The organism is Streptococcus sp. ST16 (genome assembly GCF_046098135.1).
Lineage (GTDB): Bacteria > Bacillota > Bacilli > Lactobacillales > Streptococcaceae > Streptococcus.
Map to the genome: position 1 here is coordinate 57,672 of NZ_JBJUSE010000005.1, position 49,363 is coordinate 107,034.

Sequence of the window (49,363 nt, forward strand, 5' to 3'; positions counted from 1 at the left end):
TATAAGGTAGAAAATCCTGACTTTGCTTCAGTCAAAAATGGAATTTTAGAACCTCTTAAGGAAGGGATAACCAATGTCATTGTCAGTAAAGATGGCAAGGAGGTGAAAAAGATTCCTTTGAAGATTCTAGCCTCTGTTAAGGATGCATACACAGACCGTTTGGATGACTGGAATGGCATCATCGCTGGGAATCAATACTATGATTCTAAAAATGAACAGATGGCCAAATTAAACCAGGAACTGGAAGGAAAGGTGGCTGATAGCCTATCCAGTATTTCAAGTCAGGCGGACCGCACCTATTTGTGGGAAAAATTTTCAAATTATAAAACGTCTGCGAATCTAACTTCCACTTATCGGAAATTGGAGGAGATGGCCAAGCAAGTGACCAATCCTTCTTCTCGTTATTATCAAGATGAAACCGTCATTCGAACAGTCAGGGATTCCATGGAATGGATGCATAAACATGTCTACAATAGTGAAAAGAGCATTGTTGGGAATTGGTGGGATTATGAAATCGGTACACCTCGTGCCATCAACAATACCTTATCTCTGATGAAAGAATACTTCTCAGATGAGGAAATAAAAAAATATACAGATGTGATTGAAAAATTTGTGCCAGATCCCGAACATTTCCGAAAGACGACTGATAACCCATTTAAGGCCCTAGGTGGAAACTTAGTGGATATGGGAAGGGTAAAAGTAATAGCTGGTTTACTGCGCAAGAATGACCAAGAAATTTCTTCTACCATTCGTTCGATTGAGCAAGTGTTTAAGTTAGTAGACCAAGGTGAAGGTTTTTATCAAGATGGATCCTATATTGACCACACCAATGTTGCCTATACGGGTGCTTATGGGAATGTCTTGATTGATGGCCTGTCTCAACTGTTGCCAGTCATTCAAAAGACCAAGAGCCCAATCGATAAAGATAAGATGCAAACTATGTACCACTGGATTGATAAATCGTTTGCTCCTTTGCTAGTGAACGGAGAGCTGATGGATATGAGCCGTGGACGCTCTATCAGTCGTGCAAATAGCGAGGGGCATGTGGCCGCAGTAGAAGTACTAAGAGGGATTCACCGGATAGCGGATATGTCTGAAGGAGAAACCAAACAACGGTTGCAGAGTCTTGTGAAGACCATTGTTCAATCGGATAGTTATTATGATGTCTTTAAGAATTTGAAGACTTATAAGGATATCAGTTTGATGCAATCTTTGTTAAGCGATGCTGGAGTCGCAAGTGTTCCAAGAACCAGTTACCTATCTGCCTTTAATAAGATGGATAAAACAGCCATGTACAATGCAGAGAAAGGGTTTGGATTTGGCTTGTCACTCTTTTCCAGTCGTACCTTGAATTACGAACACATGAACAAGGAAAACAAACGTGGTTGGTATACGAGTGATGGGATGTTCTATCTTTACAATGGCGATTTGAGTCACTATAGCGATGGCTACTGGCCGACAGTTAATCCATATAAGATGCCTGGTACGACAGAGACAGATGCTAAGAGATCGGATAGTGATACAGGTAAAGTTCTACCGTCTGCTTTCGTTGGAACGAGCAAACTAGATGAGGCCAATGCGACAGCAACCATGGATTTCACTAACTGGAATCAAACACTGACTGCTCATAAGAGCTGGTTTATGCTGAAGGATAAGATCGCCTTTTTAGGAAGCAATATCCAAAACACTTCAACAGATACTGCTGCAACTACAATTGACCAGAGAAAACTGGAATCAAGTGATCCATATAAAGTCTATGTCAATGATAAAGAAGCCTCCCTCACGGAACAAGAAAAGGATTATCCTGAAACCCAAAGTGTCTTTTTAGAATCGTCCGATTCGAAAAAGAATATTGGTTACTTTTTCTTTAAGAAGAGTTCAATTAGTATGAGTAAGGCTGTTCAAAAGGGATCTTGGAAGGATATCAATGAAGGACAGTCAGACAAGGAAGTTGAAAATGAATTTCTTACGATTAGTCAGGCTCATAAGCAAAATGGGGATTCTTATGGCTATATGCTCATCCCTAACGTGGATCGCGCCACCTTCAATCAAATGGCAAAAGAGTTAGAAAGTAGTCTCATCGATAACAATGAGACCCTTCAGTCTGTTTATGATGCCAAACAAGGAGTTTGGGGCATTGTGAAATATGATGATTCTGTCTCTACTATTTCCAACCAATTCCAAGTCTTGAAACGTGGAGTCTATACCATTCGAAAAGAAGGGGATGACTATAAGGTTGCCTACTACAATCCTGAAACCCAGGAATCAGCTCCAGATCAGGAAGTCTTTAAAAAGTTAGAACAAGCAGCTCAACCACAAACTCAGGATTCAAAAGAAAAGGAAAAATCTGAAGAAGAAAAGAACCATTCGGATCAAAAGAATCTCCCTCAGACAGGAGAAGGTCAGTCAATTTTGGCAAGTCTAGGGCTCTTGCTACTTGGGGCGGCTTATCTATTCCGTAGAGGAAAGAATAACTGATTTGTTCATCATCTAAGATGAATCACATGAAACTGTGGAAAATAGAAAAAATCCAAAGAAGGCCAAACATCTTCGGATTTTTCTTTTAAAAAAGGATAAGTTAACACTTATCCTTTTTCACTTCATTTTATCTGAGTGTAACATACTGTTGGGCAATCTCGCTAATACGGTCAAAGTCGCCTTGGGAAGCGAGTTTATTGAGTTCGCCACCAATTCCAACGGCGTCTGCACCAGCAGCGAACCATTGAGGAATGTTGTTTAGGCCGACTCCTCCGGTTACCATTACGGAAACTTGTGGGATCGGTGCCTTGACTGCAGAGATATATGCTGGACTGAGAGCACTACCTGGGAAGAGTTTAATGATTTCACTACCGGCTTCAAGTGCAGTCGTTATCTCTGTGAGAGTAATACAGCCTGGAATGTACGGAGTGCTATAGAGATTGCACATTTTTGCAGTTTCAGCATGGAAAGATGGAGAAACAACGTAATTTGCTCCGGCTAGAATAGCATCTCTAGCAGTTACGGCATCAAGCACAGTACCTGCACCGATACAAACACTTTGATCGTCCTGATACAAGTCTACAAGTTCCTTGATGATTTGCCCTGCATACTGATTGGTATAGGCGATTTCAATAGCTTTGATACCGCCCTTGATACAAGCAATCGAGGCTTGCAGTCCTTCTTCCTTTGTATTTCCTCGAATAACAGCGACAATTTTTTGTTTTTTTAGTTCAATAATCGTATCTGATTTGGTCATGTAATTCTCCTAACGAATGATATCTTGTGCATTTGCCAGTAATTTTTCAATACTAGCTGCGGGAGTGGAGAGATGGTCTCCTGGAAGAGTACATTTGAGAGTTGCGCTTGCAACTGCAAAGTCAATGGTAGTTTTTAAGGAGGAATGATGGAGTAGTTGATAAAGGGCACCAGATATAAAGGCATCCCCGCTACCAACTCGTTGATAGACTGCAGTTTTTAGTTGGACAGACTCTTCAAATCGTTCTTCCAGAGCATAGGCCTGATAGACATTTTTGTCTTGTTCATCACTAGAGCGGAGGGTATGGAAAATGGCCTTGAAACCATAGGCTTCTTTTAATTGTCGCATGCGATTTTCCACCTCTTTTAGGCTGGCTTTGTCTCTTGGGAACATTTCTAGATTTTGGTCATCAATCATGAGAGGATCAATACCAAAGCAATAGTCAGCGAAACGTGCAAACTTAGAAAATTCATACTTGGCTTCTAGGACTGAAATCATCTTTGTTCTCAGATTGAGATCCATTGAAACGATAATCCCTCGGTGCTTGGCTTCTTCCAAGAGTAGGAGAAGGAGCGTACGGACCTCTTGACCGATAGCTACGGTGATTCCACTGAAATGAAAATGGCTAATCCCCTGAAAGAGAGAATCCATATCTAGCATGTTTGGCCGAATCTGGCTGATACTCGTATGTTTGCGGTCGTAGAAAACTTCACTTTGACGACAACCAAAGCCGTTCTCTAAATAGTAGAGGCCGATTCGATCGCCAAGCCGACAGATTGAACTGGTATCGATTTGGTGCTGTTTCAAGAATGTGAGAAAACGATCTCCAATCTCGTTGGTAGGGAGTGCAGTAAAGACTTTTGTTGAGATACCCAGGGCTTGCAAATTACAAGCGATGTTAATTTCTGATCCGCCAAAATAAGTCAAACTGGCAACATGATCGCCGATACTGGTGGCATCTAATGGTGAGATTCGAATTAATGGTTCGCCAAACAGTAATATTTTCGTCATCCATTAGTTCCTTTCTGGTTTAGAATAGCTTTACTTGGCTAATACTTCTTTCAAATAAGCAGCGACTTCATCATCTTGGCAGTTTTCAAAGAAGTATTCTTGGAAGTATTTGCCAGAGATGGTGTCTTTGAGGAAGTCTTGGTCGATTGTTTTAAGGATGGTCATCAAATCATTGTAGGTGATTTGTTTCACCTCGTTTAAGATACGAGCGTTGCGTTGTTCAGGGATTACACGTTCTCTTGGGTAGCCACCGCCCATTTCTTCAGCAAATAAGCGTTCAAACATCAATTTGAGGGTCAGTTCTGCCCCCCAGCCAAATCCTTTGGCATAAGGGATAGACAAGGCGTTACCACCATTGATTTGAGAATAAAGGTAAGCGTCAGTTGGGTCCACTGCTAGACCACAGACAACACCAGGAAAGCTGTTTAAAGCAAGCATAGCTCCTACACCCGTACCACAGCCGGTAACAACAAAGTCGACTGCTTTTGTATTTAAAAGGATGGCAGCCATTAGGCCGTTTTGTACGTACGTTAATGAGTTTTCACCTTCTTCTCCACGCATGCCATAGTTAAATAATTGGTAGCCTTTTTTATCGGTTGCTTCTTTCAGACTATCGTAAATGATGTGATTCTTGCTAGCTTGACTATTTTCATTGATTAATGCGATTTTCATAATATCCTCTTTCTATTTTTACTCAGGTTGTTTTCCGATGTAGGCTAAGATACCGCCATCTACATATAGGATGTGGCCATTGACAAAGTCGCTAGCGTCACTAGCGAGAAAGACAGCAGGGCCCATTAAATCTTCAGGATTTCCCCAACGTGCAGCAGGTGTTTTTGCAATGATGAACTGGTCAAATGGGTGGCGAGAACCATCTTCTTGAAACTCACGAAGAGGTGCTGTTTGAGGAGTGGCAATATAACCCGGTCCGATTCCGTTACATTGGATATTGGCTCCACCGTATTCAGACGCAATGTTGCGGGTCAACATTTTCAAGCCCCCTTTAGCAGCGGCATAAGCGCTAACTGTTTCACGTCCCAGTTCACTCATCATTGAACAAATATTGATAATCTTTCCATGCCCTTTCTTTATCATAGAAGGAATGACCGCTTTTGAAACGATAAATGGTGCGTTTAAGTCAATATCGATGACCTTACGGAAATCAGAGGCGCTCATTTCGCACATTGGAACGCGGCGGATAATACCAGCGTTATTAACGAGGATGTCAATGACACCAACCTCTTGTTCGATTTGCTTGACCATGGCTTGGATTCCGTCCTCGTCTGTCACGTCACAGACATACCCATGGGCTTCGATGCCGACTTGACGATAAGCTTCAATCCCTTTATTGACCAAGTCTTGATTGATATCGTTAAAGACGATAGTAGCGCCGGCTTCAGCGTAGGATTTGGCAATAGCAAATCCAATTCCATAAGAAGCGCCGGTGATGAGAGCAATTTTTCCTTTTAAAGAAAACTGCTCAATTGAGAATGATGTATTTGTCATTTGATACTTCCTTTCAAATTTGTTAAGACTTCTCTATAACCAAATTATATTCTAGTAAACCGGTTTTGTCAATAAATAAATATTTTTATTTCTAAAAAGATTTATTTTCCCAAAAAAACGGAAGATTTTGAAATTTCTGTCTATTATAATGGTTAAATAAGCAATGAAAGCGCTAATATTTTTTTAAAAAAACTATTGACAAGATAAAAATAAAGGTTTACAATGGGAAATGTAAAGTAAACCGGTAAACTCAAACAAGGAAGGAGAAAAGATGAAAATTGTACTTGTAGGGCATGGACATTTTGCCACAGGGATTTATAGTTCTTTACAATTGATTGCAGGCAATCAAGAAAATGTGGAGGCGATTGACTTTGTGGAAGGAATGTCAGCAGATGAACTCAAGCAAAAAATCTTACTTGCAATTTCAAATGAAGAAGAGGTTTTAATCCTAAGTGATCTCTTGGGAGGATCGCCATTCAAGGTTTCTTCTACCATAATGGGAGAAAATCCAGCCAAAACAATGAATGTTCTCTCGGGTTTGAACTTAGCCATGTTAATGGAAGCAGTCTTTGCTAGAATGGCTCATAGCTTTGATGAGGTTGTTAATAAATCAGTAGCGGCGGCCCAGGGCGGAGTCGTAAATGGTAAAGAATTGTTTTCAACGGATGCAGAGGCAGAGGAAGAAGATTTCGAATCGGGTATTTAAAGGGTAAAAGAATGATAAAAAAGGTTACGATTGAAGAAATAAAATCGCCTGAGCGCTTCTTAGAAGTACCACTTCTGACGAAAGAAGAAGTCGGCCAGGCAATTGATAAGGTTATTCGGCAGTTAGAACTCAACCTTAACTATTTCAAGGAAGATTTCCCGACGCCAGCTACCTTTGATAATGTCTATCTAATCATGGATAACACGGAATGGACCAATGGTTTCTGGACAGGAGAACTGTGGTTGGCTTATGAATACAGTCAACAGGATGCATTTAAAAACATCGCTCATAAAAATGTTCTTTCTTTCCTGGATCGTGTCAATAAGAGAGTAGAATTGGACCACCATGATCTTGGTTTCTTATACACACCGTCTTGTATGGCTGAATATAAGATAACTGGAGATGGAGAGGCTAGAGAAGCATCCTTGAAAGCTGCAGATAAGTTGATTGAACGCTATCAAGAAAAAGGTGGCTTCATTCAGGCTTGGGGAGACTTGGGCAAGAAAGAACATTACCGTTTGATTATCGACTGCTTGCTCAATATTCAACTCTTGTTCTTTGCTTATCAAGAAACAGGCGATCAAAAATACTACGATATTGCAGAAAACCATTTCTATGCTTCGGCTAATAATGTTATCCGTAATGACGCCTCATCCTTCCACACCTTCTATTTTGATCCTAAAACAGGTCAACCTCTTAAAGGTGTAACGAGACAAGGGTATAGTGATGATTCATGCTGGGCACGTGGTCAATCATGGGGAGTCTATGGTATTCCTTTGACTTATCGTCACCTGAAAGACGAGTCCTGCTTTGACTTGTTTAAAGGTGTAACCAATTATTTCTTGAATCGTCTGCCAAAAGATCATGTTTCTTATTGGGATTTGATTTTTAATGATGGTAGTGCTCAATCACGAGATTCTTCAGCAACAGCTATCGCCGTCTGTGGGATTCATGAAATGCTAAAACATCTCCCAGAGGTGGATGCTGACAAAGATATTTATAAACATGCTATGCATGCCATGCTTCGTTCCTTGATCGAACATTATGCAAATGATCAATTTACTCCTGGTGGGACAAGTCTCCTCCACGGTGTGTACTCATGGCATTCAGGTAAAGGAGTGGACGAAGGCAATATCTGGGGTGACTACTATTACCTAGAAGCCCTTATCCGTTTCTACAAAGACTGGAACCTATATTGGTAGGAGGAGAAATATGACAACACCAAATATTATTATGACCCGTATCGATGAACGGTTGATCCACGGGCAAGGACAACTTTGGGTAAAATACTTAGGTTGTAATACGGTCATTGTTGCCAATGACGAAGTGAGCACGGACAAGATGCAACAAACTCTGATGAAAACAGTTGTGCCAGACTCAGTTGCCATGCGTTTCTTCCCTTTGCAAAAGGTGATTGATATCATTCACAAGGCTAATCCTGCTCAAACGATCTTTATCGTTGTAAAGGATGTGAAGGACGCTTTAACCTTGGTAGAAGGTGGTGTCCCTATTAAAGAAATCAATATCGGGAACATTCACAATGCCCCTGGTAAAGAGCAGGTGACACGCTCTATCTTCCTAGGTGAAGAGGACAAGGCAGCCCTCAAGGAATTGAACCAAACTTATCAAGTAACATTTAATACGAAAACAACTCCAACAGGAAATGATGGAGCTGTTGAAGTCAACATTCTGGACTATATTTAAAAGAGGAGATCGTTATGTCGATTAATGTATTTCAAGCGATTTTAATTGGATTATGGACAGCTTTCTGTTTTAGTGGAATGCTGTTAGGAATTTACACCAATAGATGTATTGTTTTGTCGTTTGGTGTCGGAATTATTCTAGGTGATTTGCCTACTGCTCTTGCAATGGGAGCTATTGGTGAATTGGCTTATATGGGATTCGGTGTTGGTGCTGGAGGTACTGTTCCACCAAACCCAATCGGACCTGGTATCTTTGGTACCTTGATGGCTATCACTAGTGCTGGTAAAGTCAGTCCAGAAGCGGCTCTTGCCCTCTCTACTCCGATTGCTGTGGCGATTCAATTCTTACAAACTTTCGCCTACACTGTACGTGCTGGTGCGCCTGAAACGGCGATGAAGCACTTGAAAAACCATAATTTGAAGAAATTCAAGTTCACTCTAAATGCAACAATTTGGTTGTTTGCCTTTATTGGATTTACCTTGGGTTGCTTGGGTGCCCTTTCAATGGATACCTTGTTGAAACTCGTAGACTACATTCCACCAGTATTGCTTACAGGTTTGACAGTTGCTGGTAAAATGCTCCCAGCTATCGGTTTTGCAATGATCTTGTCAGTGATGGCTAAGAAAGAGTTGATTCCGTTTGTCTTGTTGGGATATGTTTGTGCGGCTTATCTAAACATCCCAACAATTGGTATTGCAATTGTAGGTACTATCTTTGCTTTGATTGAATTTTATAACAAGCCAAAAACAGCGAATCATGTGGTAGAGGAGGAAGCACACGATGACTGGATCTAACAAATTAACAAAACGTGATTATCTTAAAACGTCTTTGCGGGCATTCTTTTGTCAAAATGGATTTAACTATAGTAACTATCAAGGGTTGGGATATGCCAATGTGATGTATCCTGCTTTGAAAAAACACTATGGAGAGGATCAGGAAGGTTTCTACCAAGCCTTGGAAGAAAACTGTGAATTCTATAATACCAACCCACACTTCCTGCCTTTTATTACCAGCTTGCATCTTGTAATGTTGGAAAATGGCCGTCCGGCAAAAGAGACACGTAGCATCAAGATGGCCTTGATGGGGCCATTAGCAGGTATTGGGGATTCTCTCTCACAATTTTGTTTAGCTCCATTGTTCTCAACCATCGCAGCTTCGTTTGCTCAAGAAGGCCTGGTTGTCGGTCCAATCTTGTTCTTCCTTGCGATGAATACGATTTTGACAGCGATTAAATTGTCAACTGGTCTCTATGGATACAAACTAGGAACAACTGTGATTGATAAACTGAGCGAACAGATGGCAACGATTTCTCGTATTGCCAATATTATCGGTGTAACCGTAATTGCTGGTTTGGCAGCGACATCTGTTAAGATTATGGTGCCGATCACCTTTGCTGCAGGGGAAGTTAAAGCAGACGCTAAACAAAGTATCGTAAGTATTCAGGGAATGCTTGATAAGGTTGCTCCAGCTCTTCTACCAGCCCTATTTACACTTTTAGTTTACTACTTGATTAAAGAAAAGAAATGGACAACATATAAACTCGTTATTTTAACAGTTATCATCGGAATTATCGGAAGCTGGCTTAAGATTCTAGCTTAATGAATACGACATTGTTTTATGGAATAGTGATTGTCTTGGCAGTGAGCCCCCTTTTACTGTCAAGCTTTCATTCTATTCGTCAGCAAAAGTTGCTTCGCAAACAGATGGAGCAACGAAAAGAGTATTTAGCTTCTTTAACATCTGGTGATGAAGTGTTGTTATTGTCTGGAATTCATGGAAAAATCATTTCTATCAAAGATGACTTGGTCTCCTTGCAGATTGCAAAAGGTGTGGTCATCTATGTAGAAAAGGAAAGTGTAATGGGAAAGACAAAAGAACTGCTTTTTAAGTAGTTCTTTTTCTGGTAATAGATAATGAAAGAAGAAAGAAGACAATTTTTTGAAAGAATTGATGGGGACCAATATCGTGATTATATCTTGTCCCACTGTTCAAAAGACTATGAGAAAGTCAAGAGTTCCCTTGAGCGCTTGATGGACAATCGTTTTATGTTTGATAGTCCTTGGGATATGGAACCTTGTTCAAAAATCTATCAAATCTATCCGATGGTGTGGAATCAAGTATTTGAAGATGATCCAGAATGGGCTTATATGCTCAATCGACAAGAATATCTCTTGCAGTTTACGATAGGGTATCTAGTAGAAGGAGATAAGGGCTATATCCAAAAGTGCAAGTTCTTTCTATTTGATTGGATTGAGCAGGTGAGAGAATTTTCTCCTCAATCTTTGATGACTAGAACCTTGGATACGGGTATTCGTTCCTTTGCTTGGTTGAAACTACTCTTGCTCCTCTTGAAATTTGATTTGCTAGAAGAGGAAGAACTAGAGAAAATTTTGGTCAGTCTAGAAAAGCAGATTGACTTTATGAAAAGCCACTATCGCGCCAAGTACACCCTTAGTAACTGGGGGATTTTACAAACAATTCCGATACTTGCTATCTATCATTTCTTTTCAGATAAGATGGACCTAGAAGAAGCCTACCATTTTGCTTCAGAGGAGTTGAAACAGCAAATTGAGACACAGATTTTAGGAGATGGAAGCCAGTTTGAACAGTCGATTCTCTATCATGTAGAGGTTTATAAAGCCTTGCTGGACTTGTGTCTCTTGCTTCCAGACTTGCAAGATAGCTTTCAAGAGCTGCTGGAAAAGATGGCGACTTACATTCAAATGATGACAGGTCTAGATGGACGGACCTTGGCTTTTGGTGATAGTGATTCTACAGAAACGACAGAAATTTTGAGCCTGTCTGCTGTGGTTTTGAACAAGGAAGACCTTCTTAACGGTCTGGATGTTAAAGTCGATTTGCTTAGCCTCTTGTTCCTGGGGCGAGAAAAGGTCAAGCGACTGCAGGAATTTGAAAAGAGAGATTGGCAGCCTAAGTCCAGGCTCTTTGAAGACTCTGGGCATGTCTGCATTAAGGATGAACATCGTTATCTATTTTTCAAAAACGGTCCGCTGGGAAGTGCCCATAGCCATAGTGACGAGAATAGTTTTTGCTTACAGTATCAAGGTCAACCGATTTTCATCGATGCTGGGCGTTATTCTTATCGTGAGATAGATGAACGTTATCTCTTAAAGAGTGCTTGGAGTCATTCGACCTGTATGGTAGATGGGAAAGCTCCAGAAAGGATCGCGGGATCCTGGGAATATGAATACTATCCTCACTCCCTGTTTTGTCACCATAAAGAAAGGGAAGGAGTGCATTATATTGAGGGGGCTTATTGGTCAGCAGAACCTGATTTGCCCTATCTTCACAGGAGAAAAATCCTCATGTTGGCAGAGGATGTGTGGCTCTTGGTAGATGACATCAGGTGTCAAGGTCAGCATGAGTCGTTGACTCAGTTTATCCTTGACAAGGATGTGACCTATCAAGATGGGAAAATCAATCAGTTGAAACTATGGAGTGAAGTTGATTTTGATTTGGAAGATACCATTATTTCTCCTAAATACAATGAGCTTGAAAAAAGTAGCAAACTCATGAAACACCAATTCTTTGAGAATCAGATGCTGGATTATACCATCATTGCGCATGAGAGTTTTGAAATCACCCGTCATTCTGTCTACCAGACAGATGGTCATGAAGTAGAAAATGCTCTGGCTTTTGAAGTGAAAAATGACGAAACAGACAAGCTGATTCTGTTATTAAGCGAGGATATTTGTATAGGTGAAAAATTGTGCCTCGTTGACGGAACAAAAATGCGTGGAAAATGTCTAGTATATGATAAAATAAATGAGAGAATGATTCGCTTGCAGTGCTAGAAATAGGCTTTTTGAACAGTAAATATGTTATACTAAGTATTAGTAGGAGGTGTTTTAGATTGGAGAAGAAACTGACCATAAAAGACATTGCAGAAATGGCTCAGACCTCGAAAACAACCGTGTCATTTTACCTAAACGGGAAATATGAAAAAATGTCCCGAGAGACACGTGAAAAGATTGAAAAAGTTATTCATGAAACAAATTACAAACCGAGCATTGTTGCGCGTAGCTTAAACTCCAAACGAACAAAATTAATTGGTGTCTTGATTGGTGATATTACCAACAGTTTCTCAAACCAAATTGTTAAGGGAATTGAGGATATCGCCAGCCAGAATGGCTACCAGGTAATGATAGGAAATAGTAATTACAGCCAAGAGAGTGAGGACAGGTATATTGAAAGCATGCTTCTCTTGGGAGTAGACGGATTTATTATTCAGCCGACCTCTAATTTCCGAAAATATTCTCGTATTATCGATGAGAAAAAGAAGAAAATGGTCTTTTTTGATAGTCAGCTCTATGAACACCGGACTAGCTGGGTCAAAACCAATAACTATGATGCCGTTTATGACATGACCCAGTCCTGTATCGAAAAAGGTTATGAGCATTTTCTCTTGATTACAGCGGATACGAGTCGTTTGAGTACTCGGATTGAGCGGGCAAGTGGTTTTGTGGATGCTTTAACAGATGCTAATATGCGCCACGCTAGTCTAACCATTGAAGATAAGCATACGAATTTGGAACAAATTAAGGAATTTTTACAAAAAGAAATCAATCCCGATGAAAAAACTCTGGTATTTGTCCCTAACTGTTGGGCCCTACCTCTAGTCTTTACAGTTATCAAAGAGTTGAATTATAACTTGCCACAAGTTGGGTTGATTGGTTTTGACAATACGGAGTGGACTTGCTTTTCTTCTCCAAGTGTTTCGACGTTGGTTCAGCCCGCCTTTGAAGAAGGACAACAGGCTACAAAGATTTTGATTGACCAGATTGAAGGCCGCAATCAAGAAGAAAGGCAACAAGTCTTGGATTGTAGTGTGAGTTGGAAAGAGTCGACTTTCTAAGATGAAAGGGAAATGACTTGCAACCTCTGTTAAGAAATAAAATAATCCCATCTAGCATGAGCTGGATGGGATTATTTGTCTATAAAATGAGAAATTATGGGAGTAATCTCCTAAATCAACTGTTTTTGATGTACTTCTTTCACTACTTGATAAAAGTTATAGAAGTAGACCAAACTCGAAATGATGGTTACGACTAGGAATATTAGCAATTTCCATTGGATAGGGTTGATTAAAAGCTGTGGAAAGGATATGAGGAGGAAGAAGAGGGCGGCGTTGAGGATAGGTATCCGTTTTGATTGGATTTTTTCAAATCCAGGTCCTTTATTTAGGGCAGGGAGAAAGAGGAGTAAGAGTATTAAAACGGTATGAGATATAGCTCCTGAGACAAGAGCGACGGTGATGAAAATAATGATAAAAACATGACTGACTAGTAGTCTTACTAGTGATTTCATAAGGCACCTCCTAGTCGTCTTCTTGATCTTTTTTGGCTTTTCGAATGCGAAGAGAGACGATAATTTGTATGGTCAATCCGAAGAAGAAGGCAGCTAGAATCGTTGATATAAAATGTCCTGTATTTAAAAGAGAACTAAGATAATCTTTGCTGTCATCGGTTAGGGCATTCAGCAGTGGTATTCCAAAGAACATGCCCATGCCGTAGGTCAAGCCCGCTTTTAGACCAGGAAAATGTAGCTGCTTACTTTCTTTTTGGTTCAGCATTTCGGGATCAATGGCTGTGATACCCGTTTTCTTGGTTTGGGAGACCACATAGAGAGCAGCCATCATCGAAATGCCAAACACCACAAGAGGATATCCGAAAGCGACAATTTGTGGGTATTTATAAGCAAGGACAAAGGGGATGAGATTGCCGAATGTCATCAGATAAAAGAGGATGATAAAGACTTGATTGCCAATACGATCGGCCTCGCGCCGTTTGTGTTCGTCAAGAGGGCCAGAAATTCCGTAAATGCGTTTGATGAGTTTTTCAGTGAGAGTTTCTTTTTTCATAAGTTTGCTCCTTTTTTAAAAATTATCCTCCCAAAAGAGACTGTTGAGGTCAGTTTGGAGGCTGCGGGCGAGATTGAGACAGAGTTCCAAGGTTGGATTGTACTTGTCATTTTCAATCATGTTGATGGTCTGTCTCGAGACACCGATATCCTTGGCGAGCTCGAGTTGGGAAATGCCTAGTTCCTTGCGGAATTCTTTGACACGGTTCATCTGGTCTCCTTTCTGATTTGTGTCGCATATATTTGACTATATTATATTCTTCTATGAAATAGATGTCAAGCATATTTGACATATTTCTTAAAGAAATCTTACTTTTTTTGACCTATTTATCTGACAAGTGCAAGCTGGTCAGATTTGTGGTAAAATAGATAAGATATGACAAAAGAATTTCATCATGTAACGGTCTTGCTTCATGAAACGATTGATATGCTTAACGTGAAACCTGACGGCATCTACGTTGATGCGACTTTGGGTGGAGCAGGCCATAGCGAATATTTATTAAGTAAATTGAGCGAAAAAGGACATCTCTATGCCTTTGACCAGGACCAGAATGCCATTGACAATGCGCAAAAACGGTTGGCACCCTATATCGAAAAAGGGATGGTAACCTTTATCAAGGATAACTTCCGTCATTTGCAGGCACGTTTGCAGGAGGCTGGTGTCCAGGAAATTGATGGAATTTGTTATGACTTGGGAGTGTCCAGTCCTCAGCTGGATCAGCGTGAGCGTGGCTTTTCTTATAAAAAGGATGCGCCACTGGATATGCGGATGAATCAGGAAGCTAGTTTGACGGCCTATGAGGTGGTCAATCATTATGACTATCATGACTTGGTTCGGATCTTTTTCAAGTATGGGGAGGATAAGTTTTCTAAACAGATTGCCCGCAAGATTGAGCAAGCTCGTGAGGTGAAACCAATTGAGACAACGACAGAGTTGGCAGAGATTATCAAGTCGGCCAAGCCTGCCAAGGAGCTCAAGAAAAAGGGACACCCTGCCAAGCAGATTTTCCAGGCTATCCGAATCGAAGTCAATGATGAGCTGGGTGCGGCAGATGAATCTATCCAGCAGGCCATGGACATGCTGGCTCTGGATGGTAGAATCTCGGTCATTACCTTCCATTCGCTGGAAGACCGCTTGACCAAGCAATTATTCAAAGAAGCTTCAACAGTGGAAGTTCCAAAAGGCTTGCCCTTCATTCCAGATGATCTTAGGCCTAAGATGGAATTGGTATCCCGTAAGCCAATCTTGCCAAGTGCCGAAGAGCTAGCAGCCAACAATCGTTCGCATTCAGCCAAGTTGCGCGTGGCCAGAAAAATTCATAAGTAAGAGGAAAAACATGGCAGAAAGAATCGAAAAAACAAGCCAGTTATTGCAAACGAAGTTTAAAGGTTTTTCACGTGTGGAGAAGGCCTTCTATGTTTCGATTGCTGCAACAATGATTATCCTGGCAGTTAGCGTTGTGTTTATGCAGACCAAGCTATTACAAGTTCAGAATGAATTGACCAAGGTCAATGCTCAAATCGAAGAAAAGAAAACAGAGCTCGACGATGCCAAGCAAGAGGTCAATGAATTGATTCGTTCAGAACGTTTGAAAGAAATTGCAAACTCTAAGGATTTGCAGCTGAATAACGAAAATATCCGAGCAACGGAGTAAGAAATGAAACAGTGGAAAGAAAAAATCATCCGTTATGCCGTTCGTAATCGTAAATCTCCAGAAGAAAACCGCAGAAGAGTAGGGAAAAGCCTGAGTTTATTGGCTGTCATACTCTTCGCTGTCTTTTTGGTCAACTTTGCGGTCATTATCGGAACGGGTAAAAAATTTGGTAAGGACTTGGTTCAAGAAGCCAAAAAGGTTCACCAAACAACCAAGACGATTCCAGCCAAGCGGGGGACCATCTACGATCGTAATGGTACGCCTATTGCAGAAGATGCGACATCTTATAATATCTATGCTATTATTGACAAGACCTACAAGTCAGCAACAGGCAAAATTCTCTATGTAGAGGATTCTCAATTTAATAAGGTAGCTGAAATTTTCCATAAATACCTAGATATGGAGGAGTCTTATGTCAAAGAACAGCTTTCTCAACCAGATCTGAAACAGGTATCCTTTGGTACCAAGGGAAATGGGATTACCTATGCCAATATGATGGCTATTAAAAATGACCTCAAAGCAGCTGGGGTTGAGGGGATTGACTTTACAACCAGTCCTAATCGCAGTTATCCCAATGGACAGTTCGCTTCTTCCTTTATCGGTTTAGCGCAACTCCATGAAAATGAGGACGGAACCAAGAGCTTGATTGGGACATCTGGATTGGAGAGTTCTTTAAATAGCATTCTGGCAGGTACAGATGGGATTATCACCTATGAGAAGGATCGTCTGGGAAACATTGTTCCAGGTACGGAGCAGGCTTCCCAACAAACAGTAGATGGAAAGGATGTTTACACAACCCTTTCTAGTCCCTTGCAATCCTTTATGGAAACTCAGATGGATGCCTTCCAGGAAAAGGTAAAAGGCAAGTATATGACGGCTACCTTGGTCAGCGCTAAAACAGGGGAGATTCTTGCTACAACCCAACGACCAACCTTCAATGCCGATACCAAGGATGGTATTACGAAAGACTTTGTTTGGCGAGATATTCTTTATCAAAGTAACTACGAGCCAGGGTCAACCATGAAGGTGATAATGTTAGCCTCAGCCATTGATAACAATACCTTCCCTGGTGGGGAATACTTTAACAGTAGTGAATTGAAAATAGCAGATGCGACCATTCGAGACTGGGACGTCAATGAAGGATTGACTAGTGGTGGCACCATGACCTTCTCTCAAGGTTTTGCCCACTCAAGTAATATCGGGATGACCTTGCTTGAGCAAAAGATGGGAGATGCAACCTGGCTGGACTATCTCAATCGCTTTAAATTTGGGGTACCGACTCGTTTTGGTCTGACAGATGAGTACACAGGTCAATTACCTGCTGATAACATTGTCAATATTGCCATGAGTGCATTTGGACAAGGGATCTCTGTCACCCAGACCCAGATGCTTCGTGCCTTTACAGCCATTGCCAATGATGGGGTTATGTTGGAGCCAAAATTTATCAGTGCCCTCTATGATCCAAATGACCAGTCTGTCCGTAAGTCTCAAAAGGAAATTGTTGGAAATCCTGTGTCAAAAGCAGCAGCGTCCTCTACTCGGGAGCACATGGTCATGGTCGGAACAGATCCTGTCTACGGTACTATGTACAACCACAGCACAGGAAAACCAAATGTCAATGTTCCAGGTCAGAATGTCGCCCTGAAATCAGGGACTGCTCAGATTGCCGATGAGAAGAATGGGGGTTATCTTACAGGTGAAACCAACTATATCTTCTCAGTTGTGTCGATGCATCCTGCAGAAAATCCTGACTTTATCCTCTATGTGACGGTGCAACAGCCAGAGCATTATTCGGGTGTTCAGCTGGGAGAGTTTGCCAACCCGATCCTTGAGCGAGCTTCTGCCATGAAAGAATCCCTCAATCTTCAGTCAACTGCCAAGAGCTTAGATCAGGTCAGCAAGACGACAAGCTATGCGATGCCAGCTACCAAGGACTTTACTCCGGGTGACCTAGCAGAGGAATTGCGTCGTAACCTTGTCCAACCAATCGTTATCGGAACAGGAACCAAGATCAAGGAGCTCTCGGTTTCTGAAGGAGATAATTTGGAAGCCAATCAGCAGATCTTGATCCTGTCTGATAAGGTCGAAGAAATGCCTGATATGTATGGCTGGACAGATGAAAATGTGCAAACATTTGCTAAATGGCTAAATATAGAAGTCGAGTGGGAAGGTAGTGGCAAAACGGTCAAGAAACAAAGTGTCCGTGCCAATACAGCCCTCAAAGACATTAAAAAAATGAAAATAACTTTAGGAGATTAACATGATTAGTTCCATTAGTGCTGGGGTTCTATCCTTTCTATTGACCTTGATAGGTATTCCAGCCTTTATCCGATTTTATCGAAAAGCACAGATTACAGGACAGCAGATGCACGAGGATGTCAAGCAACACCAAGCTAAAGCCGGGACTCCAACCATGGGAGGTCTTGTCTTCTTGATCGTTGCAGTAGTAGTGAGTTTCCTTGTCGCTCTCTTTACCCAACAATTGACTAACAATGTAGGCATGATTTTGTTTATCTTGGTTTTGTATGGTTTGGTAGGTTTTTTGGATGATTTCCTCAAAATTTTCCGTAAGATCAACGAAGGATTGAATCCCAAGCAAAAACTTGCTCTCCAGCTCCTTGGAGGAGTGATCTTCTACCTCTTTTATGAGCGCGGTGGCGACATGCTTTCAGTCTTTGGCTACCAAGTACATCTGGGTATTTTCTATATTTTCTTTGCCCTTTTCTGGCTAGTTGGCTTTTCAAATGCGGTGAATCTGACTGACGGAATTGACGGTTTAGCAAGTATTTCCGTAGTGATTAGCTTATCGGCCTACGGTGTGATTGCTTATATGCAAAATCAACTGGATATTCTTCTTGTGATTCTTGCCATGATTGGTGGTTTGCTAGGTTTCTTCGTCTTTAACCACAAGCCTGCCAAGGTTTTTATGGGAGATGTGGGAAGTTTGGCTCTTGGTGGGATGCTGGCAGCTATTTCTATGGCTCTCCATCAAGAATGGACCCTTTTGCTGATTGGGATTATCTATGTCTTTGAGACAAGCTCTGTTATGATGCAGGTTACCTACTTCAAATTTAGTGGTGGAAAGCGTATTTTCCGTATGACGCCTGTCCATCACCATTTTGAACTTGGAGGATTCTCAGGTAAGGGCAATCCTTGGAGCGAGTGGAAGGTTGACTTCTTCTTTTGGGGAGTTGGGCTTCTAGCAAGTCTCTTGACCCTAGCCTTTTTATACCTGCTGTAAAAATAACCTTTGATTAAAAAATAAAACAGGATGAAGAACAATTTCATCCTGTTTTTGTGATGTTAAAAATTAGTTGGATTTATCCTTTCTTCCATTTAACATAAAAGTGGCTGTAAGAGCTAGGCTGAGGCCTGCCAAGAAGAGGAGTGAGTTGGATGCTTCCCCTGTTACTGGAAGTTGTTCTTTAGGAGAATGATTTCCAGCTTTAGCAAGACTCGGACTAGCTGAAAGTTGTTCAGCCTCGTGTGCCAAGGTTTCTGCATCTGAAGCACTTGGTTTTTCATCTGTACTAGGGGTTGTTCCAGCAGCTCGATAGACGACAGCATAGGTACTGAAATGACTAGTGATGAATTCTGCCTTTCCTTCTCGAACGTTGAAATCAAGGGCTTGCAACCCCTTGGTCGGAGTAATATAGTAGACCTTTTCTACGTTAGCTGAAATAGGCAAGCGAACCAAGACAGAGCCTTTTGGCTGCAAGCTATAATCTGTTGGATTTTTAAGTTGTAGGTCGTAAGCATCATAGGTCTTGCCAAAGAGTTCTTGAGCTAAGACACGTCGGCTGGAAACGTGAGAAATTCCTTCTAAGTCACTGACTCCTCCAATAATTTCCACTCCAGTTTCCTTATCTTTTAAGACTCGAACTGGATAGTCAGGAAGGGTAAGGTTTGGAGCAGCCTGATCCCCACTAGTTCCGATAGGGTCAGTGTACTCAGGTTTTTCAACAGTAGGGGCTTCCTCTTGCCCTGCCGTTCCGATAGGCTCAGTGTATTCCGGAATTGTCACTGTAGGCGGTTCCTCTTGCCCTGCCGTTCCGATAGGATCAGTATATTCCGGAATTTCAACAGTTGGAGCTGGTTCGTCCCCTTTGCTTGTAGTTGGCTGACTCTCGTCAACCTTTTTCTCTTCCTTTTTAGTAAAGACGGCTACAATAGGACTACTTGTGGTAGTTCCTTGAATGGTATAAGCTTCAATGGCATTTCCAGCTTTGCGATTGGTTTCGTCAGGGATTGGGATTTGAACTTGATTGTCTTGGACTGATAGGATAGTCTGATCTCCACTTGTAACCAGATGCATTTCATCCACTTTGCGTAAGACTAGAGGATCTTTGACACCTGGGAAGGTCACTGCGATAGCTTCCCAATCTCCAGCTGGTAGGCTTAGGGAAATGGTTTTGTCATTTTCCTTAAGAGGCGCGATGCTAGGGCTATCTAAACCAACAGCTGGAGCTTTGATGATATCAAAGAAGTCAAGAGAGATTTTCTTGCGACCTTCTGGCGAATCTGGATCAACACGTAATGTTAGGGTGTGCGGACCATCAGTGAGATTTGTAAATTCGCCGATAAAGGCTCTCTTTTCAGTTGCACCTGAAGTGTAGAAGTCTAGACTGGGCATTTCTTTGCCATCTAGTGTAACACGTGCTCGTCCAAGGGCAAGGCTCTTCAAGCCATAAATTCGAATGCCTGTCCCTGTAAAGGAAATGGTTGCCTGAGCTTCTGAAGCTGTACTAGAGTCGCTGTTGTTAATATCAGCGTATTTTTCCGTACCACCGTAGAGTTCAGGGTCAGACCAGTCCTTAAACTGGGAACCATACTGGATGCGTGAATCACGGTCATCCATTTTTTCAATCGTATTGCCTGCTCCTGCTAGGACCTTGAAGTAGTCTAATGAAATTTTCGAGTGTTCACTTCCACGTCCTTTATGCTCACGTTTAACACTAAGAGTCAATGTATGAGGTCCGTCTGATAATCCTGTGAAGCGACCGATGAGGCTACCTTTTTCAGTTGCCCCAGCAGTGTGGAAATCAAGCTCGCCGATCTCTTTTCCATCAATTTTGGCAGTGGCAAGACCTAGTTCAGATGATTTTAGTCCATAGATTTCGATGCCAACACCAGTGAAAGGAATAGTTGCAGTGATATCTTCGTCTGTGTAGTCACCTTTTGAAAGGTCAGCAAATTTTTCTGTTCCTCCAAATAATTCTGAGTCTGCCCAGTTTCCAAAGGCGGCTCCGTACTGGATACGGTTATCTCGGTCGTCCATCAACTCGCTGTAGGTTTCGACAGTGGCCTGTTCAGATACTTGTGTGGAAACTTCGCCCAGCATCGCCTTGACGGTATAGGTATAGACGAGTTGAGGATCTAGTGAGCGGTCGACAAAGTGGGTTTGATTGGTTACAAATTCTCTAGTTGCAGAGGTTTGGCCAGATTCGTCTTTTACTTGTCTTTGGATGACATAGTGAGTAGCGCCTTCTACCTGGTTGAAGGTGAGTTCGGCAGTGACGCCATTTTGTCGAACTGCTGTCAGACTGGTTACACGACCAGGGAAATGTTCAAAGATAATGACGTCACCTTTTTGCGTTGCTAGTTGGATGCGATTGTTTTTAAGAATCGTTGCCTTGACTGTTTTGCCATTGACCTTGATTTGGCTGGCTTCGATATTTGGATAATCTACAATCAAGTCTCCACCGACATTTGACAGGAAGGACAAGTTTTGAAGGTTTTTATCTTTCCACTTCATGCTGACTTCAAAGTTACCACGGGCAACCAAGCCAGAAACCTGACCGTCTTTCCAAGCATCTGGAAGGGCTGGCAATGGCGCAATATAGCCAGTATGAGATTGCAGGAGCATTTCTGCCATCCCACTAGTTGCTCCAAAGTTTCCGTCGATTTGGAAAGGAGCGTGGGTATCCCAAAGGTTTTCTAGGGTTGAGTATTTGAGCTGTTCAGCGAGCAAGCGATGGGCACGGTTACCGTCCAGTAGACGAGCCCAGAGGTTGATTTTATTAGCCTTAGACCAACCAGTACCACCATCTCCACGGTGGTTGAGGGTAGCACGCGCAGCCTCTAGGTATTCAGCCTGGTCCTTGCTAAAGAGCGTACCTGGGAAGAGACCAACTAGATGGGAAACGTGGCGGTGGTTGTTTTCAATGCCTTCGTTGGTGAATTGTAGACTATCTTCTTCGTACCATTCCTTGATACGGCCCTCTTTGTTGATGTGAAGGGGTTTGAGTTTGTCAAATTTAGCCTTGACCTCTGTGACTAAGTCTTTGTCGACATTCAGATGATTGGCGACTTCCATATAGTCGTGGAATAGCTGCCAAACTAGCGACTGGTCAAAGGTATTTCCGATGGTGATGGTACCGTGTTCTGGTGAGTAGGATGGAGAAGACACCCAACGGTCGCTGGCCTTGTCATAGTGCAAGAAGGAGTTCCAGAACTTAGCGGTTTCCTTGAGCATAGGATAAATCTTTTCTTTGAGATAAGTTTCGTCCTTGGTGAATTTATAGTAGTCATAGACATTCTGCATCATCCAGGCATTAGCTGCTGGAGACCAACCCCAATAGTAATTCCAACCAGGAGTAGTCCAGCCAAATGGAGTTGCTTGGGTGTGGACCAGCCAACCATTTTCTTGTCCGTTTTTGGATTCGATACCAGCGTATTCCTTGGCTGCGATACGGCCATAGTAACGCATGTCGTCAATGTAATTGATCATTGGCTTGGCTGTCTCAGCAAGGTTGCTCATGTAGGCTGGCCAATAGTTCATTTGCAAATTGACATTGAGGTGGTAGTCAGCGTTCCAAGGTGGATTGTCTACGGCATTCCAGACTCCCTGCAGGTTGGCAGGAAGGGCATCTGTCCGATCACGAGACGAACTGATGAGTAGATAACGTCCGTATTGGAAGAAGAGTTCTTCCAGTTTTTGCCCTTTGCTAGGGTTATAGATTTGAAGGGCATCTTTTGTCGTTTGAGCAGTCTTGCTTCCACCTAGGTTTAGTTTGACGCGGTTAAAGAGACTTTGATAATCCTTGATATGGTCCTTTTTAAGTGTTTCGTAGTCCTTGGCCTTAGCTGCTTCGACAATCCTTTTAACTGTTTTTTCGAGGTCGATATCTTTTCGATAGTTGGTTTTTGGATTCTGGGCAAAGTTAGTCTTGGCGCTGAGTAAAAGAGTAGCGTAGCTGGCCCCTGTGATCGTTAAACTATCCTCATGGACAGTAACTTTTCCGTCCGTTTTAATTCCTAGATAGGATGCAAATTTGAGGCCGTTATCTTTGACAGTCCCCTTTAGAAGAATTCCATTTTCATCTGTAATAACATGTCCGTTCTTATAGTTAGAATATTCCCAGGAGTATTCACCATTAGTAAGCAAGTCTTCTGTCAGGCTATTCCAAAGGGTAAAATCAAGTGTCTTGTTTCCTTTTTTGGTCAAGTGGGTCACGGTGACATCATCAGGATAGCTGGAGAAGGTTTCGCGTTTAAAGGTCGTCCCATCTTGGGTGTAAGAAGTGGTCGTAGTAGCCTCTGTGATATCCAAACGACGATGATAATCAGTTACAGTATCTAGTCCTTTCTTCTGATTATTAAAGACCATGAAGATATCTCCAAAGGCTAGGTAACGTCCATACTGGGCGTTGTTTGGTCCAACTAGATTTTGTTCAGCTAGTTGTTTGGCTTTTTGGCGGTTTCCTGCTTCGAGAGCTTTACGAATCTCTGATAAGATCTTGTAGCGGTCCTTGTAGTTCCCTCCGTTATAGTCGGTGCTATCGGATTGGGGACCTCCTGACCAGAGAGTCTTTTCATTGTACTGGATTCTTTCTTCGCCAATTAGACCGAAGACCTTGGCTCCCATCTCTCCATTCCCAACGGGGAGGGCCTGTTTTTCCCATCCATCATAGGAAGGAGCTGTTGGCTGATCGTAGATGAGTTGATAGTTTTCTTGCTTTGTCACCGGCTGATCTGCTTTTTCAGGTTCCTTATTTTCTTTAGCTTCTACAATGGCTTCTTCACTAGCTTGACTATTTATCTTCTGAGTCTCCTCAGCTGGCTTGCTTTCGGAAACTACTGGACTCTCTGCTAGAGACGAATTTGTAGTTTCAGTAGCTTCAGCTGTTTTGGGTTCACTATCTGGCTTAGTGCTAGCTTCGACAGAGGTTGCTTCAGTTTGCTTGACCTCCACACTGTCTGCAGCTACAGTGTGGTTGACTAGAAAAACAGCCCCCAGCAAAACAGAAGCAGTCCCAACCGTTAGTTTGCGGATGCTATAGCGACAGGATTTCTCCCAAAATCTTTTATCCATAGAAATCTCCTTTAGCATTTGGAACCGTTTACATTTTGTAAGACAAATCCCTATATTTTTGTTTCTATTTACCTCCCATTCTACTGGTCATCTAGCATTTGTCAAGAGGTTTCTGGTGAAAAACATATTTGATATTGCTTTTTCTTAAAATAGTAGAAGAAAGAGAGGAAAGGGTGGAATTATTCGTAATTTCATAGTTCAATCTGATTGTAAGACTAGCTTAGAATTGGCTTAACCCCCTCTTGAAAGCGTAAAACAAACTAGTCAGGAAAGTCACTTTATGGTATAATATAGAAGACTCAAAAAGAAACAGGAGAAAAAGAATGGACTTACTTTTAGCAATTGTCTTGATTGTGCTAGCTTTTCTAGGAGGAGCTCTTGGAGGTATGTACTTGGTGCGTAAGCAAATTGAAAAAGAATTTGCGGACAACCCACGTTTGAACGCTGAGGCAGTTCGTGCTCTCTTGAGCGCAAATGGTCAAAAGCCAAGCGAAGCCAAGGTACAACAAGTTTACCACCAAATCATCCGCCAACAAAAAGCAGCTCTTGCTAACAATAAAAAGAAATAAATAGGAAAAGTCTGGGATGAAAGTTCCAGACTTCTCACTATGTTCAATAGTTCTCAAGGATAAGACTTTTTCCTTGCATTCTATTGATATTTGATTATGATTAAGAGAGAGGCAGTTGACATTTTATCAAGCTGTCGGTTAGTTCCTTCAGGACAAGGAATCATGATGAACTATCAATCAGAAAAAAGACTAGAAAGAAGACTGTATGGATAATCGACCAATTGGTTTTTTGGATTCGGGTGTCGGGGGCTTGACCGTTGTTCGTGAGCTCATGCGCCAGCTTCCCCATGAAGAAATCGTCTATATTGGAGATTCAGCACGGGCGCCCTATGGTCCCCGTCCTGCTGAGCAAATTCGTGAATATACTTGGCAGTTGGTCAACTTTCTCTTGACCAAAGATGTCAAGATGATTGTCATTGCTTGTAACACTGCGACTGCAGTCGTCTGGGAAGAAATCAAGGCCCAATTAGACATTCCTGTCCTAGGTGTGATTTTGCCAGGAGCTTCGGCAGCCATCAAGTCCAGTCAAGGTGGGAAAATTGGGGTGATTGGAACTCCCATGACGGTCCAATCAGACATCTACCGTCAGAAAATCCATGATCTGGATCCAGACTTACAAGTGGAGAGTTTGGCCTGTCCTAAGTTTGCTCCCTTGGTGGAGTCAGGTGCCCTGTCAACCAGTGTCACCAAGAAAGTGGTTTATGAAACCCTGCGTCCCTTGGTAGGCAAGGTGGATAGTTTGATTCTGGGTTGTACCCATTACCCACTCCTTCGCCCTATCATCCAAAATGTCATGGGACCTAAGGTTCAGCTCATCGATAGTGGGGCAGAGTGTGTACGGGATATCTCAGTCTTACTCAATTATTTTGAAATCAATCGTAGCCGAGATGCGGGACCTCTTCAACATCGTTTTTACACAACAGCGAATAGCCAAAGTTTTGCCCAAATAGGAGCAGAATGGCTGGAAAAAGAGATTCATGTGGAGCATGTAACTTTATGACAAACAAAATTTATGAATACAAGGATGACCAGGACTGGTATGTTGGTGTCTGGGATGTCTATGGAGGCATCTATAGCCTTATCAAAGATCCTCTTGAGCTTGATTTTATGGATTTGGCGCGGATTTTTCGTGATGAGGAAAATGGCTTTCCAATTACGATAACGGTGATGCGCTGGTCTTCCAACTACCGTCTGCTCTCCTTTATCGTTGAGATTTTAAATGCGGAAGCAGGACGTAACTTGGAAGTCATCCAACGTCAGGGAGCCTTACTTTTAATTGAAAATGGACAGCTTTTGCATGTCGAACTGCCTAAAGAAGGGGTCGATGTTCAAGACTTCTTTGAAACTAGTAAGGTTAGAGAAACTCTGCTCATTGCGACTCGTAACGAGGGCAAGACCAAGGAGTTCCGAGCTATCTTTGACAAGTTAGGCTACGATGTGGAAAATCTCAATGACTATCCTGAACTGCCTGAAGTAGCTGAAACAGGTATGACCTTCGAAGAAAATGCTCGCCTGAAAGCAGAAACCATTTCCCAATTAACAGGCAAGATGGTTTTAGCAGATGATTCTGGTCTCAAAGTTGATGTCCTTGGTGGCTTGCCAGGTGTCTGGTCAGCCCGTTTTGCAGGTGTGGGGGCTACTGATCGTGAAAACAATGCTAAACTCCTGCACGAATTGGCCATGGTCTTTGATCTTAAGGACCGTTCAGCCCAGTTCCACACGACTCTGGTTGTAGCCAGTCCAAACAAGGAAAGCTTGGTTGTTGAAGCTGACTGGCCAGGTTATATCAACTTTGAACCCAAGGGTGAAAATGGATTTGGCTATGATCCCCTCTTCCTTGTAGGGGAGACAGGAAAATCATCAGCTGAGTTAACCCTTGAAGAAAAAAATAGCCAATCCCACCGTGCCTTAGCCGTTAAGAAACTTTTGGAGGTATTTCCATCATGGCAAAGCAAACCATCATTGTAATGAGTGACTCTCATGGCGATAGCTTGATTGTGGAAGAAATCCGTGACCGCTATCTGGGTAAAGTTGATGCCATTTTTCACGATGGTGACTCAGAACTCCGTCCAGACTCTCCGCTCTGGGAAGGCATCCATGTCGTCAAAGGAAATATGGACTTTTATGCTGGCTACCCAGAACGTTTGGTGACTCAACTTGGTCCGACCAAGATTATCCAGACTCACGGACATTTATTTGATATCAATTTCAACTTTCAAAAGTTGGACTACTGGGCTCAGGAAGAAGATGCCGATATCTGTCTCTATGGTCACTTGCATGTGCCTAATGCTTGGATGGAAGGCAAAACACTCTTTCTCAATCCAGGCTCCATCAGCCAGCCACGAGGAACCATCAGAGAATGCCTCTATGCTCGTGTGGAGATTGATGACAGCTATTTCAAAGTAGACTTTTTGACACGTGACCATGAGGTTTATCCAGGCTTGTCCAAGGAGTTTTCTCGATGATTGCCAAGGAATTTGAAGCATTTTTACTGGAGCAGGAAGAGACTTTTCTTACCCCCGCTGAGAATCTAGCAGCCTTGATCGATACCCACAATGCTGATCATGCAATTTTGGTGCTGAGCCAAATCACTTATACCCGTATCCCTGTTGTGACCTTTGACAAACGCTTTGTCGGAACCATTGGTCTGAGAGATATTTTGGCTTATCAAATGGAGCAAGGATTGACGGATGAGCAGATGGCAAAGACAGACATCGTCAATATGACTAAGACAGATGTGGCAGTCGTCGCTCCAGACTATAACATCACAGAGGTCCTCCATAAACTGGTGGATGAACCTTTCTTGCCAGTGGTAGATGATGAAGGAATTTTCCAAGGAATCATCACGCGCAAGTCTATCCTCAAGGCTGTTAATGCTCTCTTACATGACTTTAGTAAGAAATATGAGATTAGATGCAAATGAGAGATAGGATTTCAGACTTTTTAGAGGGAAAGCAGGGTTTGTCTGCCAATTCAAAGCAGTCTTATAAGTATGATTTGGAGCAATTTTTAGACATTGTAGGTGAGCGGATCTCTGAGACCGGTCTCAAGATTTACCAAGCCCAGCTAGCCAATCTAAAAATCAGCGCCCAGAAGCGAAAACTTTCGGCCTGTAACCAATTTCTCTACTTTCTCTATCAAAAAGGAGAGGTGGACAGCTTTTATCGTTTAGAATTAGCCAAACAAGCTGAAAAGAAGACTGAAAAACCAGAGATTCTAGACCTAGACTCTTTTTGGCAGGAAAGTAATTATCCAGAAGGACGCTTGCTGGCGCTTCTTATCTTGGAAATAGGGCTCTTGCCAAGTGAGATTTTAGCCCTTAAGGTTGCAGATATCAATCTGGATTTTCAGGTGTTGAGAATCAGCAAGGCTTCCCAACAGAGGATTGTCACCATACCCACGACCTTGATTCCAGAGCTAGAACCCTTGATGGGGCAGACCTATCTCTTTGAAAGGAGTGGGAAAACCTATTCTCGTCAGTGGGCCTTTCGTCAACTAGAGTCCTTTGTCAAGGAGAAGGGTTTCCCAGCCTTATCCGCTCAAGCCTTGCGGGAACAGTTCATTCTAAGACAGATAGAAATGAAGGTCGATTTGTACGAAATTGCAAAAAAATTAGGATTAAAAACAGTCCTGACCTTAGAAAAATATAGATAATGGATATTAAATTAAAAGATTTTGAAGGGCCACTGGACCTGCTCTTGCACTTGGTTTCTAAGTACCAGATGGATATCTACGATGTGCCAATCACAGAAGTCATCGAACAGTATCTAGCCTATGTCTCAACTTTGCAGGCTATGCGCTTAGAGGTGGCAGGCGAATACATGGTTATGGCCAGTCAGTTAATGCTAATCAAGAGCCGCAAGCTTCTTCCAAAGGTGGCAGAAGTGACAGATTTAGAGGATGACCTAGAGCAGGACCTTCTCTCCCAAATCGAAGAATACCGCAAGTTTAAACTCTTGGGTGAGCACTTGGAAGCCAAGCACCAAGATCGGGCCCAGTATTATTCCAAAGCACCGACAGAGTTGATCTACGAAGATGCGGAGCTTGTGCATGATAGGACGACCATTGACCTCTTTTTAGCTTTTTCAAATATCCTAGCCAAGAAAAAAGAGGAGTTCGCTCAGAATCACACGACCATTTTGCGGGATGAGTATAAGATTGAGGACATGATGGTCATCGTAAAAGAGTCCTTGACTGGACGAGACCAGTTGCGTCTGCAGGATTTGTTCAAGGAAGCCCAGAATGTCCAAGAGGTTATCACCCTCTTTTTGGCGACCCTAGAGTTAATCAAAACTCAGGAACTGATCCTCGTGCAAGAGGAGAATTTTGGAGATATCTATCTCATGGAAAAGAAGGAAGAAAGTCAAGAGGCACAAAGCTAGACTTGATAGAGAGGAAAGATGAGTACTTTAGCAGAAATAGAAGCGCTCTTGTTTGTAGCAGGTGAAGATGGGATTCGGGTACGTCAGTTGGCTGAACTCCTCTCGCTTCCCCCGACAGGTATTCAACAGAGTTTAGAAAAATTAGCCCAAAAGTATGAAAAAGACCAGGAGTCGAGTTTGTCCCTGATTGAGACAGGTGGCGCTTATAGATTGGTGACCAAACCTCAATTTGCAGCGATTTTGAAGGAATACTCCAAGGCACCCATCAACCAAAGTTTGTCTCGGGCTGCTCTTGAAACCTTGTCCATCATTGCCTACAAGCAACCGATTACCCGAATTGAGATTGATGCCATCCGTGGGGTTAACTCGAGTGGAGCCTTGGCAAAGTTGCAGGCTTTTGACTTGATAAAGGAAGACGGGAAAAAAGAAGTGTTGGGTCGTCCCAATCTCTATGTGACTACGGATTATTTCCTAGATTACATGGGGATAAATCATTTGGAAGAATTGCCAGTGATTGATGAGCTTGAGATTCAAGCGCGAGAAAGCCAATTATTTGGTGAAAGGATAGAATAAGATGAGAATCAATAAATATATTGCCCACGCAGGTGTGGCCAGTAGGAGAAAAGCAGAAGAGTTGATCAAGCAAGGCTTGGTGACGGTTAACGGCCAAGTGGTGCGTGAACTAGCAACGACCATCAAGGCTGGTGATAAGGTTGAAGTTGAAGGCCAGCCTATCTACAACGAAGAAAAGGTCTACTATCTGCTTAACAAACCCCGTGGGGTGATTTCCAGTGTGACAGATGACAAGGGCCGCAAGACTGTTGTCGACCTCTTGCCCAATGTCAAAGAGCGCATCTACCCTGTGGGACGTTTGGACTGGGATACATCAGGTGTCTTGATTTTGACCAATGATGGGGATTTTACGGATGAGATGATTCACCCTCGTAATGAGATTGACAAGGTCTATGTCGCGCGTGTTAAGGGTGTGGCCAATAAGGACAATCTCCGCCCCTTGACCCGTGGACTCGAGATTGATGGCAAGAAAACCAAGCCAGCTGTATATGAGATTCTCAAAGTGGATCCAGTCAAAAATCGCTCAGTAGTACAGTTGACCATACATGAAGGGCGTAACCATCAGGTTAAAAAGATGTTTGAGGCTGTCGGTCTTCAAGTGGATAAGTTGTCACGGACCCGTTTTGGACATCTAGACTTGACAGGCCTTCGTCCGGGAGAATCTCGTCGCCTTAACAAAAAAGAAATCAGCCAACTGCATACTATGGCTGTAACTAAAAAATAATGAAACGAATCTTAATAGCGCCAGTGCGCTTTTACCAGCGCTTTATCTCACCAGCCTTTCCACCCTCTTGTCGTTTTGAGCCTACATGTTCCAACTACATGATTCAGGCTATTGAAAAACATGGCTTCAAGGGTGTTTTGATGGGCTTGGCTCGGATTTTGCGTTGCCACCCCTGGTCGAAAATAGGCAAGGATCCCGTGCCAGACCACTTTTCACTCAAACGGAATCAAGAAGAAAAATAACCCAACATCAGGCGATGTTGGGTTTTCTTGCTTATTTCAAAGCTTTTTGAGCGTCTTCAATCATGAGTTTAGTTGATTCAAGTCCGCCACCACTTAGATACCAGAGGTCTGGTGTTAGTTGGATAATTTTACCGTTTTTAGCGGCAGGAGTTTCAGCGATAAGGGCATTTTCTAGGACGCCGTCGTTGCTTGAGTTGTCACCGCCGATGGCAAGGGTACGGTTGATGACAAAGAGGATGTCAGGATTGATTTCTTTGACACTTTCAAAGCTGACTTCCTGTCCGTGGCGTGAGTCTTCAAATTGAGTATCAGTTGGCTTGAATTTCAAGGTTTGGTACAAGAAAGAGAAACGAGATTGGGCACCAAAGGCGGCCATTTTTCCTTCATTGAGGAGGATAGCAAGGGCTTTTTTGTCAGAACTTTCGTTTTTAGTTGTGACTTCTTGGATGCTCTTGTCTAGGTTGGCTAATTCTTCCTTGGCTTTCTGTGTACCAGTTTCGCCGAAGGCGCTTGCTAAGGATTCGATATTAGCCTTGGTAGAAGTCCAGTAGTCGTCCTTACTTGCTTGGAAGAGCACAGTTGGAGCAATTTCTTTGAACTTGTCTACGAATTTTTGGGTACGTGGAGAAGCGATAATTAGATCTGGTTCAAGAGCAGCAATGGCTTCTAGGTCTGGCTCAACCATGGAACCCACATTGTTGACATTTCCCGCAAGATCTTTTAGGTAAGTCGGAACAGTTTTTGTAGGCATTCCGACGATATTCTTTTCAAATCCTAAAGCACGAATAGTATCCGCAGCACCGAGGTCAAAGGTCACAATCTTTTCAGGAACCTTTGAAAGTTTGACCTCGTCCAGTGAACTTTTAATGGTCACTTCTGTCGGAGCAGAGCTACTTGTCTCTGTCTGGCTAGCGCTTGAGTTTGTATTTGTACCACATGCACCAAGTAGGAGCAAGAAGCTAGCCACTAGGACAGTGAGATAAAGTTTAAGGGATGTTTTCATGATTTCTCCTTTTTAAAATATGATAACGATGTAAGGGGCTCTTAGATAGGCTTGTTAGCTAAGAGACAGAGGGTTCTCTAACATGAATTCAGAATAGCTAGCTATAGATACAGATCTTTTTGCCATTAATATCAGCTAGCGTGATGGGGATCTCATAGAGTTGACTGAGCAGGTCAGCCTGCATGATTTGAGCAGTCGTTCCCTTGCAAAAGACTTGGCCGTCCTTGAAGGCGACAATTTCATCCGCATACTGACTGGCTATGTTGATATCGTGGAGGACGATGATAATGGTCTTCCCTAGTTCCTCCACCAGTCGCTTGAGAATTTGCATCATGCTGACGCTTTGCTTGATATCGAGATTATTGAGCGGTTCGTCTAGCAAGATAAAGTCTGTATCCTGGGCTAGTACCATGGCGATAAAGACACGTTGCAGCTGTCCACCAGACAGACTATCGATGTAGCGGTTTTTTAAGTTGGTCAGTTCCAGATAGTCCAGAGTTTCTCGGATTTTTTCCCAGTCTTCTGCCTTCAGTCGACCATGGCTGTAGGGAAAACGTCCAAAGCTGACTAGTTCTTCAACCGTCAATTTGGCTTGGTAATTGATTTTCTGCTTTAGGATGGTGAGTTCTTGAGCAAGTTCTTGCGAATTCCAGCTCTCGATTTCACGGCCTTTGACACTAAGAATCCCCTGATCTTTCTTGGTCAGTCTGCTCATAATGGAGAGGAGAGTTGATTTTCCAGCACCATTTGGACCAATGAAGGCTGTCAGTTTATGAGGACTGACTGTAAGCGAAATGCCTTGTAAAATATCCTGTTTTTGAATGGATTTGTCAATGTTTTCTAGTTTCACTGACGCGCCCTCCTATAAAGTAAGATAAAGAATAAGAAGCCACCCACACTCTCGATGATCATACTGATGCGAATTTCTAGTGCAAAGACTCGTTCGATGAGGGCTTGTCCCAAGGTCAAACTGATAAATCCAATTAGAATGGCTACGATAAAGAGTAACTTGTGTCGATAATCTTTGACAATCAGGTAGGTGAGGTTGGCCAGCATAAAGCCGAAGAAGGCCATAGGCCCTACCAAGGCAGTAGCCGTTGAGGTCAAAACTACGATGCCCCAGAGGAGCTCTCTCTGTTCTTTTTCAACATCGAGTCCCAGTATCTGAGCCGTTTCTCTTTGCAGGTGCAAGACATCCAGAACGACTGCTTTTCGAAAGAAAAAGATTGTCAAAGCGAGGATGATCAGAGAGCCGATGGCTAGGATGGGAGTGTTGAGATGTTGAAAGGAGGCAAAGAGACTGTTCTGCAGTTTATCGTATTCATTTGGATCCATCAGGACTTGTAGGAAGGTACTGATATTTCGAAAGAGAGTTCCGAGGGCTAGGCAGATCAGCAGGATGAAGACCAGATCTTGTTTCATCAGTGTCTTCAAGTAACCTTGTAAGGCAAGAAAGAAGAGGGATTGAAGCAGAAGCAAGACTAGAAATTCTAAGACAGGAGACTTTTCAAGCTGTAGAAATTTGCTTTCAAAAACCAGTAGCAGGGTCTGTAGCAAGACATAGAAGGATTCGATTCCCAAAATACTAGGTGTCAGGAAGCGATTTTCCGTCAGGGTTTGAAAACTAATGGTCGAAATCCCTGTCGCGATAGCTACCAAGAGATAAACGACAATCTTTTGAGAACGAAGTTTCCAAGCAAAGACAGATAGGTGACTAATAGGCCAAAAGTAGAGGAGACAAGCTACGATGGCCAGAATAATGAGAAGGCAGAAGAGCTTGGTATGTTTGCTTTTAGACAGCATCCTTTTGTCCCCCTCTCCATAGCAGTAAAATAAAGACAAGGCTACCGATGATTCCTAGTAGGAGACTGACAGACAGCTCATAGGGCCGAATCAAGACTCGAGAGAGGATGTCGCAGGCTAGAACCAGATTGGCTCCGACCAGTGCGACGATGAGTTTGGTTTGACTCAAATTATCTCCATAGCGCTTACGGACAAGATTGGGAACGATAACCCCGAGAAAAGGCAAGGCACCCACGGTAATCATGGTGACGCTTGTCGTTAGCGCCACCAGAAAGAGGGCAAGTTTTTCAAGTAGGGAGTAGGAAATTCCCAAACTCTCGCTGGTTTCTTTTCCTAGATTCATGATGGTAAAGGTTTGGGATAATTTCCAAACGGCTATCAGGATAATGAGGCCTAAGAAGAGCCACTCATACTGATGAGTCTGAATCATGGAGAAGGAGCCCTGGGTCCAAGCAGTCATACTCTGAACCAGATTGAAACGATAGGCGATAACTTCTGTGACAGAACCGATAATCCCGCTATAGATGATCCCAATCAAGGGCAACATCCACCTTTCCTTTACAGAGAAAATAGTCATAAAGGCTAGGAAGAAGAGGGTAAATAAAATGGATGAGCCAAAAGCAAAGAGCATCTTTTGGGTCAGACTCGCAGATGGAAAGACAAAGAGGCTTAACACCATTCCCAGTTTGGCAGCTTCTGTCGTTCCGACTGTACTCGGAGCAGCAAACTGATTTTGGGTAATGGTCTGCATGAGGAGTCCTGCCATGCTCATACTAGAGGCTGCAAGGAGAATACTGATGGTTCTTGGAAGACGTGACTCTTGAAAGAGAAGCCAGGTCTGTTGGTCAAAAGCAAAGAATTTTTCCCAAGAAAAATCACTGGTTCCAATGGTGATGGAGAGAAAGACTAGGAGTAGAAGTAAGCCTGTTAAAATATGAGAGAGTTTCATACCCCGTCCTTTCGTGTAGATTTGGTATCGAAAGATACCTGCGGATATAAATGTAACATGATTTCTTTAATCTGTCAATAAATTTTCTGACAATTTAATGTAAAAAGAAAGAAAAATTCCTGAAATTACATCTGGCCCTCTCTTTTATTGGAAAACTGAGTAAAAACCAATCCACCTTCCCACTATCCTTCTCCTATAAAAAGTGGTAAAATGGAGGACAGAAAGAAGGAACTGATATGACAACATTATTTTCAAAAATCAAAGAAGTAACAGAGCTTGCTGCGATCTCAGGTCATGAAGCACCTGTCCGGACTTATCTTCGTGAGAAGTTGACTCCGCATGTGGATGAGGTAGTGACAGATGGCTTGGGTGGTATTTTTGGTATCAAGCATTCAGAAGCTGCGGATGCGCCACGCGTCTTGGTCGCTTCTCACATGGACGAAGTTGGTTTTATGGTCAGTGAGATTAAACCAGATGGTACCTTCCGTGTCGTTGAAATTGGTGGTTGGAATCCAATGGTAGTCAGCAGCCAACGTTTCAAACTCTTTACTCGTGACGGTCGTGAAATTCCTGTGATTTCAGGCTCTGTTCCTCCTCATTTGACTCGTGGAAAGGGCGGGCCAACCATGCCAGCCATTGCCGATATCGTTTTTGATGGTGGTTTTGCGGACAAGGCTGAGGCAGAAAGCTTTGGTATCCGTCCTGGTGACACGATTGTCCCTGATAGCTCCGCTATCTTGACAGCCAATGAAAAAAATATCATCTCAAAAGCTTGGGACAACCGCTACGGTGTCCTCATGGTAAGCGAGCTAGCTGAAGCTTTGTCAGGTCAAAAACTCGGCAATGAACTCTATCTGGGTTCTAACGTCCAAGAAGAAGTTGGTCTCCGTGGTGCCCATACTTCCACAACCAAGTTTGACCCAGAAGTTTTCCTAGCAGTGGACTGTTCACCTGCTGGTGATGTTTATGGAGGTCAAGGCAAGATTGGGGATGGAACCTTGATTCGTTTCTACGATCCAGGTCATTTGCTTCTCCCAGGAATGAAGGATTTCCTTTTGACAACGGCTGAAGAAGCTGGCATCAAGTACCAATACTACTGTGGAAAAGGCGGAACAGACGCTGGAGCAGCTCATCTGAAAAATGGTGGTGTTCCTTCTACAACTATCGGTGTTTGTGCCCGTTATATCCATTCTCACCAAACCCTCTACGCTATGGATGACTTTCTTGAAGCGCAAGCTTTCTTACAAGCCTTGGTGAAAAAAATGGATCGTTCAACGGTTGATTTGATTAAACATTATTAAACATAAAGGAGGTTGCTTGGGATGGCAGAACCAAACCTAGAAAGCCTTATAAAAGACCTCTACAACCATGCTCGTCAGGGCTTGAGTGATGAGTTAGTCGCTGCTCTCCTAGAGACTGCTAAAAAACTACCTACTACAAATGAGCAATTACTAGCAGTCCGACTCTCAGGACTTGTCAATCGTGAATTGCTCACTAATCCCAAACACCCAGCACCTGAATTGATCAATTTGGCTCGCTTTATCAAAAGAGAAGAGGCCAAGTACAGAGGCACTGCAGTTTCTGCTATCATGTTTGGAGAACTCTTTAAGATGCTTTGATTCCATTGTGAATCAAAGTATTTTTTATATGCTCCAAAAGAAATTCTTAATGAGGAGACGAAAAAAGCCATCCCATTCAGGATAGCTTCTTGGTACTTATACTCAATGAAAATCAAAGAGCAAACTAGGAAACTAACCGCAGACTGTACTTGAGTACGGCAAGGCGACGCTGACGTGGTTTGAAGAGATTTTCGAAGAGTATTAGATTTGTTCAGCGATGACCTTTTCAGCTAGGTTCATGGCGTGGTCAGATACACGAGTGTAATGGGAAATAATGTCGATAAAGTTGACCCCGGCTTGTGTTGAACACTCACCCTTGTTAAGGCGTTTGATGTGGGTCTTTCTGAGAACGCGTTCCATATTGTTGATTTCTTTATGGCGTTCAATCAGGCTTTGAGCCTTTTCAATATCATTGTTTTCGACACTATCAAGGGCATCTTTGATAAATGCAGTTGTTGCTTGATAAATCTCAGCTAGTTCTTCTAGAGCAGCATCAGAAAATTGAACATTCTTACGTTGGAGGTAGTCTGTTAGGTTGAGCAACCCTTCTGCGTGGTCCCCAATCCGTTCCAAATCACGTGATGAATCCAGAATGTTAGTCAACACTTCGCTTTCCTTTTGACTCAAGGATTCGCTAGAGAGTCGAATGAGGTAACGAGTCAATTTTTCATCGATGGTGTTGATAGCTTCCTCTGTCTTGTGTCCTTTTTCAGCTACCTTTTCATCCAAACCGATGATATAGCTATAAGAAAGGTCAAAAGCTTTAGCTGCATAGTTCCCCAAGTGCAAGAGTTCTTTTTTGGCATTTCCCAAAGCGATAGAAGGAGCTTGTTTGATGAGTTGTTCATCCAAGTAGAGAGCTTCGTATTTGACAACTTCATCTTCACCAGGAATGAGCTTGGTTACAAAGTAGGCCAAGGCTCCGATGAATGGGAACTGGATAATGGTATTTGTAATATTAAAGGTTCCGTGGGCAAAGGCAATGGTCATTTCTGGAGCTAGATTGAGTGCAGATTCAAACCATTGAATCAAGCCGGTGAAAGGTACAAGGAAGACAATACAGATAACCGTACCAATAACGTTAAAGGCGACATGGGCACCAGCAACACGTTTGGCAGCGATATTGGCTCCAAGAGAAGCAATGATGGCTGTAATGGTCGTCCCGATATTATCACCAAACAAGACCGGTAGGGCACCTTGAAGGTCAATCAAACCACTTGCGTACAGGTTCTGTAAGATACCGATAGTTGCGGAAGAAGCCTGAATGAGTAGGGTCAGTCCAGTTCCGACAAAGACACCTAGAATAGGACTCTTACTTAGTTCAACCATGTAGTCTCTAAAGACTTGCAGGTCTTTTAGGGGCTCCATTGCACCGCTCATAAGATTGAGAGCGAAGAAGATACCACCGACACCAAAGATAATTCGTCCGATGTTATTGATAGAGCGATTCTTGGTGAAGAAGAGACAAACCGCTCCAATAAAGAGCATAGGTAAGGCGTAATCTCCTAGCTTAAAACCGATGATAAAGGATGTAACGGTGGTTCCAATATTGGCACCCATGACAATACCGATAGCCTGACGCAAGGTCAAAAGTCCTGCACTTACTAGTCCCACTGTAATGACTGTAACACCAGAACTTGATTGAATCAGCGCCGTCATACCGATACCAACCAGCACACCGAAGAAGGGATTGCTGGTATATTTGTCAATGTAAAACCGAAGGCGATCTCCAGCAGCTTGTTGTAAACCGTCTCCCATGGTCTTGATACTATATAAGAATAGCCCAAGACCACCTAAAAAGTGAAATAAAATTTCCTGCCAATTAATGGACATTTCTTTTTCCTCCGAAAAATAATCGCGGAATTTCTCCTATTCTATTTTAAAGGATAAAAGTAAATCTCACAAGTGCTTAGCTGAAATTTTCATAAGAAACAAGAAATTTCTTTTAAAATGAGAGATAGATTCTCATTAAGATAGATGATTTATAGGATTGTGTCCAAATTTTACTGATTATTATCCTAGTTATAGTTTTTATGTTAAATAGATTGACATCGCTTTCATATAGGATAAAATGAAGATGATCCTGTTCTGGTGGTGTGCACTGAGAACAGTTACTTTTTATTATATTGGGAGGATAAGATGAAAGATCTATTTTTTGAAAAACGTTGCCGTTACAGTATTCGTAAGTTGTCGATTGGGGCTTGTTCTTTGATGATTGGTTCAGCTCTATTTGCGAGCCCAGCTCTTGCAGAACAGGTTGCTGTCCCTGAAACAGCTGCAAACACGAGTGCTCAAGCCACAAGTACTAGTGAAACAACTAATCCAGACACCACAGCTCTCGAAAAACAATTAGAGGAGACTGAGAACAAAGTAGCTGAGCAACCAATTTCAGAAAACACTCCAGCAATAACTGATTTGGTCAATGAAAAAGAAGAGGCAAAGCCAGTTTCGACAGATAAGGCTGAAAAACCTACTCAACCAACTGATAAAGAAGAAGTCAAACCGGAGGAAGCCCCACAAGTAGCTGAGAAGGAAGCGGATAAAAAGACTCTAGCAGATGTTCCTAAAAATGAAGAAAAGAGTCTTCGACCAAAAGAAATCAAATTTGATACTTGGGAAGATTTGTTGAAATGGGAACCGGGTGCGCGTGAGGATGATCCCATCAATCGTTCCTCAGTTGAACTCGCCAAGCGCCACAGAGGTCAGTTGGTTAACGAAAAAGCAAGCAGAAGAGCCAAGGTTCAGGCGCTAGCAAATACCAACTCAAAGGCTAAAGACCACGCTTCTGTTGGTGGAGAAGAATTCAAGGCCTATGCTTTTGACTACTGGCAATACTTGGATTCAATGGTCTTCTGGGAAGGTCTAGTCCCTACTCCAGATGTCATTGATGCCGGGCACCGCAACGGAGTTCCCGTTTATGGAACCCTCTTTTTCAACTGGTCAAACAGCATTGCCGACCAAGAGAAATTTGCAGCTGCCTTGAAACAAGATGCAGATGGTACCTTCCCTATCGCACGAAAACTCGTCGATCTTGCTAAGTATTACGGATTTGATGGCTATTTCATTAATCAGGAAACAACGGGGGAATTGGTAGCACCTCTTGGTGAAAAAATGCGCCAATTCATGCTCTATACAAAGGAATATGCAGCTAAGGTCAACCACCCAATTAAGTATGCTTGGTACGATGCCATGACCTACAAATATGGTCGTTACCACGAAGATGGCTTGGGAGACTATAACTACCAGTTTATGCAAAAAGAAGGTGACAAGGTCCCTGCAGATCAATTCTTTGCCAATTTCAACTGGAACAAGGAAAAGAATGACCACTCTGTAGAGATGGCAAAATGGCTAGAACGTAGTCAATATGATGTCTTTGCAGGCTTAGAATTGCAGCAAGGTGGTTCTTATAAAACCAAAGTCAACTGGGATGCCCTCTTAGATGAAAAAGGCAAGTTGCGTTTGTCACTTGGACTCTTTGCGCCAGATACGATTACCAGTCTAGGAAAAACAGGCGAAGACTACCACAAGAACGAAGACATCTTCTTTACAGGTTACCAAGGAGATCCAACGGCTCAAAAACCAGCGGACAAAGAGTGGTATGGAATTGCCAATTTAGTTGCGGACCGCACACCAGCAGTAGGACGCACCTTTACTACCTCTTTTAATACAGGTCATGGTAGAAAGTGGTTTGTAGACGGCAAAGTTTCTAAGGATTCTGAGTGGAACTACCGTTCTGTTTCAGGTGTCTTGCCAACATGGCGCTGGTGGCAGACTTCAACAGGGGAAAAACTTCATGCAGAATATGACTTTACAGATGCCTATAATGGCGGAAATTCCCTTAAATTCTCAGGTGATGTAGTGGGTAAGACGGACCAAGATGTGAATTTGTATTCTACTAAACTAGAAGTAACGGAGAAAACCAAACTTCGGGTTGCCCACAAGGGAGGAAAAGGCTCGAAAGTTTATATGGCCTTCTCTACAACTCCAGACTACAAATTTGAGGATGCAGAGGCATGGAAAGAACTGACTCTTTCTGACGACTGGACAAATGAAGAATTTGATCTTAGCTCACTAGCAGGTAAAACTATCTATGCAGTTAAACTCTTCTTCGAACATGAAGGTGCTGTAAAAGATTATCAGTTCAACTTAGGTCAATTAACAATTTCAGATAACCACCAAGCACCACAAGCGCCGACGGGACTTTCTGTTGTGAAACAATCTCTTAAAAATGCCCAAGAAGCTGAAGCAGTGGTCCAGTTTGCGGGTAACCAAGATGCAGATTTCTATGAAGTCTACGAAAAAGATGGGGATAACTGGCGCTTATTGACAGGATCATCTGCTTCAACCATCTACTTGCCAAAAGTTAGCCGCTCTGCTAATGCGACTGGTACGACTCAGGAATTGAAAGTTGTTGCAGTTGGTAAAAATGGCCTTCGTTCTGAAGCGGCGACGGCATCCTTTAACTGGGGGATGACAGTTCAGGATACAACTCTCCCAAGACCTTTGGCTGAAAATATTGTTCCAGGTGCAAAGGTTATCGGTAGCACTTTCCCAAATACTGAAGGTGGAGAAGGCATTGAAGGTATGTTGAACGGTACCATTACTAGCTTGTCAGATAAGTGGTCTTCAGCTCAGTTGAGTGGTAGTGTAGATATTCGTTTGACCCAACCACGTCGTGTTGTTAGATGGGTCATGGATCATGCGGGAGCTGGTGGAGAATCCGTAAACGACGGTTTGATGAACACCAAAGACTTTGACCTTTATTATAAAGATGCGGATGGTGAATGGAAGTTAGCTAAGGAAGTCCGTGGCAATAAAGCGCACGTGACAGATATCACTCTTGACAAACCAATTACTGCTCAAGACTGGCGTCTAAAAGTTATCACATCTGATAACGGAACACCTTGGAAAGCCATTCGTATCTACAACTGGAAGATGTATGAAACCTTGGACACAGAAAGTCAAAATATTCCAATGTCTAAGGTAGCTGTCCGTTCACTTGGAAACCATCAAGTTCAACTAGGTTTCTCTGATGTTCCAGCAGGCGCAACCATCACCGTTTACGACAAGGCAGATTCACAAACACCAATTGCAACTTTGAAGTCTGAAAATGGTGGCGACCTAGCAACAGCACCATTGGGCTTTGACAAGCAACCAACTCTCCTCTACTATCGTACCCAACTACCTGGCAAAGAAATAAGTAACACCTTGGCAGTAGCGATTCCGCAGGATGAAAGAAAAATTGCTGCGGTTAGCCTGGAAAAAGAACCTAAGAAGACAGTTTATAAAGAGGGAGAAAAACTTGATCTCAGAGGCGGAACACTCCGTATTCAATACGAAGGGGAACAAGCCGACGAGCTGATTAACCTTACTCACTCAGGTGTGATGGTATCTGGATACAACGCTCATCAAAAAGGGGAACAGAAGCTCACAGTCAGCTACCTTGGACTTCCAGTTACTGGTGATTTAAACGTACAAGTGACTGGCCAAGATGAAGGAAAACCAAAAGAAGTAGCAGGCTTGTACATTACTCAGAAACCAAAAACAGACTATTTGGTAGGAGATCAACTGGAACTCTCTGAAGGTCGCTTTGGAGTTCTCTATGATGATGAGACAGAAGAAAGCCATGCCTTCACAGATCAAGGTGTTGAAATTACGGGCTACGATGCTCAAAAGACTGGTCGTCAGACCTTGACCCTTCATTACAAGGGACACACAGCTGAGTTCGATGTCTTGGTTTCTCCAAAAGCAGCTGTCAACGACGAGTACCTCAAACAAGAAATTACTGCTGCCCAAGGCCGTCAGTCAACCCTTGCCTACACCTTCTCAAGCGAGGACAAACAAGCAGCACTAGTAGAGAAGCTCAATGCAGCGAAAGCTGTAGCAGAAAACCATAATGCTAGCCAAGAAGAAGTCAATCGGGCTTTGAATGAGTTGAAACAAGCAGGGACAGCCTTGGATGGAAATCAACGTTATCAGACTGCTAGAGAAGAGTTGGAAGGCTTGCTCGAATCCGTCCGTGAAAAAGATCCTAAAGCTGAGTTGATTGAACAAGCAGAAACTTTGTTGGTTTCAGAGATGCCAACTCCTCAAGCGTTTGTGGAAATGAAAGAAAAGCTGAATAAGAAACTAGCTCCTGCAGAAGAAAGCCATCATGTTGGTAGCATGGATCCAAGTGAAGTAGCCCCAACAGTTGAAGCCCTCCCTGAACTAGTTATTGAAACTGAAACAACTGCCTTCGAACGTCAAGAGCGACCAAATGCAAACCTTCTAAAAGGCCAAGGCCAGCTAGTTCAAGCAGGAGCGGAAGGCCAAGTTCGTCGTCTAGTAGAAGTAGATGCCCATGGTAACCGCACTCTTCTTTCGACTGAAGTTCTCAAGGAAGCTATCCCAGAAATTACCGAAGTTGGTACAAAAGTTATTTCAAGTACCCAGCCACTGGATGGAGTGAAAAATCTGGTTCATGAAAAACCAAGCCTTGAAATTAAGGAGGAGTCAGTTGCCTTCAATCGTCAAGAACGACCAAATGCAGCTCTTCTCAAAGGACAACGCCAGCTAATCCAAGCAGGAGCGGAAGGCCAAGTTCGTCGTCTAGTAGAAGTAGATGCCCATGGTAACCGCACTCTTCTTTCGACTGAAGTTCTCAAGGAAGCTGTCCCAGAAATTGTTGAAATTGGTACCAAGGAAAAAGTTGAACAGCTAGTACCAAGTACAGACAATTCAATGGTGGAAACACCAGTCAAAGTAGAAAAAGCAAAAAATCAACTTCCAAATACTGGTGTTGAAACAGATGCCAGTCTAGTAGCTCTGGGACTTCTCGGAGCAATGAGTGGTTATGGCTTGCTTGCTAGAAAGAAGAAAGAAGACTAATCGATTTAGAATTCTTGGATTTCCTCATAAAAACTAAAAACAAGGTTTGGCTGCAGTCAAACCTTGTTTTGATTATTTTATCTCGCTTTGATTACTTATTTGATAAGGTTTTTCTAGATTTGATTTTAAAAAATGCTAGTTTTAATTATAAGAAAGAACAAGAAAAGTTTAGGGTTTTTCTATCTCTTTTGTTGATTTTGTGATATAATTAACACGTATAAAAAAAAGAAGGAGTCATATCTAATGGCAAAATTGACTGTTAAAGACGTTGACTTGAAAGGGAAAAAAGTTCTCGTTCGTGTTGACTTCAACGTACCTGTTAAAGATGGCGTGATTACCAATGACAACCGTATCACTGCAGCTCTTCCAACTATCAAGTATATCCTTGAACAAGGTGGACGTGCTATCCTCTTCTCTCACCTTGGACGTGTAAAAGAAGAAGCAGACAAAGAAGGTAAATCACTTGCTCCTGTAGCTGCTGACTTGGCCGCTAAATTGGGACAAGAAGTTAAATTTATCCCAGGTGTTACACGTGGTGCTGAATTGGAAGCCGCTGTTAACGCTCTTGAAGATGGACAAGTTCTCTTGGTTGAAAACACTCGTTTCGAAGATGTTGACGGCAAGAAAGAATCTAAAAATGATCCTGAACTTGGTAAATACTGGGCATCACTTGGAGATGGTATCTTCGTAAACGATGCATTCGGTACAGCTCACCGTGCACACGCATCTAACGTTGGTATCTCAGCAAACGTTGAAAAAGCAGTTGCTGGATTCCTTCTTGAAAACGAAATTGCCTACATCCAAGAAGCTGTTGAAGCTCCAGAACGTCCATTCGTGGCTATCCTTGGTGGTTCAAAAGTTTCAGACAAGATCGGTGTTATCGAAAACTTGCTTGAAAAAGCTGATAAAGTTCTTATCGGTGGTGGGATGACTTACACATTCTACAAAGCTCAAGGTATCGAAATCGGTAACTCACTTGTAGAAGAAGACAAATTGGATGTTGCGAAAGCTCTTCTTGAAAAAGCAAACGGCAAATTGATCTTGCCAGTTGACTCAAAAGAAGCAAACGCATTTGCAGACTACACTGAAGTGAAAGACACTGAAGGTGAAGCAGTAGATCCAGGCTTCCTAGGTTTGGATATCGGTCCAAAATCTATCGCTAAATTTGACGAAGCTTTGACTGGTGCCAAAACAGTTGTATGGAACGGACCAATGGGTGTATTTGAAAACCCTGACTTCCAAGCTGGTACAATCGGTGTCATGGACGCTATCGTGAAACAACCAGGCGTGAAATCAATCATCGGTGGTGGTGACTCAGCTGCCGCAGCCATCAACCTTGGCCGTGCAGACAAGTTCTCATGGATCTCTACTGGTGGTGGAGCATCAATGGAACTCCTTGAAGGTAAAGTATTGCCAGGACTTGCAGCTTTGACTGAAAAATAAATAGTTTAACTAAAGGAAGATGGTTTAACCATCTTCTTTTTAATTTCATTTATAAATATGTTAGATTTATCGATAAATAAAGGGGGGAGAGTAAATATTTGCATCCCACATCATAAAATGCTACTATGAATGGTAGATGATTAATTTAGATAAGAAAGGGATTAAAATGAAAAATAAAAAAGAAGTTTATGGATTTCGTAAAAGCAAGGTTGCAAAAACTTTGTGTGGTGCTGTTTTAGGAACTGCTTTGATTGCTTTTGCAGATCAGGCAGTTTTTGCTGATGAAGTCACAGAGACGAAGAGCACAAGTACAGTTGAGGTAGCTACCACAGGAAATCCAGCCACAAATCTACCTGAAGCTCAGGGTGAAATGAGCCAAGTTGCCAAAGAAAGCCAAGCTAAGGCTGGCTCTAAAGACTCAGCTTTGCCAGTAGAAGTATCATCAGCTGATCTGGATAAAGCAGTTGCTGATGCAAAATCTGCAGGAGTTAAGGTAGTTCAAGATGAAACAAAAGACAAAGGAACAGCTACAACTGCTACAGAAAATGCTCAAAAACAAGATGAGATTAAAAGCGACTATGCTAAACAGGCTAAAGAAATAAAGACAACAACTGAAGCATATAAAAAAGAAGTCGCAGCTCATCAGGCAGAAACAGATAAAATCAATGCTGAAAACAAAGCAGCGGATGACAAGTATCAAAAAGATCTAAAAAATCATCAAGAAGAAGTTGAAAAAATCAACACTGCCAATGCAACATCTAAAGCAGAATATGAGGCTAAGCTAGCACAATATCAAAAAGATTTAGCAACTGTCAAAAAAGCAAATGAAGATAGTCAACGGGATTATCAAAATAAACTTTCAGCTTACCAGACAGAATTAGCTCGAGTACAAAAAGCTAATGCTGAAGCTAAAGAGGCATATGATAAAGCAGTAAAAGAAAACACTGCAAAGAATGCAGCGCTTCAAGCTGAAAATGAAGCGATTAAACAACGTAATGAAACTGCAAAAGCAACTTATGAAGCGGCGTTGAAGCAGTATGAAGCAGATCTCGCAGCTATTAAGAAAGCTAAGGCAGATAATGATGCTGATTACCAAGCAAAATTAGCAGCCTACCAGACAGAATTGGCTCGTGTTCAAAAGGCAAATGCTGATGCTAAGGCAGCCTATGAAAAGGCCGTTGAAGAAAACACAGCTAAAAATACAGCCATTCAAGCTGAAAATGAAGCGATTAAGCAACGTAACGCTACTGCAAAAGCGACTTATGAAGCAGCGTTGAAGCAATATGAATCAGACTTGGCAACAGTCAAACAAGCAAACGAAGCTAACGAAACAGACTACCAAGCTAAGCTGGCCAAATACCAGACGGAATTAGCTCGCGTTCAAAAAGCTAATGCCGATGCAAAAGCAGCCTATGAAAAGGCTGTTGAAGACAATAAGGCAAAAAATGCTGCGATTAAAGCTGAGAATGAAGAAATCAAGCAACGTAATGCCGTGGCTAAAACAGATTATGAAGCTAAAGTTGCAAAATATGAAGCAGACCTTGCCAAGTATAAGAAAGATGTAGATGAGTATCCACAGAAACTCAAAGAGTACAATGAAGAGCAGGCAAAAATTAAGGCTGCATTGGTAGAACTTGAAAAAAATAAGGATCAGGACGGGTATTTGTCTAAACCATCTGCTCGTAGCTTGGTTTATGACTTAGAACCAAATGCTCAACTTGACCTCAAAACAGAAGGGAAACTTCTCACAGCAACAGCTGTTGATGAAGCCTTCAGTAAGAGTACATCGAAAGCAAAATATGATCAAAAAATTCTACAACTAGATGACTTAGATATCAGTGGTTTAGAGAAGGCGAATTCGACTGCTTCATCTGTTGAATTATATGGAAATATTGGAGATAAATCAAGTTGGACGACCAACGTGGGGAATAATACGGAGGTGAAATGGGGCTCAGTTCTTCTAGAACGTGGACAAAGCGTAACAGCGACTTATACCAATCTTCAAAATTCCTACTACAATGGTAAAAAGATTTCGAAGATTGTTTACAAATATACTGTAGACCCGTCTTCAAAATTTCAAAATCCTAGTGGAAAAGTTTGGTTGGGAATCTTTACAGACCCAACGCTAGGTGTCTTTGCTTCAGCCTATACTGGTAAAGATGAAAAGAATACGTCTATCTTCATCAAAAATGAATTTACCTTCTATGATGAAAATGACAAGCCGATTAATTTTGACAATGCCCTCCTTTCAGTTGCTTCTCTAAATAGAGAAAATAATTCTATTGAGATGGCCAAGGATTACACTGGTACCTTTATTAAAATTTCAGGTTCATCTGTTGGAGAAAAAGATGGAAAGATTTATGCTACAGAAACCCTGAACTTTAAACAGGGACAAGGCGGATCTCGCTGGACTATGTATACTAGAAAGAATGAGCCGGGTTCCGGTTGGGATTCGTCTGATGCACCAAACTCTTGGTATGGTGCGGGAGCAATCAGCATGTCAGGTTCTACTAACCGTGTGACTGTCGGTGCCATTTCTGCTACTTTAGTAGTTTCTTCTGATCCAGTTATGGCGGTAGAAAATGGCAAAAAACCAAACATTTGGTATTCACTCAATGGGAAGATTCGTGCCGTTCATGTTCCGAAAATTACAAAAGAGAACCCAACACCTCCAGTAAAACCAACTGCACCACAAGCTCCTGCTTATGAAGTGGAGAAACCATTGGAACCAGCTCCAGTAGCACCAAGCTACGAAAATGAGCCAACTCCACCGGTAAAAACTCCAGATCAACCAGAGCCATCAAAACCAGAAGAGCCAAATTATGATCCATTGCCAACACCACCTGTAGCACCAACTCCTAAGCAGTTGCCAACACCACCAGCGGTGCCAACAGTTCACTTCCATTACAATCGTCTTTTTGCACAACCTCAGATTAATAAAGAAATTAAAAATGAGGATGGAGTAGATATCGATCGTACTCTAGTTGCTAAGCAGTCTGTAGTGAAGTTTGAGTTGAAAACGGAAGCCTTAACTGCAGGGCGTCCAAAAACAACATCGTTTGTATTGGTAGACCCACTTCCAACTGGCTATCAGTTTGATTTGGAAGCGACCAAGGCTGCAAGCAAAGGTTTTGAAACAAGCTATGACAAAGCTAGTCACACTGTAACCTTTAAGGCTACCGAGGAGACCTTGGCTGCTTTCAATGCAGATTTGACAAAATCCTTTGATACTCTATATCCAACTGTTGTTGGCCGTGTCTTGAATGATGGGGCGACTTATACAAATAACTTTACATTGACAGTCAACGATGCCTACGGTGTTAAGTCAAACATTGTTCGTGTAACGACTCCAGGTAAACCAAATGATCCTGACAATCCAAATAACAACTACATCAAGCCTTTGAAAGTTAACAAGAACAAGCAAGGTGTGAATATTGATGGCAAAGAAGTTCTAGCTGGTTCAACGAACTACTATGAACTCACATGGGATTTGGACCAATACAAGGGAGATAAATCTTCTAAAGAAGCAATTCAAAATGGTTTCTACTATGTGGATGATTATCCAGAAGAAGCCTTAACCCTTCAACCAGAATTGGTTAAGATTCGTGATCTAGAGGGCAACCTTGTATCAGGTATCAGTGTTCAACAATATGATAGTTTAGAAGCTGCGCCTAAGAAGGTTCAAGAGCTGTTGAAGAAAGCAAACATCACTGTTAAAGGTGCTTTCCAACTCTTCTCAGCTGATAATCCAGCTGAATTCTACAAGAACTATGTAGCAGCAGGAAAATCATTGCTAATCACAGATCCGATGACAATTAAACCTGAATTTGGTCAAACTGGTGGTCAGTATGAAAATAAAGCCTACCAAATTGATTTTGGAAATGGCTATGCTACAGAAGTAGTTGTCAACAATGTACCAAAAATCACACCTAAAAAAGATGTGACAATCAGTATGGATCCAAGCAGTGACAATATTGATGGCCAAACAATTCCGTTGAACCAGTACTTCAATTATCGTTTAATCGGTGGTTTGATTCCACAAAATCATTCTGAGGACTTGAATGACTATAGTTTTGTAGATGATTGTGACCAAAAAGGTGATCAATACACTGGAAACTATAAAGTTCTTGCCAAGGTTGATATCCGATTGAAAGACGGTCGTGTTATTAAGGCAGGAACAGACTTAACAGCTGAAACACAGGTTGAACATGATCAAGATAAGGGAATGATTACAATTCGCTTCAAGGAAAAATTCCTTCAAGAGATTCAGTTGGATTCTCCATTCCAAGCTGAGACTTACATTCAAATGAAACGAATTACTGTTGGAACCTTTGAAAATACTTATGTAAATACTGTGAATAAAGTCGCTTACGCTTCAAACACAGTTCGTACTACAACACCAGAACCTAAGAAACCAGAGGAGCCAACAACCCCTAATTCTAATCCAAATCCAAAAGGAAACCCTACTCTACCTCAAACAGGTACAAATGATTCAAGCTACATGCCATATCTTGGTCTAGCAGCTTTAGTAGGAGTTTTAGGACTTGGTCGGTTGAAACGAAAAGAAGACGAAAGCAAGTAAGATCTGAAAGTTAAATAGAAAAGAGGGACTCTGTTTCCTCTTTTTTATGGCTCTTTGTCAACTGTAGTGGATTGAAGAAAAGCTAAACTCGAGAAAGGACGAAATTCGTCCTTTCTTTTTTGATGTTCAGAGCGATAAAAATCCGTTTTTTGAAGTTTTCAAAGTTCCGAAAACCAAAGGCATTGCGCTTGATAAGTTTGATGAGATTATTAGTTGCTTCCAATTTTGCGTTGGAGTAGGGTCCTTTGTTCTGAAAGTGAAAAAGCAAGAGCTGATAGAGCTTATAGTGGTGTTTCAAGTCTTCTGAATAGCTCAATAGTTTGTCTAGAATTTCTTTATTCGTCAAGTGCATACGAAAAGTTGGTCGATAAAAACGTTTATCACTCAATTTACGGCTATCCTGTTGAATGAGCTTACAGTAACGTTTGATGGCCTTATTCATGGGATTTTCGCTCAAACTGATTCATGATTTGGACACGCAAACGACTCATAGCACGGCTTAAGTATTGTACAATGTGAAAGCGGTCGAGAACGATTTTTGCATTTGGAAAAAGTTTTCTAGCAATATCGTAGTAGGGACTAAACATATCCAT

41 protein-coding genes and 1 pseudogene (1 of these 42 running past the window's edge) are annotated in these 49,363 nt (G+C 42.3%); 28 read left to right on the forward strand and 14 right to left on the reverse strand.

Annotated elements, in window-relative coordinates; genetic code table 11:
• Positions 1-2,478, forward strand: partial view of an LPXTG-anchored hyaluronate lyase gene (locus ACIY14_RS04995; RefSeq protein WP_409001763.1) — the 3' portion only. The gene continues 726 nt to the left of window position 1, outside the view; 2,478 of the gene's 3,204 nt are visible here — the last part of the coding sequence; its start codon lies off the left edge, out of view; its stop codon occupies positions 2,476-2,478.
• Positions 2,479-2,605: 127 nt separating this feature from the next.
• Here the strand turns inward: ACIY14_RS04995 and ACIY14_RS05000 are convergent, their stop codons facing one another.
• From ACIY14_RS05000 to ACIY14_RS05015, 4 genes are read right to left on the reverse strand one after another with little or no spacing between them, the layout of a single operon-like run.
• A complete protein-coding gene (locus tag ACIY14_RS05000; protein WP_007519190.1) occupies positions 2,606-3,235 on the reverse strand; it encodes a bifunctional 4-hydroxy-2-oxoglutarate aldolase/2-dehydro-3-deoxy-phosphogluconate aldolase in 630 nt (209 codons plus the stop codon).
• A gap of 9 nt (positions 3,236-3,244) precedes the next feature.
• Positions 3,245-4,246 carry a sugar kinase gene (locus ACIY14_RS05005; protein ID WP_409001764.1) on the reverse strand — a complete coding sequence of 334 codons (1,002 nt, stop codon included), beginning with the start codon at positions 4,244-4,246 and terminating at the stop codon, positions 3,245-3,247.
• 30 nt (positions 4,247-4,276) lie between these two features.
• Positions 4,277-4,918: an RpiB/LacA/LacB family sugar-phosphate isomerase gene (locus ACIY14_RS05010; RefSeq protein ID WP_409001765.1), complete on the reverse strand. Its 642-nt coding sequence runs from the start codon at positions 4,916-4,918 to the stop codon at positions 4,277-4,279.
• Between the two features lie 18 nt (positions 4,919-4,936).
• The gene (locus tag ACIY14_RS05015; RefSeq protein ID WP_409001766.1) at positions 4,937-5,752 is read right to left on the reverse strand and encodes a gluconate 5-dehydrogenase; all 816 of its coding nucleotides are present in this window, start codon (positions 5,750-5,752) and stop codon (positions 4,937-4,939) included.
• 271 nt (positions 5,753-6,023) lie between these two features.
• Between ACIY14_RS05015 and ACIY14_RS05020 the strand changes: the two genes are divergently transcribed.
• Genes ACIY14_RS05020 through ACIY14_RS05055 form a run of 8 tightly spaced genes read left to right on the forward strand, consistent with a single transcriptional unit; the run spans position 6,024 to position 13,038 of the window.
• Positions 6,024-6,458, forward strand: coding sequence for a PTS sugar transporter subunit IIA (locus ACIY14_RS05020; protein ID WP_007519198.1), 435 nt, complete (start codon positions 6,024-6,026; stop codon positions 6,456-6,458).
• A gap of 11 nt (positions 6,459-6,469) precedes the next feature.
• Positions 6,470-7,660 (forward strand): glycoside hydrolase family 88 protein, encoded by a 1,191-nt coding sequence (locus tag ACIY14_RS05025; protein WP_409001767.1) that lies wholly within the window; start codon positions 6,470-6,472, stop codon positions 7,658-7,660.
• Positions 7,661-7,670: 10 nt separating this feature from the next.
• Positions 7,671-8,162, forward strand: coding sequence for a PTS system mannose/fructose/N-acetylgalactosamine-transporter subunit IIB (locus tag ACIY14_RS05030; protein ID WP_167266440.1), 492 nt, complete (start codon positions 7,671-7,673; stop codon positions 8,160-8,162).
• Positions 8,163-8,176: 14 nt separating this feature from the next.
• On the forward strand, positions 8,177-8,956 hold the full coding sequence (locus ACIY14_RS05035; protein WP_000026611.1) for a PTS mannose/fructose/sorbose/N-acetylgalactosamine transporter subunit IIC: 780 nt from the start codon (positions 8,177-8,179) through the stop codon (positions 8,954-8,956).
• Positions 8,943-9,761 carry a PTS system mannose/fructose/sorbose family transporter subunit IID gene (locus ACIY14_RS05040; RefSeq protein WP_000148013.1) on the forward strand — a complete coding sequence of 273 codons (819 nt, stop codon included), beginning with the start codon at positions 8,943-8,945 and terminating at the stop codon, positions 9,759-9,761. Before ACIY14_RS05035 ends, ACIY14_RS05040 begins: the two co-directional genes overlap by 14 nt.
• Positions 9,761-10,054, forward strand: coding sequence for a preprotein translocase subunit YajC (yajC, locus tag ACIY14_RS05045; protein WP_409001768.1), 294 nt, complete (start codon positions 9,761-9,763; stop codon positions 10,052-10,054). Before ACIY14_RS05040 ends, yajC begins: the two co-directional genes overlap by 1 nt.
• Positions 10,055-10,075: 21 nt before the next feature.
• Positions 10,076-11,977 (forward strand): alginate lyase family protein, encoded by a 1,902-nt coding sequence (locus ACIY14_RS05050; RefSeq protein WP_409001769.1) that lies wholly within the window; start codon positions 10,076-10,078, stop codon positions 11,975-11,977.
• A 59-nt stretch (positions 11,978-12,036) separates the two neighbouring features.
• Positions 12,037-13,038 carry a LacI family DNA-binding transcriptional regulator gene (locus ACIY14_RS05055; RefSeq protein ID WP_000412460.1) on the forward strand — a complete coding sequence of 334 codons (1,002 nt, stop codon included), beginning with the start codon at positions 12,037-12,039 and terminating at the stop codon, positions 13,036-13,038.
• Positions 13,039-13,148: 110 nt separating this feature from the next.
• Here the strand turns inward: ACIY14_RS05055 and ACIY14_RS05060 are convergent, their stop codons facing one another.
• From ACIY14_RS05060 to ACIY14_RS05070, 3 genes are read right to left on the reverse strand one after another with little or no spacing between them, the layout of a single operon-like run.
• A complete protein-coding gene (locus ACIY14_RS05060; RefSeq protein WP_409001770.1) occupies positions 13,149-13,490 on the reverse strand; it encodes a hypothetical protein in 342 nt (113 codons plus the stop codon).
• Positions 13,491-13,500: 10 nt separating this feature from the next.
• Positions 13,501-14,043: a DUF3278 domain-containing protein gene (locus ACIY14_RS05065; protein WP_409001771.1), complete on the reverse strand. Its 543-nt coding sequence runs from the start codon at positions 14,041-14,043 to the stop codon at positions 13,501-13,503.
• 15 nt (positions 14,044-14,058) lie between these two features.
• Entirely contained in the window at positions 14,059-14,253 is a 195-nt protein-coding gene (locus ACIY14_RS05070) for a helix-turn-helix transcriptional regulator (RefSeq protein ID WP_001082471.1), read from the reverse strand.
• Between the two features lie 165 nt (positions 14,254-14,418).
• Here ACIY14_RS05070 and rsmH point away from each other — a divergent pair, with 165 nt between their 5' ends.
• From rsmH to mraY, 4 genes are read left to right on the forward strand one after another with little or no spacing between them, the layout of a single operon-like run.
• On the forward strand, positions 14,419-15,369 hold the full coding sequence (gene rsmH / locus ACIY14_RS05075; protein WP_409001772.1) for a 16S rRNA (cytosine(1402)-N(4))-methyltransferase RsmH: 951 nt from the start codon (positions 14,419-14,421) through the stop codon (positions 15,367-15,369).
• 10 nt (positions 15,370-15,379) lie between these two features.
• Positions 15,380-15,697, forward strand: a complete 318-nt coding sequence (gene ftsL, locus ACIY14_RS05080) for a cell division protein FtsL (protein WP_195217259.1) — start codon at positions 15,380-15,382, stop codon at positions 15,695-15,697.
• Positions 15,698-15,700: 3 nt separating this feature from the next.
• Entirely contained in the window at positions 15,701-17,956 is a 2,256-nt protein-coding gene (gene pbp2X / locus ACIY14_RS05085) for a penicillin-binding protein PBP2X (protein WP_409001773.1), read from the forward strand.
• A 1-nt stretch (position 17,957) separates the two neighbouring features.
• Positions 17,958-18,938 carry a phospho-N-acetylmuramoyl-pentapeptide-transferase gene (gene mraY / locus ACIY14_RS05090; protein ID WP_409001774.1) on the forward strand — a complete coding sequence of 327 codons (981 nt, stop codon included), beginning with the start codon at positions 17,958-17,960 and terminating at the stop codon, positions 18,936-18,938.
• Between the two features lie 69 nt (positions 18,939-19,007).
• Here the strand turns inward: mraY and ACIY14_RS05095 are convergent, their stop codons facing one another.
• A complete protein-coding gene (locus tag ACIY14_RS05095) occupies positions 19,008-24,011 on the reverse strand; it encodes an SIALI-17 repeat-containing surface protein (RefSeq protein WP_409001775.1) in 5,004 nt (1,667 codons plus the stop codon).
• Positions 24,012-24,334: 323 nt separating this feature from the next.
• Here ACIY14_RS05095 and ACIY14_RS05100 point away from each other — a divergent pair, with 323 nt between their 5' ends.
• From ACIY14_RS05100 to yidD, 10 genes are all read left to right on the forward strand, one after another.
• Positions 24,335-24,580, forward strand: a complete 246-nt coding sequence (locus ACIY14_RS05100; protein ID WP_000364986.1) for a YneF family protein — start codon at positions 24,335-24,337, stop codon at positions 24,578-24,580.
• Between the two features lie 205 nt (positions 24,581-24,785).
• Positions 24,786-25,580 (forward strand): glutamate racemase, encoded by a 795-nt coding sequence (gene racE / locus ACIY14_RS05105; protein WP_000370379.1) that lies wholly within the window; start codon positions 24,786-24,788, stop codon positions 25,578-25,580.
• The gene (locus ACIY14_RS05110) at positions 25,577-26,548 is read left to right on the forward strand and encodes a nucleoside-triphosphate diphosphatase (protein ID WP_409001776.1); all 972 of its coding nucleotides are present in this window, start codon (positions 25,577-25,579) and stop codon (positions 26,546-26,548) included. Before racE ends, ACIY14_RS05110 begins: the two co-directional genes overlap by 4 nt.
• On the forward strand, positions 26,524-27,045 hold the full coding sequence (locus tag ACIY14_RS05115) for a metallophosphoesterase (protein ID WP_084877440.1): 522 nt from the start codon (positions 26,524-26,526) through the stop codon (positions 27,043-27,045). Before ACIY14_RS05110 ends, ACIY14_RS05115 begins: the two co-directional genes overlap by 25 nt.
• Positions 27,042-27,503 carry a cyclic-di-AMP-binding protein CbpB gene (gene cbpB / locus ACIY14_RS05120; protein ID WP_409001778.1) on the forward strand — a complete coding sequence of 154 codons (462 nt, stop codon included), beginning with the start codon at positions 27,042-27,044 and terminating at the stop codon, positions 27,501-27,503. The genes ACIY14_RS05115 and cbpB overlap by 4 nt, the downstream gene beginning before the upstream one ends.
• The gene (gene xerD / locus ACIY14_RS05125; RefSeq protein ID WP_409001789.1) at positions 27,500-28,234 is read left to right on the forward strand and encodes a site-specific tyrosine recombinase XerD; all 735 of its coding nucleotides are present in this window, start codon (positions 27,500-27,502) and stop codon (positions 28,232-28,234) included. Before cbpB ends, xerD begins: the two co-directional genes overlap by 4 nt.
• A complete protein-coding gene (locus ACIY14_RS05130; protein ID WP_409001779.1) occupies positions 28,234-28,962 on the forward strand; it encodes a segregation/condensation protein A in 729 nt (242 codons plus the stop codon). Before xerD ends, ACIY14_RS05130 begins: the two co-directional genes overlap by 1 nt.
• 18 nt (positions 28,963-28,980) lie before the next feature.
• Positions 28,981-29,535, forward strand: a complete 555-nt coding sequence (gene scpB / locus ACIY14_RS05135; protein WP_409001780.1) for an SMC-Scp complex subunit ScpB — start codon at positions 28,981-28,983, stop codon at positions 29,533-29,535.
• Between the two features lies 1 nt (position 29,536).
• On the forward strand, positions 29,537-30,259 hold the full coding sequence (locus ACIY14_RS05140) for a pseudouridine synthase (protein ID WP_001222211.1): 723 nt from the start codon (positions 29,537-29,539) through the stop codon (positions 30,257-30,259).
• Positions 30,259-30,501: a membrane protein insertion efficiency factor YidD gene (gene yidD / locus ACIY14_RS05145; protein ID WP_007522309.1), complete on the forward strand. Its 243-nt coding sequence runs from the start codon at positions 30,259-30,261 to the stop codon at positions 30,499-30,501. The genes ACIY14_RS05140 and yidD overlap by 1 nt, the downstream gene beginning before the upstream one ends.
• Positions 30,502-30,532: 31 nt before the next feature.
• On the opposite strand, the gene ACIY14_RS05150 is transcribed toward yidD, so the two are convergent.
• The 4 genes from ACIY14_RS05150 to ACIY14_RS05165 all read right to left on the reverse strand — a co-directional run bounded on the left by ACIY14_RS05150 (position 30,533) and on the right by ACIY14_RS05165 (position 34,256).
• Positions 30,533-31,504: a siderophore ABC transporter substrate-binding protein gene (locus ACIY14_RS05150; protein WP_409001781.1), complete on the reverse strand. Its 972-nt coding sequence runs from the start codon at positions 31,502-31,504 to the stop codon at positions 30,533-30,535.
• Positions 31,505-31,601: 97 nt separating this feature from the next.
• Complete coding sequence (locus tag ACIY14_RS05155; RefSeq protein ID WP_409001782.1) at positions 31,602-32,354, reverse strand: ABC transporter ATP-binding protein; 753 nt, start codon at positions 32,352-32,354, stop codon at positions 31,602-31,604.
• A complete protein-coding gene (locus ACIY14_RS05160; protein ID WP_409001783.1) occupies positions 32,351-33,307 on the reverse strand; it encodes an iron chelate uptake ABC transporter family permease subunit in 957 nt (318 codons plus the stop codon). Before ACIY14_RS05160 ends, ACIY14_RS05155 begins: the two co-directional genes overlap by 4 nt.
• Positions 33,297-34,256 carry an ABC transporter permease gene (locus tag ACIY14_RS05165; protein WP_247946696.1) on the reverse strand — a complete coding sequence of 320 codons (960 nt, stop codon included), beginning with the start codon at positions 34,254-34,256 and terminating at the stop codon, positions 33,297-33,299. Before ACIY14_RS05165 ends, ACIY14_RS05160 begins: the two co-directional genes overlap by 11 nt.
• 236 nt (positions 34,257-34,492) lie before the next feature.
• Here ACIY14_RS05165 and pepA point away from each other — a divergent pair, with 236 nt between their 5' ends.
• Complete coding sequence (gene pepA / locus ACIY14_RS05170; RefSeq protein ID WP_409001784.1) at positions 34,493-35,557, forward strand: glutamyl aminopeptidase; 1,065 nt, start codon at positions 34,493-34,495, stop codon at positions 35,555-35,557.
• A gap of 21 nt (positions 35,558-35,578) precedes the next feature.
• The gene (locus ACIY14_RS05175; RefSeq protein WP_409001785.1) at positions 35,579-35,875 is read left to right on the forward strand and encodes a bacteriocin immunity protein; all 297 of its coding nucleotides are present in this window, start codon (positions 35,579-35,581) and stop codon (positions 35,873-35,875) included.
• 201 nt (positions 35,876-36,076) lie between these two features.
• Here ACIY14_RS05175 and ACIY14_RS05180 read toward each other — a convergent pair whose 3' ends face one another.
• Positions 36,077-37,708 (reverse strand): Na/Pi cotransporter family protein, encoded by a 1,632-nt coding sequence (locus tag ACIY14_RS05180; protein WP_409001786.1) that lies wholly within the window; start codon positions 37,706-37,708, stop codon positions 36,077-36,079.
• Positions 37,709-38,014: 306 nt separating this feature from the next.
• On the opposite strand from ACIY14_RS05180, the gene ACIY14_RS05185 reads away from it, so the two are divergent.
• The 3 genes from ACIY14_RS05185 (at position 38,015) to ACIY14_RS05195 (ending at position 48,770) form a co-directional block, all read left to right on the forward strand.
• Positions 38,015-42,745 carry an endo-beta-N-acetylglucosaminidase gene (locus ACIY14_RS05185; RefSeq protein WP_409001787.1) on the forward strand — a complete coding sequence of 1,577 codons (4,731 nt, stop codon included), beginning with the start codon at positions 38,015-38,017 and terminating at the stop codon, positions 42,743-42,745.
• A 243-nt stretch (positions 42,746-42,988) separates the two neighbouring features.
• Positions 42,989-44,188, forward strand: a complete 1,200-nt coding sequence (locus tag ACIY14_RS05190; RefSeq protein WP_001096770.1) for a phosphoglycerate kinase — start codon at positions 42,989-42,991, stop codon at positions 44,186-44,188.
• A 166-nt stretch (positions 44,189-44,354) separates the two neighbouring features.
• Positions 44,355-48,770, forward strand: coding sequence for an antigen I/II family LPXTG-anchored adhesin (locus ACIY14_RS05195; protein ID WP_409001788.1), 4,416 nt, complete (start codon positions 44,355-44,357; stop codon positions 48,768-48,770).
• A gap of 82 nt (positions 48,771-48,852) precedes the next feature.
• Here the strand turns inward: ACIY14_RS05195 and ACIY14_RS05200 are convergent.
• Positions 48,853-49,363, reverse strand: a pseudogene (locus ACIY14_RS05200) (transposase); the annotation flags it as partial.

Excerpts from the sequence above, each read along its gene's own strand:
- mraY (WP_409001774.1), top strand. The coding sequence starts at position 17,958 with ATGATTAGTTCCATTAGTGCTGGGGTTCTATCCTTTCTATTGACCTTG.
- ACIY14_RS05025 (WP_409001767.1), top strand. The coding sequence starts at position 6,470 with ATGATAAAAAAGGTTACGATTGAAGAAATAAAATCGCCTGAGCGCTTC.
- ACIY14_RS05140 (WP_001222211.1), top strand. The coding sequence starts at position 29,537 with ATGAGAATCAATAAATATATTGCCCACGCAGGTGTGGCCAGTAGGAGA.
- ftsL (WP_195217259.1), top strand. The coding sequence starts at position 15,380 with ATGGCAGAAAGAATCGAAAAAACAAGCCAGTTATTGCAAACGAAGTTT.
- ACIY14_RS05005 (WP_409001764.1), bottom strand. The coding sequence starts at position 4,246 with ATGACGAAAATATTACTGTTTGGCGAACCATTAATTCGAATCTCACCA.
- ACIY14_RS05100 (WP_000364986.1), top strand. The coding sequence starts at position 24,335 with ATGGACTTACTTTTAGCAATTGTCTTGATTGTGCTAGCTTTTCTAGGA.
- ACIY14_RS05115 (WP_084877440.1), top strand. The coding sequence starts at position 26,524 with ATGGCAAAGCAAACCATCATTGTAATGAGTGACTCTCATGGCGATAGC.
- ACIY14_RS05015 (WP_409001766.1), bottom strand. The coding sequence starts at position 5,752 with ATGACAAATACATCATTCTCAATTGAGCAGTTTTCTTTAAAAGGAAAA.
- ACIY14_RS05190 (WP_001096770.1), top strand. The coding sequence starts at position 42,989 with ATGGCAAAATTGACTGTTAAAGACGTTGACTTGAAAGGGAAAAAAGTT.
- ACIY14_RS05195 (WP_409001788.1), top strand. The coding sequence starts at position 44,355 with ATGAAAAATAAAAAAGAAGTTTATGGATTTCGTAAAAGCAAGGTTGCA.
- ACIY14_RS05040 (WP_000148013.1), top strand. The coding sequence starts at position 8,943 with ATGACTGGATCTAACAAATTAACAAAACGTGATTATCTTAAAACGTCT.
- xerD (WP_409001789.1), top strand. The coding sequence starts at position 27,500 with ATGAGAGATAGGATTTCAGACTTTTTAGAGGGAAAGCAGGGTTTGTCT.
- pepA (WP_409001784.1), top strand. The coding sequence starts at position 34,493 with ATGACAACATTATTTTCAAAAATCAAAGAAGTAACAGAGCTTGCTGCG.
- ACIY14_RS05065 (WP_409001771.1), bottom strand. The coding sequence starts at position 14,043 with ATGAAAAAAGAAACTCTCACTGAAAAACTCATCAAACGCATTTACGGA.
- cbpB (WP_409001778.1), top strand. The coding sequence starts at position 27,042 with ATGATTGCCAAGGAATTTGAAGCATTTTTACTGGAGCAGGAAGAGACT.
- scpB (WP_409001780.1), top strand. The coding sequence starts at position 28,981 with ATGAGTACTTTAGCAGAAATAGAAGCGCTCTTGTTTGTAGCAGGTGAA.
- pbp2X (WP_409001773.1), top strand. The coding sequence starts at position 15,701 with ATGAAACAGTGGAAAGAAAAAATCATCCGTTATGCCGTTCGTAATCGT.
- yajC (WP_409001768.1), top strand. The coding sequence starts at position 9,761 with ATGAATACGACATTGTTTTATGGAATAGTGATTGTCTTGGCAGTGAGC.
- racE (WP_000370379.1), top strand. The coding sequence starts at position 24,786 with ATGGATAATCGACCAATTGGTTTTTTGGATTCGGGTGTCGGGGGCTTG.
- ACIY14_RS05185 (WP_409001787.1), top strand. The coding sequence starts at position 38,015 with ATGAAAGATCTATTTTTTGAAAAACGTTGCCGTTACAGTATTCGTAAG.
- ACIY14_RS05110 (WP_409001776.1), top strand. The coding sequence starts at position 25,577 with ATGACAAACAAAATTTATGAATACAAGGATGACCAGGACTGGTATGTT.
- ACIY14_RS05000 (WP_007519190.1), bottom strand. The coding sequence starts at position 3,235 with ATGACCAAATCAGATACGATTATTGAACTAAAAAAACAAAAAATTGTC.
- ACIY14_RS05020 (WP_007519198.1), top strand. The coding sequence starts at position 6,024 with ATGAAAATTGTACTTGTAGGGCATGGACATTTTGCCACAGGGATTTAT.
- ACIY14_RS05180 (WP_409001786.1), bottom strand. The coding sequence starts at position 37,708 with ATGTCCATTAATTGGCAGGAAATTTTATTTCACTTTTTAGGTGGTCTT.
- ACIY14_RS05130 (WP_409001779.1), top strand. The coding sequence starts at position 28,234 with ATGGATATTAAATTAAAAGATTTTGAAGGGCCACTGGACCTGCTCTTG.
- ACIY14_RS05030 (WP_167266440.1), top strand. The coding sequence starts at position 7,671 with ATGACAACACCAAATATTATTATGACCCGTATCGATGAACGGTTGATC.
- ACIY14_RS05050 (WP_409001769.1), top strand. The coding sequence starts at position 10,076 with ATGAAAGAAGAAAGAAGACAATTTTTTGAAAGAATTGATGGGGACCAA.
- ACIY14_RS05060 (WP_409001770.1), bottom strand. The coding sequence starts at position 13,490 with ATGAAATCACTAGTAAGACTACTAGTCAGTCATGTTTTTATCATTATT.
- ACIY14_RS05160 (WP_409001783.1), bottom strand. The coding sequence starts at position 33,307 with ATGCTGTCTAAAAGCAAACATACCAAGCTCTTCTGCCTTCTCATTATT.
- ACIY14_RS05035 (WP_000026611.1), top strand. The coding sequence starts at position 8,177 with ATGTCGATTAATGTATTTCAAGCGATTTTAATTGGATTATGGACAGCT.
- rsmH (WP_409001772.1), top strand. The coding sequence starts at position 14,419 with ATGACAAAAGAATTTCATCATGTAACGGTCTTGCTTCATGAAACGATT.
- ACIY14_RS05175 (WP_409001785.1), top strand. The coding sequence starts at position 35,579 with ATGGCAGAACCAAACCTAGAAAGCCTTATAAAAGACCTCTACAACCAT.
- ACIY14_RS05095 (WP_409001775.1), bottom strand. The coding sequence starts at position 24,011 with ATGGATAAAAGATTTTGGGAGAAATCCTGTCGCTATAGCATCCGCAAA.
- ACIY14_RS05010 (WP_409001765.1), bottom strand. The coding sequence starts at position 4,918 with ATGAAAATCGCATTAATCAATGAAAATAGTCAAGCTAGCAAGAATCAC.
- yidD (WP_007522309.1), top strand. The coding sequence starts at position 30,259 with ATGAAACGAATCTTAATAGCGCCAGTGCGCTTTTACCAGCGCTTTATC.
- ACIY14_RS05070 (WP_001082471.1), bottom strand. The coding sequence starts at position 14,253 with ATGAACCGTGTCAAAGAATTCCGCAAGGAACTAGGCATTTCCCAACTC.
- ACIY14_RS05165 (WP_247946696.1), bottom strand. The coding sequence starts at position 34,256 with ATGAAACTCTCTCATATTTTAACAGGCTTACTTCTACTCCTAGTCTTT.
- ACIY14_RS05150 (WP_409001781.1), bottom strand. The coding sequence starts at position 31,504 with ATGAAAACATCCCTTAAACTTTATCTCACTGTCCTAGTGGCTAGCTTC.